32 protein-coding genes and 2 tRNA genes are annotated in these 51677 nt (G+C 54.8%); 8 read left to right on the top strand and 26 right to left on the bottom strand.

Annotated features, from left to right (window positions below; all coding sequences use genetic code 11):
• The coding region (locus VAE55_RS00660; RefSeq protein ID WP_322813899.1) for an FHA domain-containing protein at positions 1-544 on the top strand (544 nt) is incomplete at its 5' end.
• Between the two features lie 678 nt (positions 545-1222).
• Here VAE55_RS00660 and VAE55_RS00655 read toward each other — a convergent pair.
• Complete coding sequence (locus tag VAE55_RS00655; RefSeq protein WP_322813898.1) at positions 1223-1534, bottom strand: hypothetical protein; 312 nt, start codon at positions 1532-1534, stop codon at positions 1223-1225.
• A 352-nt stretch (positions 1535-1886) separates the two neighbouring features.
• A complete protein-coding gene (locus tag VAE55_RS00650) occupies positions 1887-2591 on the bottom strand; it encodes an ABC transporter ATP-binding protein (protein ID WP_322813897.1) in 705 nt (234 codons plus the stop codon).
• Between the two features lie 163 nt (positions 2592-2754).
• Here VAE55_RS00650 and VAE55_RS00645 point away from each other — a divergent pair, with 163 nt between their 5' ends.
• Positions 2755-5526: a valine--tRNA ligase gene (locus VAE55_RS00645; RefSeq protein ID WP_322813896.1), complete on the top strand. Its 2772-nt coding sequence runs from the start codon at positions 2755-2757 to the stop codon at positions 5524-5526.
• A 566-nt stretch (positions 5527-6092) separates the two neighbouring features.
• Here VAE55_RS00645 and VAE55_RS00640 read toward each other — a convergent pair.
• From VAE55_RS00640 to VAE55_RS00600, 9 genes are all read right to left on the bottom strand, one after another.
• On the bottom strand, positions 6093-6929 hold the full coding sequence (locus VAE55_RS00640) for an alpha/beta hydrolase (protein WP_322813895.1): 837 nt from the start codon (positions 6927-6929) through the stop codon (positions 6093-6095).
• A complete protein-coding gene (locus VAE55_RS00635; protein WP_322813894.1) occupies positions 6926-15274 on the bottom strand; it encodes a GAF domain-containing protein in 8349 nt (2782 codons plus the stop codon). Before VAE55_RS00635 ends, VAE55_RS00640 begins: the two co-directional genes overlap by 4 nt.
• A gap of 105 nt (positions 15275-15379) precedes the next feature.
• Positions 15380-16324 (bottom strand): response regulator, encoded by a 945-nt coding sequence (locus VAE55_RS00630; protein ID WP_322813893.1) that lies wholly within the window; start codon positions 16322-16324, stop codon positions 15380-15382.
• A gap of 26 nt (positions 16325-16350) precedes the next feature.
• The gene (locus tag VAE55_RS00625; RefSeq protein WP_322813892.1) at positions 16351-17847 is read right to left on the bottom strand and encodes a multidrug transporter; all 1497 of its coding nucleotides are present in this window, start codon (positions 17845-17847) and stop codon (positions 16351-16353) included.
• A gap of 120 nt (positions 17848-17967) precedes the next feature.
• Positions 17968-20811: an excinuclease ABC subunit UvrA gene (gene uvrA, locus VAE55_RS00620; RefSeq protein ID WP_322813891.1), complete on the bottom strand. Its 2844-nt coding sequence runs from the start codon at positions 20809-20811 to the stop codon at positions 17968-17970.
• 349 nt (positions 20812-21160) lie between these two features.
• Positions 21161-21236, bottom strand: a tRNA-Thr gene (locus VAE55_RS00615).
• A 321-nt stretch (positions 21237-21557) separates the two neighbouring features.
• Entirely contained in the window at positions 21558-22253 is a 696-nt protein-coding gene (locus VAE55_RS00610) for an SDR family NAD(P)-dependent oxidoreductase (protein WP_322813890.1), read from the bottom strand.
• 120 nt (positions 22254-22373) lie between these two features.
• Positions 22374-23057, bottom strand: a complete 684-nt coding sequence (gene folE / locus VAE55_RS00605; protein WP_416181153.1) for a GTP cyclohydrolase I FolE — start codon at positions 23055-23057, stop codon at positions 22374-22376.
• Positions 23058-23235: 178 nt separating this feature from the next.
• Positions 23236-24060, bottom strand: a complete 825-nt coding sequence (locus VAE55_RS00600; RefSeq protein ID WP_322813888.1) for a 6-carboxytetrahydropterin synthase — start codon at positions 24058-24060, stop codon at positions 23236-23238.
• Positions 24061-24514: 454 nt separating this feature from the next.
• On the opposite strand from VAE55_RS00600, the gene dnaN reads away from it, so the two are divergent.
• From dnaN to VAE55_RS00585, 3 genes are all read left to right on the top strand, one after another.
• A complete protein-coding gene (dnaN, locus tag VAE55_RS00595; RefSeq protein WP_322813887.1) occupies positions 24515-25648 on the top strand; it encodes a DNA polymerase III subunit beta in 1134 nt (377 codons plus the stop codon).
• A gap of 50 nt (positions 25649-25698) precedes the next feature.
• Positions 25699-26391 (top strand): response regulator transcription factor, encoded by a 693-nt coding sequence (locus tag VAE55_RS00590; protein ID WP_322813886.1) that lies wholly within the window; start codon positions 25699-25701, stop codon positions 26389-26391.
• A gap of 71 nt (positions 26392-26462) precedes the next feature.
• Entirely contained in the window at positions 26463-28499 is a 2037-nt protein-coding gene (locus tag VAE55_RS00585) for a hypothetical protein (protein WP_322813885.1), read from the top strand.
• A gap of 460 nt (positions 28500-28959) precedes the next feature.
• On the opposite strand, the gene VAE55_RS00580 is transcribed toward VAE55_RS00585, so the two are convergent.
• Together VAE55_RS00580 and VAE55_RS00575 are read right to left on the bottom strand one after the other, a co-directional pair.
• Entirely contained in the window at positions 28960-29703 is a 744-nt protein-coding gene (locus VAE55_RS00580; RefSeq protein WP_322813884.1) for a hypothetical protein, read from the bottom strand.
• 110 nt (positions 29704-29813) lie between these two features.
• Entirely contained in the window at positions 29814-32867 is a 3054-nt protein-coding gene (locus VAE55_RS00575) for a S8 family serine peptidase (RefSeq protein ID WP_322813883.1), read from the bottom strand.
• Positions 32868-33084: 217 nt separating this feature from the next.
• Between VAE55_RS00575 and VAE55_RS00570 the strand changes: the two genes are divergently transcribed.
• Complete coding sequence (locus VAE55_RS00570) at positions 33085-33372, top strand: hypothetical protein (RefSeq protein ID WP_322813882.1); 288 nt, start codon at positions 33085-33087, stop codon at positions 33370-33372.
• 332 nt (positions 33373-33704) lie between these two features.
• Here the strand turns inward: VAE55_RS00570 and VAE55_RS00565 are convergent, their stop codons facing one another.
• From VAE55_RS00565 to VAE55_RS00510, 12 genes are all read right to left on the bottom strand, one after another.
• Positions 33705-35423: a formate--tetrahydrofolate ligase gene (locus VAE55_RS00565; protein ID WP_322813881.1), complete on the bottom strand. Its 1719-nt coding sequence runs from the start codon at positions 35421-35423 to the stop codon at positions 33705-33707.
• A 3-nt stretch (positions 35424-35426) separates the two neighbouring features.
• Positions 35427-36716 (bottom strand): ArgE/DapE family deacylase, encoded by a 1290-nt coding sequence (locus VAE55_RS00560; RefSeq protein WP_322813880.1) that lies wholly within the window; start codon positions 36714-36716, stop codon positions 35427-35429.
• Positions 36717-36781: 65 nt separating this feature from the next.
• Complete coding sequence (locus VAE55_RS00555; RefSeq protein WP_322813879.1) at positions 36782-37849, bottom strand: dipeptidase; 1068 nt, start codon at positions 37847-37849, stop codon at positions 36782-36784.
• A gap of 10 nt (positions 37850-37859) precedes the next feature.
• On the bottom strand, positions 37860-38882 hold the full coding sequence (locus VAE55_RS00550) for an NAD(P)/FAD-dependent oxidoreductase (protein ID WP_322813878.1): 1023 nt from the start codon (positions 38880-38882) through the stop codon (positions 37860-37862).
• Positions 38883-38900: 18 nt separating this feature from the next.
• A complete protein-coding gene (locus VAE55_RS00545) occupies positions 38901-40172 on the bottom strand; it encodes a pitrilysin family protein (RefSeq protein ID WP_322813877.1) in 1272 nt (423 codons plus the stop codon).
• 29 nt (positions 40173-40201) lie between these two features.
• The gene (locus VAE55_RS00540; RefSeq protein WP_322813876.1) at positions 40202-41701 is read right to left on the bottom strand and encodes a GAF domain-containing protein; all 1500 of its coding nucleotides are present in this window, start codon (positions 41699-41701) and stop codon (positions 40202-40204) included.
• A gap of 384 nt (positions 41702-42085) precedes the next feature.
• Positions 42086-42742: a dienelactone hydrolase family protein gene (locus VAE55_RS00535; RefSeq protein ID WP_322813875.1), complete on the bottom strand. Its 657-nt coding sequence runs from the start codon at positions 42740-42742 to the stop codon at positions 42086-42088.
• Between the two features lie 256 nt (positions 42743-42998).
• On the bottom strand, positions 42999-43709 hold the full coding sequence (locus VAE55_RS00530) for a response regulator transcription factor (protein WP_322813874.1): 711 nt from the start codon (positions 43707-43709) through the stop codon (positions 42999-43001).
• A gap of 125 nt (positions 43710-43834) precedes the next feature.
• On the bottom strand, positions 43835-44860 hold the full coding sequence (locus VAE55_RS00525; protein WP_322813873.1) for a sensor histidine kinase: 1026 nt from the start codon (positions 44858-44860) through the stop codon (positions 43835-43837).
• A 122-nt stretch (positions 44861-44982) separates the two neighbouring features.
• Positions 44983-46872 (bottom strand): S9 family peptidase, encoded by a 1890-nt coding sequence (locus tag VAE55_RS00520; RefSeq protein ID WP_322813872.1) that lies wholly within the window; start codon positions 46870-46872, stop codon positions 44983-44985.
• 724 nt (positions 46873-47596) lie between these two features.
• Positions 47597-49111 carry a ComEC/Rec2 family competence protein gene (locus VAE55_RS00515; protein WP_322813871.1) on the bottom strand — a complete coding sequence of 505 codons (1515 nt, stop codon included), beginning with the start codon at positions 49109-49111 and terminating at the stop codon, positions 47597-47599.
• An 83-nt stretch (positions 49112-49194) separates the two neighbouring features.
• The gene (locus VAE55_RS00510; protein WP_322813870.1) at positions 49195-49665 is read right to left on the bottom strand and encodes a MarR family winged helix-turn-helix transcriptional regulator; all 471 of its coding nucleotides are present in this window, start codon (positions 49663-49665) and stop codon (positions 49195-49197) included.
• Between the two features lie 161 nt (positions 49666-49826).
• On the opposite strand from VAE55_RS00510, the gene cfa reads away from it, so the two are divergent.
• Entirely contained in the window at positions 49827-51011 is a 1185-nt protein-coding gene (gene cfa / locus VAE55_RS00505; protein WP_322813869.1) for a cyclopropane fatty acyl phospholipid synthase, read from the top strand.
• Between the two features lie 46 nt (positions 51012-51057).
• Here cfa and VAE55_RS00500 read toward each other — a convergent pair whose 3' ends face one another.
• Positions 51058-51567: a GNAT family N-acetyltransferase gene (locus VAE55_RS00500; protein ID WP_416181152.1), complete on the bottom strand. Its 510-nt coding sequence runs from the start codon at positions 51565-51567 to the stop codon at positions 51058-51060.
• A gap of 34 nt (positions 51568-51601) precedes the next feature.
• Here VAE55_RS00500 and VAE55_RS00495 point away from each other — a divergent pair.
• Positions 51602-51676 (top strand) — tRNA-Met (locus tag VAE55_RS00495).
• Position 51677: the final 1 nt, after the last annotated feature.

The raw sequence follows: 51677 nt of genomic DNA, 5'->3' as shown, positions 1-51677 counted from the left end.
AACAGTGGCGCAGTACGAACAGATGGCAGCCCGCTATCCGGCAGGCAGCGTCCCTGCTTTTATCCTCGCCGGTCTCGATGCAGCGCGGGCTGAACTGGCTAAAACCGAGGCTGAACTTTCGGCGCTGTTAGGAAACGCTCCAACACCTGCGCCTGCTGCGGTCGCGCATCCGGCAGCACCAACACCCATCGGCACACCAATCTCAATTCTTCCTGCCCCAGAGGCATCTCTGGTATTAGCCAATGGGAGTGAGATCACATTAGCACCGGGCAGGAGTGAGTATATTATCGGGCGAGAAGACCCGGTGAGTAATATTTTTCCGGAAATCGATCTAACCCCATACGGCGGCGAATTAGGCGGCGTGAGCCGTCAACACGCAAAGATTGTCCATATCGGCAATCAGTGGAGTATTGTTGATCTCAACAGTACCAACCATACCCGTGTCAACGGGCAGCGCATCGAACCGCAGACGCCAACACCGATCAGTGACGGCACAAAACTCCAGTTCGGCAGGCTGGTTGCCACATTTCACGTGAAGTCATAGCGCTGTGGTTAAGCTTATCAGGTAGAACGGAAAAGAGACGAGGTGACGATAGACTGCCTCGTCTCTTTACTGTTTACTCCAACTCTTGCGCAAAGATGTGCATCGCGCAGTCATACCCAGGCTAAAATGCGGCCAGGTGCTCCACCGGTAATATCAAACCTGGTAGCATAGAAGCATGGTACGATCAGCACTACTCTGCATCCTGAGAGCATGAGCCTCCGGCTCGCCCCAAGCTGGTATGGTGAGTCAGTACCAGCAACCACGATCACCATCCAGGAGGCACGCCATGACCAGGAAGCAGCCCTCCCAAATCGTCGTGCCCGCATTGCTCGCTAACCTGAGGCAGAGCGCTGGCGTTTCACCACCCTGTGGCGCAACTACTGGGCTGCCCTATGGGACACCGAGGAATGTTGGTCGCTTTGGACGCCGTCCACAAACGATTGGCTGAAACAAGCGCACCCGATCATTGCCATCATCAACGCCGCGCTGGCGGCGGCCAGGGCGTAGGAGTATCCAGTGGCCTTCCCCCAAAACCACTCGCACCACGGCAAGTAACCAAGAGTCACCAGCGTCTGATAGTAGTGCTCACCACCTCCCTGCGTCCACGAAAAAGCCAAACTTCACAAATGGGTCAATATCCGCCTGAAGAGGCGAAAGGTTTACTGGTTTCGCTGCATACTACTTCTCATCGTCACCGCCGGCAATCCGCCGCATCCGTGCCGCGATAGCGGCGGCACCGAGTAATGCCAGCATCGAACTGCAAAACACCAGCAGTAGCCAGATGGCGTAGCGATTGAACAAGGCACTGATAGGGGATTGCTCAGGCTCCTGGCGTAGTCGTGATGACCCGTGATCGCCGGTAATCGTCTGTTCAGGTATTGCCGAAAAGGTAACACTATGCGCCGCGTGCAGCGATGGAGGCGCGATCACCGCTATGGTCAAGCATACTGCTATCAGAACGAACCCGCCCCATCGTGTTGGTTGAAACATACATTCATCTCCATACCGACAATCAATTCCTGCCCTATCATAACGCGAGTTGGGGATACAGGACTCCAATGCTTGAAGGAACTAAACCGCTTCAGCATTGCGGTTTGGGCAGCACGCCGGCACGTGTGGTTAGATAGCTCGATTGCGGTCAATCGCCAATGCACGTAGGGGCGCACAACCGTGTAGCTCCTGCTCGTCACATCAATCTTGCGATGTCAGTGTAAACAGCAAAGCTGATTGTCAGTAGAGATAGTCGTCAGCTCAACGCTTAGCACTACGTTCACACATCAGAAACAGCAAGCGCTGCGGATGAAGAATCATCCGCAGCGCACTAGTGTATGCCACCTTACCCTCACACCATGGCACGCTGTTTAACCGGCTGGTCGTCTGCAATCACACCATCGCGCACGCTGATAATGCGCTTGGCGTATTGGGCAACGTCGTGTTCATGGGTAACAAGGATGACTGTAATCCCTTGTTCAGCATTCAACCGCTGAAAGATGCCCATAATCTCTGCGCCGGTACGGGTGTCAAGAGCACCGGTTGGCTCATCAGCCATGATGATCCGTGGCTCGTTGACCAGCGCTCGTGCAATGGCTACCCGTTGCTGCTGGCCACCGGATAACTCGTTTGGCCGGTGGTGGAGCCGGTCTCCCATGCCTACCGCTTCTAATGCGCGTCGCGCCCGTTCCTGGCGATCAGGCCGCCCTCTGCCATAAAGCATTGGCAGTTCAACATTCCGTAGTGCTGTTGTGCGCTGGAGCAGCATATATTGCTGAAAGACAAACCCAATCTTCTCATTACGAATGATCGCCAGCTCATCATCACTTAGCTCACCAACATTTACCCCCTCCAGCAAATACTCGCCGGATGTTGGCCGATCAAGACAGCCGATGATATTCATCAGCGTACTTTTTCCACTCCCTGATGGCCCCATAATTGCGACCATCTCACCTTGCTGAATACTCAGCGAAATCCCTCGTAGCGCGTGGACTTCGGTTTCTCCCATCACGTACACTTTGGTAATATTGTTGAGTTGAATGAGCGGTTGTTGCATAACGCCTCAGTGGGTATGTCAGTCCTGAATGATCACTCTGTTTCCATTGTACTTGAGATCAGGGAATGTTGACCCCGGCCAGTCTATACCCGTCTTTCCGCAAAGACTGGTATAATATTGACAATATTATGACGTTGTCGTATTGCTATTTGTTGAGGCATATATGACCGATTCGACTGCTGCCCGTCCGTTAGAGATGGATAAAGCCTACGAGCATCGGCTCGTCGAGCAGCGACTCTATGAATGGTGGGAGCGCAATGGTCTCTTCGCGCCACGTGATGATGCTCCTCGTCCCCCGTTTGTGATCTCGATCCCGCCACCCAACGTGACCGGTGAGTTGCATCTCGGCCACGCGATGTTTGTCGCCATCGAAGATCTGCTCATTCGCTGGCGACGTATGCAGGGCTATCAGACGCTCTGGGTACCTGGTACCGATCACGCCGGGATTGCTACCCAAACCCAGGTCGAGAAGCTGCTCGAACGGGAAGGCACCTCACGTCAGGCGGTTGGTCGTGAAGAGTTCTTACGCCGTACCTGGGAATGGAAAGAGAAGTACGGTGGTGAGATCACGCGCCAGTTGCGGCGGTTAGGGGCATCGTGTGATTGGTCACGCGAGCGCTTTACGCTCGATCCCGGTCTGTCCCGCGCTGTGCATACCGCCTTCAAACGATTGTACGACGATGGCCTGATCTATCGCGGCACCTATCTGGTCAACTGGTCGCCCAAATTGCAGACGGCGGTTAGCGATCTCGAAGTAGAATACGAAGAGCGCAACGTTTCCATCTGGTACGTGCGCTATCCCGTTCGCACAGCAGATTGGGCCAGCCCGACGGCACCCTGGGGATCGGGGCAGTGGGCGGCTGGTGCAACGGAGTTTATCACTGTGGCGACTACGCGCCCTGAGACGATTTTGGGTGATACAGCGGTGGCGGTTGCACCCGGCGATCCGCGCTATGCCCATCTGGTCGGCCAAGAGGCGATTCTGCCGGCGCTCGCCCGTCCGCTGCCGATTATTGCCGATGAGTACGTTGATCCCGAATTCGGCTCTGGGGCAGTCAAGATCACACCCGCCCACGACAAGAATGACTACGAAATCGGCAAGCGTCATCACTTGCCGATGATCAATATTCTCAATCCTGACGCGACGATCAACGAGGCCGGTGGCCCTTACGTTGGTCTAGATCGCTTTGAGTGCCGTAAGGCCATCCTCGCTGATCTCGAACGCGAAGGACTGCTGATCAAGACCGAGCCGCACAAGATGAATGTCGGGATTAGTCAGCGTGGCGGCGAGATCATTGAACCACTCCTCTCGGAACAGTGGTTCGTGCGGACTCGTCCGCTGGCCGATCTGGCGATTGCTGCAGTGCGCGATGGCCGGGTGCGAATCGTGCCCGAACGCTTCGAGAAGGTCTATTTCCACTGGCTCGAAAACATCGAAGACTGGTGTATCTCGCGTCAGCTCTGGTGGGGGCATCGAATTCCGGTCTGGTATATGCCTAATGGGTCGATTGTAGTGCCCGGCCCCGACGAGCCACCACCGGCTGAGGGTGTGCAAGACCCCGATGTCCTCGACACCTGGTTCAGCTCAGGTCTGTGGCCGTTCAGTACGCTTGGATGGCCCGACGAAACCAACGATTACCGCCGGTTCTATCCCACCAGCGTGATGGAGACCGGGTACGACATTCTCTTCTTCTGGGTGGCCCGGATGATAATGATGGGCTGCTACTTCACCGGTCAGCCACCCTTCCACACCGTCTATCTGCACGGCCTGGTGCGTGATGAGCATGGCCGCAAGATGTCGAAGTCGTTCGGTAATGTGGTCAATCCACTCGAAATCATTGAGCAGTACGGTGCCGATGCGCTACGTTATACGCTGGTGACTAGCGGTACGCCCGGTCAGGATGTGAACCTGAACCCCCAGCGCATTGAGTCGGCACGCAATTTTGCCAATAAAATCTGGAACATTACCCGCTTCGTTATCAGTAAGCTTGGTAATCTGCCACGCACCGAATCCAGCAAAGTGACTGCCGAGTCGCTCCAGACCGCAGACTATACCCTGGCCGACCGCTGGATCCTCTCGCGCTATGCCCATCTGGTGGCTGAGGTGGATCGCCTGATGGAAGGCTACAATTTCGGCGAAGCCGGTCGCCAGATTCACGATTTTCTCTGGAGCGAGTTTGCCGACTGGTACGTTGAGATTGCCAAAGTGCAACTCGAAGGTGGTGAACAGCGGAACGAATTGACACGGCGCGTGCTGTTCACCGTACTCGACGGTAGCTTGCGCCTGCTCCATCCCTTCATGCCATTCGTCACCGAGGAGGTCTGGCAATACCTGACCGAAGCCTACCAACGGCCTGATCCTGAACCGACCACACCTTTTGCCGGGCTTGGGCTGCGCACAATCAGTTATGCGATGTATCCAGAACCGGCGCCACTGGCAGCGATGCGTGATGAAGCGGCAGAAGCCGATTGGTCATTAGTCCAATCCTTGATCGTGGCAATCCGCAACGTGCGCAGTGAGTACAAAGTTGAACCGGCGAAGCTAGTTGCAGCGACGGTCGTTGCCGGCAACCGCGCCGACCTTTTGCAGGCACAGGCTGCGCTAATTAGCCGACTGGCCCGTGTTGCAGCCGGTGATCTGGTGATCGTGAGCGAACTGGCCGAACGACCGCGACAGGCGGCTTCGATAGTAATCGGCTCGGTGGAATGCTTCCTACCGCTGGCCGGTATGATCGATCTCGCCGCAGAACAGGCGCGCTTGCAGAAAGAGCTGGCCCAGGCTGAAGCTGATGTGGCTCGGCGTACAGCCCGGCTAAACAACGAAAGTTTTATCAGCAAAGCCCCTCCCCATGTCGTCCAGCGCGAGCGTGAAGGGCTGGAAGCTGCACAGGCAGCCCTGGCCCGGCTACGCGAGCGCCTTGCCGAACTGGTCTGATGCGTGAGGTGTGTGTTGAGAAGAAGAGGGACGGGACTGACATCCGCCCCTCTTTGCATTACATCTGGTGTCATAAGATTCCACGTCAGCCAACCATCACCCTCATGCTGCACCTCTGAACAATGCAGCACCACAGGCAAGCACCGGTATCCCCCCTTGGGAGCGCGAGCCGCTGGCTCGTCCACCACCTGGAAATGCATGCACTGCTAAAACACGCTGGACAGTTTACTCATGCTCCCAACGGGACGGGTTAGAGTGAGGGCGTGTCCCATATCACTGCCGGGAGCAGCACAAGCTCGGCACGTGATCCACCCATCACGCTGCCGCCACACCTAAGCGCAGATACGTGGAGCCAGCACTTCCGCGCCGGTAATAACCCACCAGCAACTCACCGGTGTGCTTCAGCACAGGAATACACCTGAAAGAGGCATGTCTTTACAACAGACGCTGGTATTACGTGGAGAGGTCAGAAGGCTAGTGTTAGTGTCATTCACCGCCTGATGCTGTATCGGTAAGTGAATGTGTCAGAGTCACCTGTCCTGCTTTCCGTCTTCACTACTCAGAGGTCACAAATACTCCCGCTGATTGACACGGCGACGCCACTCTTCTTTGATCTCAATCGCGGTCCCCTGCGAGACCAGAAAATCGAGTAACAACCGGCCAAACGTATTCGCCTGTTCGAGAAACGGAAAGTGACTGGCTTTAGGCAGCACAACCAACTGGATCGGACGCTCTGCCAGTTCGTTCAGAAATACTGCATGGGCAGCATTAACAATCGGGTCTTTCCCACCGTAGACCGCCAGCAATGGCGTTTGCAAGGAGATAATGTATGGCCGGAGATCGGTCTCTAACAACGACTCATGAACCTGTGACAACACCTTCTCACTCAGGCTCGACGTGTCTTCTTCAATCTCCTGTTGAATTTCAGCATCTGCCACCTGTAACGTGCGCACCATGCGCACCCAGCCATTCTGGCTGGTATTCATCCCCAACAGTCGCGAGAGTGTGCCCGGCTTGATGTGTTGCGCTAACACCTGACCGTGTAATGGCGTACAGACAGTGAGCAGACGGTTGAAGCGCTCAGGATGTTGATGAGCGGCGAGGATCGCGACCATGCCCCCCATGCCGTGACCCACTAGGGTAGCGCGCACAATACCAAGACGATCCATAAATTGAATCAACATCTCGACATACGTCAGCACGGTAAACTGGTCACCACGACGGTCGCTTTCGCCAAACCCCCAGAAGTCAAAGGCGTAGGCGCGATGGCGCTCTGAGGCAATATCCATAATTGGCACCCAATAGCGCCACGAACCGATCCAGCTATGCAGAAAGATGATTGGCTGACCACGACCAAAGACTTCGTAGTGTGCCAGGCGGTTATCGAGGTGGATAACGCTCATACCTCCACCTCCTCGGTGTATGAGCCATTTGTCTCTTGCTGTAGCGGAATTGCAAAAGCAAATGTGCTTCCCTTTCCTAATTCACTCGTTACCCAAATCTCGCCACCGTGCATTTCCACCAGTTGTTTGGCAATGCTTAGTCCCAGACCGGTGCCACCGGCTATATCACGCAGTGGATTGTCGGCCCGATAGAATGGGCGGAACAACTTCTTCAATTGTTCAGGTGACATACCTACGCCAGTGTCTTCTACCTCAATTTGCATCATATTCGCCCGATTGAGGAAGGCACGCACGGTGATCGAACCGCCTTCGTAGGTATATTTCACCGCGTTGGAAAAGAGATTGAAGATGATCTGGCTCACACGTTTTTGATCGGCAGTAACCGGTGGCAGGGTTGGTGGAGCATCAATCCGTACTGTCATCCCCTTGCGCTCATATTCGAGCCGCAGTGATTGCACCACTTCGTCAATCACTGCTGGAATCTCAACCTGGGTAAAGGTGAGCTTCTTCTTCGAGTCGGGTCGCGAGAACTCCAGAATGTCTTCAATCAATGCACGCAGCCGGTTGGTATTGTTCTTGATAATCGTCAGATAGTTAATCTGATCTGGCGTCAGATTCAGGCTGGCGGTGAGTAAGAGCACATCAACATAACCCTTGATGGCCGTGAGCGGCGTTCGCAATTCGTGACTGACATCCGAGATGAACTGCCGCTTCTCTTTATCGGCCTCGATCTCACGGGTGATGTCACGGAGAACGACAACCTCCCCGTAATGCTGGCCATTAGGGCCACGTACCGGTGCAATATTGACAGCGATCACCTGTGAGGGATCGGTGAGATCAACTGATGTACTGAAAATCCCCTGGCTCTCCCGCATTCGGCGCAGACCTTGCACAATCCCGTTGTAAATCGTCTGGGCACGTCGGCGACCGATCTCATCATCGCCGATAATGGCCAGTTGCTGTAATGGCTGGTTGAGAACTTTGCCGGCAGGTATATCCAGCACTTGCTCGGCAGCAGGGTTGAAGAGGGTGATCTGCTGGCGATTATCAAGCACAATCACACCCTCGGTCATCGAGCGGAATACTGCCGCACTCTTTGAGGTTTCTTCGCGCTGTTCTTCAAGCAACACAGCGTTGCGGAGCGCCAGATCATTGATGAAGTTGTAGAGCTGCGCATTATTCACTGCAGCAGCGATCACACTGGCCACTGTACCAAGCAGGTTCATCTGTGACACACTGAAATAGTGGCGTTGTGCGCTTGACAGGATGAGAACACCAATCGCGTTATCACCGGTTTGCAGTGGCACACCGGCTACCGATTGCACATCGTCAGCCCGGCCCGGTTCTTTGAGCCAGCGCGGATCGTGTTTGACATCGGGAATATTGACTGCTTCCAGATGCCGGATGATCCAACCGGCCAGCCCTTCAGTACCATCGGTAAAGCGTAGCGGGATGTTGGCAATTTCGGCCTGACCACGCCCATGCAATACTGCCCGACAGAACAATTCGCCGGTTACCGGATCGCGCAGCATGAGCGAACCACGCTCCACACCTAGATTCTCGGATGTTAACTCCAGAGCACGCTGAATAATCAAGTTCAAGTCAAGCTGCGTTGTCAATTCCAGCGTAATCCGGTTAACTGCCTCCAGACGTTCCTTCTCTTCCGAAAGCAGTCGTGTTGCCTGTTCTAGTTCGGCAGTCCGCTCACGAACCCGAACCTCCAGAGCGGAGGCCAGATTACTGATCTGGTCAAACAGGCGCGCATTCTGAATTGCCTGACTGGCCTGACTGGCAATAGTGAAAATCACCGCCAGCATCTCTTCGTCGTAGACATCTGGCTCACCCGTGCTGATGGTTAACACCCCAACTAGTTCATTATCGACCAGCAGTGGCGCACCAATCCATGAACCGTCTTGCCATCCAAAGCGTCGCAATTCGTTGAAGCGCGGGTCCTGGTGCGTATTTGCTATCAAGACCGGTTGATGATCGATAGCCATAGCCTGGAACAGGCTACTACTCTCCAATACAATGGTCTTAACAAGAGATGTTGTAACGCCAAAGCCGCGTTCTTCGCCAACCCGCAGATCACCATACTCCTCATCGCGCAAGAGCACTGCGGCATGGTCGTAACGCACGATCCGTTGCAACTGGGTGAGCACCAGGGTCTGAATTTCGCGCAGTGCCAGCGTCGAGGTAAACGATTGGGCAACTTCGCGCAACATGTCGGCCTGGTACCGTCGTTTTTGCTCAAGGGCGAAGAGCTGTGCGCTCTTGAGCGCCTGACCGGCCTGATTCGCCAAGATTGACAATAGTGAAGACTGGTGTGACGTCCATTCGTGCGGCGTGCGCATCCCCACCCAGATTACAGCCAGCCGTTCTTCGATAGGCCCGACGGCAACCCCCAATGCGCTCCGTACCCCTAGTTTGAGCGCATGATGGTCGCCATTATCGAAATCGGCCAGGTCACTAATCGCAATCGGCTGATCGCGCCGCAAAAGGCTGGCAGTTAACCCGTTGCGCCGAAAATCGATGAATAGGTCTTCCCGAAATTCAACACCGTCAATCAGTACCTGGCGTTCAATGTTGCCGCGGCGATCAAGGCGTAGTACTGCTGCCAGTTCAGCCCGCAACAAGCGAACTGCTGCATCGGCCAACAGCATCTGGATCGTATCCGGATCGAGGGTTCCCGACAGGCTCTGCGACACCTCGAACAGCGTACTCATTTCGCTGGCATTTTGGCGAATCTCGCTAAAGAGACGAGCGTTGTTGAGGGCTACTGCCGCCTGATTCGTGATCGTTGTGACGAAGCGAAGATCATTTTCATCAAACGCATGCTGGGAGTAACTCTGAATGTTGACGACCCCCAGTACCTGATCACCGTAAATAATCGGCACAACCAGGTAGGATTCCTCAATCCCTTGATCATCACCGACCCGGCCCTGATCAACAACCAGCCCCATAGACCGCGCAGCCGCAGCCGTCCCCAACAGCAATGGCCGGCGGTTGCGAATGACCCAACCATTCGTACCACCACCCAGCGGTCGTGGTTCGAGGAAAAGCCGCGTGCCACGATCATACGCGATGGGATAGCTGATCGTGTTGGTTGATTCATCGTACAACCCGATCAGAGAGGTACTGGTATCGATAATCTCGCCGATACCTTGATGCAAGCGTTCGATTAATTCATAAATATCAAGTGAAGCATTAACGGCAGCACTGATGCGATTGATGATCGTTAATTCCGAAATTCGCTGTTCACGCTCTTCAAAGAGACGGGCGTTTTCGAGCGCAATTGCGGCCTGGTCGGCCAGACCTGCCAACAACAGCATCTCATCGTTGGTAAACTGCCGTCGGTAATTGGTCATCACACTGAGCACACCGATGATTTGCTCGCGGTAGATGACCGGCACACCCATGAACGAAATAAGGTTGTTACGCTGCTGGTAATTTGGATAGAGCGAACCACCCAGTGAATTGACATCTTCGATAATCAACGGCTGCCCGGTCTCGGCAACCCGTCCGGTAAACCCCTGGCCAATCGGTACCCGCATATTGCGGCCCTGCTCGACGGGGATACCATCGAGTGCCGCTGGCGCCAATACATTTCCTTCACCGATTGTCCAGAGGGCGACTGTGGTCACGTTCAACTGCCGGCTCACCAGCTCCATCAGTTTATTGAGCACTTCCTGGGGCCGTAGCAGTGACGACAAGATGCGTGCTGCATCGAGCAGGGTGGAAAGCTCACGCACCTTCTGACGGGTTGCCTCGGCACTACGCTGCGCCTCGACTGTCGCACGGGCACGCGCAATCGCAGTACTGGTCTGGCTGGCAATAGTCTGACACAGTTCCAGAATTTGGGGCGAGAAGCCCCCCGTTCGGCCAACAAAATCTAACCCGACAGTACCGATCACTTCGTCATTCAAGATAATTGGAATAATCCCAACTGAGCGAATGTCCAGTTCACGGAAGATAGAATGTAATGGTGCAAATAATGGGTCATGTTGAGCATCTTCCGAGACAAGTGGTCGCTTCTCTCGATCCAGCCAATCAATCGACGGATTGTCAAAGAGTTGAATACGTATTTGATCGAGCAATCCACTATCAACATACTCGGCTACCGCCGGTGCATATCCACTGGCCCGGTCATACATCACCATCCGCACCTGATCAACGCCGGTGATAGCTCCTATGGCGTTCACAATCTCTTGATAGATCGCCTTTAAATCGGTCAGTGCGTTAGTTGTAGTTGCCACCCGGTTGAGAATGGCTAACTGCTCAACCTGAGTCTGGGCCTGTTCGAGCAAACGGGCATTCTGAACACCGAGCGCCAGTTGATTGGCAATGGTCGTTAGAAATTCACGCTCGCGATCTCGGTAGATACCAGGCGTATAGCTCATCACAGCCAGCACACCAACCACCGTCTGATCACCGATCAGCAACGGTACGCCAAGCCATGCCGCTGAACGGCGATCCGTACCAAACTGTACCGGTCTAAAGCGAAAATCGGATTGCTCCAGTTCTTTACTCAGATCAACGAATTGCAACGATTGACGTGTGCGGATGATGTATTCGGTCAAACTTCCCGGCATGGATGGCTGACGATGATCGGTGAATTTCTCTACCCCCTCATCGACTTCGTAGCACAGGGTCATTTCGTCATGTTCGGGATCGTACAGAAACGCTACGAACGAGTCCAGGCTCAAGAAAGCCTGAATGTGTTTGTACACAGCACGCAGCATTTGCCGCTGATCAAGGGTAGACGCAATGATCTGCCCGATGCGATTGATAATATTCAGTTCAGCGATCCGCTGTTCACGTTCAGCAAACAAACGGGCGTTTTCCAGTGCTATCGCCAGTTGATTGGCTAATGCCGACAGGAAACGCAACGTGCGCTCATTAAAGGCACCCGGCATTTCGCTCTGGACGGAGAGCACGCCGATAACCGCACCCTGGCTAATCAGTGGCACGCCAAGCCACGAACGTATCTGTTGCCCCTCACTTACCAGGAAACGAGCTTCATTCCGCAGATCGCTGGTCAACAGATCATCGATCCGTATGGGGTTGCCCTCGTCAATAATTTTAGCGATCAGGCCAGTTTTGGGGGCAACATATTTCTCAAGCCCGGCTACACGTTCGCCGCGCTGTTTGAACAATTCAAAGCGGACAGTATCCTGATCAGGATTGTAGCTGACAAGATAGAAGAAGTCGGGTGTACCGAGGAATGCTACGATCTCTTGATAGACCCGTTCCAGCAGGATGTCGAGATCAGTTGTCGAAGTGGCTGCTGCGCCAACGTGAAAGAGTGCTGCCATCTCTTCTGCCCGATCACGGGCCTCGCGCAGCAAGAGATGGTTTTCGATCACTATCGCAGCCTGATCGGCGAAGATTTCCAGTGGCTCTATTTCACGGGCAGTTGGACGCCGGCGATTTTCGTTGTCGCTGGCAAAGATGATGCCCAGCAGCATGCCCTCAGTTGAGTAGAGGGGCACGCAGAGTCGATCATCAAGTTGCCACTCGTCAGTACCTCGTTCATCTACGAATGGATGGTAATCGAAGATACCGGTATCAAAGCCTGCTTCCAGCTTATGCGCCTCTTCAGCCGGGACAAAATAGACTCGACCCATGCGGAAACGCGGATCAAGGTAGCGCGTCACCAGGTCCAGATCAATGGGGTGTTGGGCCAGTCTGGCTTGCTCAGCCAGAGGAATACCGGCAGCCACCTCCAGATATAGCCGATTTTGATCGTCGAGCCGGCTCAGGCAGAAGAGTACCGTGCGTAGACCGAGCGCATCGATTATGCTGTATCCGATCTGTTCCAGCAAACTGGCCAATGATTGATCGGCACGCATAGCCTGACCGATCTCGAGCACATCGCTCAAAATGTCTGCCCGACGTTGCAGCATTTTCGCCATGTGCTCAAGCTCCAGGTAATGCTGCGCATTGCCGATCGCGATGGCCGCCTGGTGTGTCAACGCCCGCACGAATTCACTCGCTTCAAAGTCGAAATGGCGGGGCTGCTCAGCCATCAATAATACCAGACCATCCACACTACCCTGGTAGAAAATTGGTGCTGCCAGCGCTGAATTCGCTGTAGGGCAGTGTAAAGCGCTACGCTCATGTTCTCCCAGATAATCACTGAGAGCCATCTCGCGGCGAGTCAGCGCTTCCTGAGCCGTCAAAATGGCATGATCGAGCTGGCTGCCCAACATCTGGCTACGGATCGGAGGGGCATAACCAATAACTTCGACGATGACGAAAGTGTAGCTCTCCGTTTCCAGATCATTCTCAGCTGGCCGTGGCAACCGTTCACCCGATACAGCGTGTGAGCGATTCACCGTCACTCGTAATGCAATCAGGCCATGGCTGGCACCAGTTGCACGCAGTGCCTGTTCGAGCACAAATGCCAGAATTTCATCCTGATTGAGCGTGATTGCCAGTTGGCTACCGATTCGCTGTAAGGCCCGCAATTGCTCAATCCGCTGTCGCAGGCTACTGTCGACCTGGGCAAACCGATTGGCATTCGCAATTGCCCGTGCTGACTGACCGGCTAAAATACCGATCAGGCGTTCATCTTCGGCATTGAAATCGTTTACCTGGGTTGAAACCAGTTCAAGTGTACCGAGCAGCGTGTTACCACTGCGTAAAGGGACACCTAAATAGCTCCGTGCGTGGAGATTGCTACTCAACGTTAGCCCACTGATGTCATCGAGGACACCCAGCCAGGCTGGTGGCTGACTTAGATCATCAATCTGCAACAGACGTTGATGACGAATCAACCAGGAGCTAAGGGTGTCACTTTCGTCACCCACCTGACAACGCAGATGTTGCTGATAGGCAACCCGTAGACGCTGATTACGCTCATCGAAGAGGGTGATCCGGCCACCGCTGAAATGAACCAGCTTCGCCGCCCCAGTCAACGTTGCTTCAAGCGTCTCTTCAAGTGACAGGTCAGCAGCAAGAAGCTGATTAATCTGTTGTAAACGCTCCAATTCACCGGCCCACTGCTGGGCAGCATCATAGAGCCGACGGTTTTGCACCGTAGTCGCAATCTGGGCACTCAGCACTTGCAACAGATTGCGTTCGATCTGGTCGAGCACATAGCCGGCTGTGGCATATCCAATTGCCAGAAACCCCACCATCTGCTCTTTACTGCGCAACGGTACCAGCCATACGCTATGACAGCCGGCTGCCACCGCGTGGGCGACTATCGGATTGGTTTGCGCCGCATCGGCAGTATCGGAGATCATGGTCGGTTCATTCCGCTCACCCAACTGCTGCAAGACAGGGGTAAGCGGAATTGAGTCCTGATAATCTGTCTCGAAATGACGTTCGCTGTAGATAGTAATGGTCTGAAAAGTAGCGGGCTGGTCAGAGGGAGAGAGATAAACTGCCCCGAAATCGGCATGCAGCGCTACGGCCATGTTTTCAGTAGCACGAGCAATTGTCTCCTCAATGGCTAGACTTGAACCAATCTCAAGGCTATTTTCGTAAAGGACGAACAACTCGCGCGCATGACGACTTTCGTGTTGTTGCAGAGCTGTCGCGTACAGCAGCAGAGCTAATGGTCGTGCCAGTGATTGAATTGTGTAAACCGCCTCTGGGCCGGGATCGAGAAGTAACAACAAACCAACCAGCTCAACCCCAACGGTCAGCGGTTCAACCAGAAGCGTCCATGAGGAGGGTGCACCACGACGCTGGGTACGACTTCGCCACATTCCCAGTTGGGTGGTTTGAAACGTTACCGTTTGAGCGATGGTTTCGTTATCGGCGATTGCCAGTTGTGGCGGGAAGATGGAATCCCCGGTGCTGCTTACCGCTCTGGTCAATATTTGCTCGTTGAAGTTGAACCAGTAGAGAGCCAGAGCCTTCGCCGGTAAGAGTGTACATGCCTGGCGGCACAACTGTTCCAGCGCGACACTCATATCACCGACGCCGATATTTTCCAGCGTCGCATACCCCAGCGTGCGCAACTGCTCGATACGCTCACTCAAGCGCGCACGTTGCCAGACTGCTAGCAGGGTTGTAATTTGCGTAACAAGTGCCGTGGTAAATGCTGGCTCGAAAACAGCCGCCAGTGTTAATCGTCCGTAGATCTGGGATGAGTCACGTAATTCAAGCGCGTGACCATTTATCGGAGTTTCACCCCAGTTTACGCTGGCGATCTCTTGTTCGTTGGCAAGTAATGCCAGACGTCCACCAACGCCGAGGTGACGTTCGAGCAGTTCACCGATCAATTGACACAGCGCTGCCGGCTCGGTCTGGCCGAGGGAGCGTTGGCTGTGCAGGGCTAACTGGGCAAGTAACTCCCAACCCTGTGTCGGTGCTCCGATGACCGTCGTACTCATAGTAACACTATCGCTCCTGCTGGGGTGTCTATTCTGCTCCGAGGACTACTTCGTATGCATAAACGAGACGCAGATCGACATTTGGTCATGGATGCCGGCCCCTGATCAGGAGCGACCATAGATAGCAAAGCTACGTTTACCTTGTTCACGGGCTTGTATAAGTGCCCGCTGGCGTACTTCCTCAGCCACTTCACTCAGCTCGCGAATATCGGCAAATGGGCCATCATCCTGGGTCAGGACCCCGATGGAGAGTGACATTAACGGTGCCTGGCGAGTTTCACCGGTGTCATCAACAAACTCGATATAACCCTGTTTGCGATGCCGATAGTTGTAGTGCAAACCAATCTCTTCATCAAAGCGAGCAATGATGCGTTCACAGATAGTATGACTTCGTTCGGGAAGCGTCGTAATTATGAACGATTGACCAACCGATTGTTGACCAACAAATTCTTCGTTACCACCCAGCTCACTTACCACTTCGTTCAGCATCAGGGCGACGAAGCGTAGCACATCTTCGCCAACCACTGCGCCGTACACGTTCGTAAACGTTTCAAAGCCATTGATATGAACATTAATCAGTGCCCAGCGCGGGGCCACCAGGAGTTGGCGAAGCTGGTCATTTAGCAATTCAGCCGTCGGTAGATTGGTTATCGGATGCAACTGATTGCGGCGACGTGCCTCTTCGAGCTGGTTCTTGACAATCGTGTGCACCTCTTCGATATCGAAGGGTTTCACAATGTAATACTGAGCCTGTACTTCACCCAATCCGATCAGCCGATCACGTCGTTCACCACGCGCTGTCAGGAAGATGATTGGAATATGGCGGGTGCGCGGGCTTGCACGAAGGGCACGTCCAACGTCATACCCCTCCATATCCGGGAGATTGACATCGAGCAGGGCCAGATTTGGTGGCGTTTTGCTACAAATTTCAAGTGCCTGCTGACCACGTAGGGCTGTATAGACTTCATATCCCTGAGCAGTGAAGTATATCTTCAGCAGGCTGGAGATGTCTGGCTGGTCCTCAACGACGAGGATTCGTTCTTTGCTCACAGCGATTTCTCCTCGCGAAACGGCGGCTATAACCGCTGGCTCGCACTGATGTGATCGGGCAGGCGGCCATTCCCGGCAGACTGATTAGAACGAAGCGAACTCATCCGTACCGGCGAATCCCCCTCTGATGGTAAATTGATATCTGGTCGAGCCGGATCATAATAGACGTTTGGCCAGTGGTAAATAATCCGTCGCGGTTCTCCGGTTGCTTCATCGATGTCGTTCAGGTCATGACCGGCTACGGTCTTCCGGATCAGATTTTGTTCGTTGTCAAAGATTATAACAGCATTTGATTCTATCATGCGACCAGGGTATATGACAAATCCACTCCCTAATTTCACGTTGTGTCCGACCGCTGAACCGAGTACCGGCATATTCACCTCGACCGGGACACCTTCGTGGATGACTTTAATCAGTTCACCTTGCAGATTGAAGTCGGTGAACACATTGTTGGCACCGATGAAGGTATTGCGCCCGACAACACAGAGTTGCAGCGTACTGTTCTGGGCAACCATGCTGTTTTCCATCAGTGTCGTCATGAACAGACCGGCATTGAATGGCAGGAAGCAACGATCACTAACCACGCTGAGCATGATCTGTGATCCCTGCATGATGTTCACGTTATTACCAATATAGCTGTTCGCTATTACCACACCCGGCCCGATGTAGACATCGTCACCGATAACCGTTGGGCCATGGATGATGGCAGTTGGGTCAATCGAACAGCGTTTTCCTACCTTCACTAGCGCACGTGAAGCCAGGAAGTGGTTGCGCCACTGCTCTTCCAGCGGATTGATCTTCTCCCAGAAGGCTTTCAGCGAAAAGGCTATTTTGCCCGGAAAGAGTCGCCAGTCTTCTGCCGTCCAGCGCAGAATGTTATGCAGACGCGCCTTGCTCATCCTGACGTCGAGAGCTGCTGCCCACGAGAAGACGCCCATCAGAACATTCGCCATCAAGACATGCAGCCAGCTTTCGATAGAGACGAAAGCCCGAATTGGAATCTGGTAGGTCAAATCGCCCTTATGGGCCATGTAACTTGGAATGCGGTAATAGCCCATCTCGTGGCTGAGCGTATCGATCTCGAGTGGTTGTGCCTGTGAGAGGTCATTGCTCCCAGCAGGGAGATAGTAGAGATCGGCAACATAATAGTCACCTTCCCGGCGAATATGGCGGGAAAGCTGGGTAGCGTGGCGCTCGATACTGGGATCGCCCTTTTGCCCGGTTGCTGGATTGGTCGCCTTGAAGGCAATCTGGGCCGGTGTGCCACGTGCACGGGCTTCCTGAATGAAGGTGTTGATCAGTTCCGCATTGAAAAAGAGGTTGTCGCGGTAGATCAAACGCTCGTCGTGAGCCGGTATTTCAGCGACTTCGGCCAAATGGTCAATTTCAATTGCTTTTTTACCGTACACCTTCAACAGATCGCGCTGCAGGAGCCAGAGTGGCTTGTTGAGAATCCGCAATTCACGGGCAGGCTCAGCGAAGGGCGGGATAAGGGTTGGATCACGCAGAACAATCCGCTCCATCGAACGAGTCCTTTCTGCCGTTGCCGGCGCGGATGGATTCATCGTCTGTTTGTACTATAGGTTGTAGCTCCTGTAGACACAAGATTTAGAGATTACATTCGGATTAATGCATCTGCCTGATTAGAAAGCCAGTTTTTGCCGCAAATATGCGCCTGTCGGCGAAACAGGAATGTCGGCAATGGTTTCTGGCGGACCAGCACCTATCAGATAACCGCCACGCTCACCCCCCTCTGGACCTAATTCAATCACCCAATCGGCAGCAGCAATAAGGTCAAGTTGATGTTCAATCACGATCACAGTATTGCCTGCGTCAACCAGACGTTGCAGGACAAACAGGAGACGATCAATGTCAGTAAGGTGCAAACCGGTTGTTGGTTCATCAAGAATGTAGAGCGTGTGCCCATTGCTTCGTCGGCCAAGTTCAGCAGCGAGTTTAATCCGTTGGGCTTCGCCGCCGCTCAGGGTGGGGGCCGGCTGCCCTAGCTTGAGATAATCGAGACCGACGTCGTGTAATGTCTGGAGCCGTTCGGCAATTGTCGGTACACGGGCAAAGAAGTCTAGTGCGTCCGCAATGGTTAAGTCGAGCACCTCGGCAATATTGAGGCCACGATAACGAATATCCAGTGTTTCGCGATTATACCGCGTTCCATAGCAAACGTCACAGGGAACAAACAGATCTGGGAGAAATTGCATTTCAACCTGAATTAACCCTTCACCGGCACAATGTTCGCAACGACCACCTTTGACGTTGAAACTGAAGCGAGCTGCATCGTAGCCACGGGCTTTAGCCTCGTTGGTAGCCGCAAACAGTTGGCGAATGGTGTCAAAGATCCGGCTGTATGTCGCCGGATTTGACCGGGGAGTACGCCCGATAGGGCTTTGGTCGACCACGACAACCCGTTCCAGATGCTCAAGCCCAAGTAGGGCATCGTGTTCGCCGGCCCGCATTTTACCGCTATGCAGCAGTTGATTCAGGCGCGGTGCCAGTGTGTCACTAATCAAGCTACTCTTACCACTACCGCTAACACCGCTGACTACTACGAAGCAGCTAAGTGGAATACGGACATCGATATTTTTGAGATTGTTAGCCCGACAGCCACGCAGCTCCAGCCATCGGCCATTAGGATGACGACGCCACGCAGGTAGAGGAATGCGTCGCTGACCACTCAGGTATTGTCCGGTCAATGAGCGTGGGTTTTGCAACAAGTCGGGCAGGGTACCGTTGACCACAACTTCGCCACCACGAGGACCGGCTCCTGGCCCAATGTCAACAATCCAGTCAGCAGCGCGGATCGTTGCTTCGTCATGTTCGACCACGATAACACTATTACCAAGATCACGCAAATGAAATAATGTAGCCAGCAAACGGTCGTGGTCACGTAGATGCAGACCGCTACTCGGTTCGTCGAGAACGTAGAGCACACCTGAGAGGCCGGATCCTAACTGTGTGGCCAGGCGCACACGCTGCATCTCACCCCCGCTAAGGGTCATGGTTGTCCGATCCAGTGTCAGGTAAGCCAGTCCCACTTCTTGTAAAAAGCGGAGTCGTTGGGTAATCTCGTGCACAATTGGACGGGCGATCGTCTGATCCCGTGGGGAGAGTTGTGCCTGTTCTACAAGCCGGGATGCCCATTCAAACGCCTCTCCGATAGTCATTTGATGTACATCGGCGATTGAGTAGCCGGCGATCAGAATGGCTCGCACTTCAGCCCGCAAGCGGGTGCCGGCACAGACCGTGCAGGCACGAGGTGTGGTGTACTGTTCTAACACCGACGGATCTCCGTCAGTGCCTTGTCTGGTTAATCGCCGCCGGAGATTGGGAATGACTCCTTCAAACTCGGCTTCCACACTGCGAGATTGCCCATTCCCATGATAGCGCAACGTGATCGGCTCACCACCGGTACCATACAATAGGGCACTCAAACATTCGGGAGACAGCGAACTGACCGGTGCTGTCGGATCAATGCCGAAATGGTCGGCAAATGAACGCAAGATATCGCGATAATAACGCTGACTATCCGCATCACCTTCCCGCCATGGCGCAATTGCTTCGAGAAGAGGCAGATTGCGGTCGGGAATGACTAGTGCCGGATCGAATTCTGGCACAATCCCAAGACCGGCACACGTAGAACACGAGCCTTGGGGATTGTTAAACGAAAAATCGCGCGGCTCGAGTTGACCAAGGTCGAGTGGGCCGTGTTGTGGACAGGTATAGCGTTCGCTGAGGAGATACTCCTCGCTGTCGATGACCTGTACAATGAGCTGACCGCCACTCAGTTTCAGTGCGGTTTCGACCGAGTCGGCGACACGAACTCGATCCAGTGCAGGAGTACCATCGGTGGTCTGCCGAATGATGAGACGATCAACAATTGCCTCAATGGTATGTGGCCGGTATTTCTCGAGACGAACCGGTTCATCGAGATCGTAGACCGTCCCGTTAATACGGGCGCGTACAAAACCACGACGACGAATCTCGCTCAATATGCTCTCGCTCTCGCCAGTAAGAGGTGCCAGTAACAGCACGCGCCGTCCAACCGGCAGCTTGACTATCACGTCAACCATTTGTTGTGGTGTGTAGCGACGCAAAGGGGAACGGCACTGAGGGCAATGCGGTTGACCGATACGGGCAAACAGCAAGCGCAAAAAGTCGTAGATTTCGGTGACGGTGCCAACAGTCGAGCGTGGATTGCGAGCGCTACCCTTTTGATCAATGGCAATTGCCGGCGATAAACCCTCGATCAGATCAACGTCAGGCTTTTCGAGCTGGCCGAGTAACTGACGTGCATAGACTGACAGGCTTTCGACGTACCGACGCTGTCCTTCAGCAAAGATGGTATCGAATGCCAGTGAGCTTTTTCCCGAACCAGAAACACCGGTAATAACCACGAGTTTACCGCGTGGGATGTCGAGATCGATCTGCTTTAAATTATGGGTGCGCGCACCACGAATACGAATCCAATCCATTGTGAAATCATTTCAACGGTAGGGAATGTGGCAAATCTGGCAGCAAACGCTCTCTGAACGTCTATCCGCACACGCTATATTTAATATTGGGTCTGTGTAATGAGTAGGCTAGCTGATTGTCGTCACCTGTCCTGATTGAGGTTTCCTAGATGGTCGCTCAGAACATTACTCGTTTCAGGACACGTGAAGAACCATTCTTGAAATCCCGTATCTGCCTAACGCCTGGCAGATATTTTGCGTTGTCAGCCTATATATATTACCATAGACCGGTTCGTCAGATCAAAAAAGCCTGAGACCCATGTGATGCCAGCCATCATCATGGGCCTCCGCAACGCAATGGCAAAACTGGTGGAGCCAATGGCCGGACTCGAACCGGCGACCGGCTGTTTACGAAACAGCTGCTCTACCGACTGAGCTACATTGGCGCTGTAGCCCTTCGATTCTAGTCGAAGAGCTGAGGTTTGTCAAGATCGCAGCAGGTTGAGTTGAGAGATGGCGTTGGCGCAGTAATTGCATGGATAGCAAGGTGGTGATAAGCAGGAGAATGAAGGCATCTCATCTGAGCAGTGGGTACGCGCCGGAAGAGACATGTTCGGCGCGTTGTAGTACCTCTACCACATGGGTTGGAGGGCGGAAGTTGTACTTCCACCCCGGTTGTGCATCGGACCGGCTGCGAGGAACAGGCCAGCCCACTCACCATCGCACAGCTTTTCGGCAACTGCCGTATGACAGCCAAAAGCTACACCTCACAGTCGGCCTGTGACATGACCAATCGTCAAATCCTCAACCGTCGCGTATAGTGGAAGTGCAACAATGGCGGCAATGACTGCAGCAACATCACTTGGTTGTAACATATTGGTACGCGACCAATCACCTGGTATGGCATCCCAAATCGCGGTATCGGTGGCAGCGGGTAGGATCGAGCAGACACGAATACCGCGTGGGCGCAGCTCTTCACGGAGGGCAGCCATAAAGCCAAGAGCACCGTGTTTGGCGGCTACATATGCCGACCAGCCTGGAAATGCCTGGCGAGCGGCAACTGAGGCAATATTGATGAATAGGCCACCACGATCCATGCGGACTGTAGCCTCTTTCGCAACCAGAAAGAGACTGGTGAGCTGAGTCCGTAAGTGTTCTTCCCAGGCGGGAAGTTCAATGTCGGCCAGTGGTGCTACCAGTGCTCCACCTACACTATGAACCACAACATCAAGCGTTCCTTCGCCAGCAGCCTGAGCAATGGTTTGAGCAACCTGAGCCGGATCGGTGACATCACATGGTGCGACGAGGCACTGAGCACCGGCCGCAGTAGCCTGTTTGGCAACCGCTTCAAGTGCAGTACGATCACGTGCTGCCAGCGTTAAACGAGTGTCAGGCCCGGCCAATGCAAGAGCTGTAGCTGCACCGATACCGCGTGAAGCACCGATTATCAACATAGTACGCATATCTTCTTTCCCTGTTGCAATAAGCGACAGCATCGCTTATTAACAACACTGCCTGGTTCCCGGAACTGTAGCTTGCAGATAAGCGCAAATAGCTGTCGTGTGCAGGCGTGTGCGAAAGGCCTATTCCTGACGGTTATTCACTCGGTTAATGTGAGCCATAAACTCGGCCCTCGTCTTGGGGTCTTCGCGGAACACACCCCGCATTGCCGAGGTTACCATACGTGCACTGGCCTTCTTGACGCCGCGCATTACGCCACACATATGAATGCCTTCGGCCACGACTGCAACACCGGCAGGTTCAAGGGTGGTATTGATAAAGTCAGCGATCTGCACTGTCATCCGTTCCTGCACTTGCAAGCGCCGGGCAAACATCTCGACAATGCGTGGTATTTTGCTTAGACCGACAACTTTGCCATTGGGGATATAGGCCACGTGAACCTGACCAAAAAATGGTAGCATGTGATGTTCACAGAGACTGTAGTAGTCAATATTGGTGACCAATACCATCTCATCATAGGCCACACTGAAGACGGCACCGTTGATCAACGCTTGCGGATCAATGTGGTAACCTGCCGTCAGTTCGGCATACATCTTAGCCACCCGTGACGGCGTCTTCTGCAGCCCTTCGCGATCCGGAACCTCACCAATAGCAGCCAGAATTGTCCGCACCGCCTCCTCAATACGAGGATCGGCGTTAAATGACATACCTTCAAGTTTCCCTCGTCCAGGGATGATCAAACTCTCGTAGTGCTCCTCATCAAGCTCAGGAGTCGGTTGGTGATAGCCGTTACCATTACTAGACATAGACATAGATATGTTCTCCATTACAGGCACGAACAACGCGACGTGCGTGTTCGGCGAAGAAACCCAGGATTACGTGCCATCAGGCGGGAATGACCAACGGGCCGGCGATATGTTCTCCATTACAGGCACGAACAACGCGACGTGCGCGTTCGGCGAAGAAACCCAAGATTACGTGCCATCAGGCGGGAATGACCAACGGGCCGGCGTAGCTAAATATGTTCTTGCGGGTCTCCCACAAGCGCAAGAGCGCCAAGCGACCTTCAAGCAGTGGCGCAAGTTCATTCCAGAGGTAAACGATGATATGCTCAGCGGTCGATGGGCGGTCGGCAAAAGCCGGAATCTCACGATCTAGGTGGCGCAGATGCAATCGGTCGATGACCGAGTGTACCGTGCGGTCAAGCCACTCTAGATCAACCAGCATACCGGTTGCCGGATCAATCGGCCCCTGTACCGTAACCTCTAGCGTATAGTTGTGACCGTGACCATTGGGATTATTGCATTTGCCATAAGTAGCCAGATTCTCCTCATCGCTCAAGGTTGGTGCATGCAGACGATGGGCAGCGGCGAAGGTGTACAGGCGGGCAAATTGGGTCTCACCGACACCATCGTATTCGGCCCACAAATCGGGCTGCTCATAAAGGCGAAGATGCTTCAGGCGCACATGGGTAGGTAGACGGGCTGCAATTAAACGCCAGAGTACGCGCACTAGATTCTCGGTTGTAGGTACCTGATCGCGGAAGTAGGGTGTATCGTAGTTGAGGTGCTTGTGGTCAAACTCTTCAAGCACATCATTCACGATAGCCTTCAATTCGGTCATATTCATCACCATCCCGGTGCGCTCATCAAGCTCACCGGTAATGCTGACATCGAGTGTATAGTTATGCCCATGACCGTATGGGCTAGTGTATGGCCCGAAGACTCGCTCATTTTCTTCCGCACTCCAATCATCGCGCCAGTAGCGATGAGCTGCCGAAAATTCAAAGCGACGGGTTGCAACGACCATAGAATAATCCTTTCTGTTAACCATCGCTGTGTCAATCATCAAAATATAAAAACTCTTCCCTTATGAACGTTACCACGGCTCTGAAAAAAGTCAAGGTCTTTGTTCCCGAAATGCACACCATCTGCACGGTTATGTAATGAGCAGGCATACCTGCTTATTTTCCAATAGCATGCGCAAGCTCTTGTTTAGAGGCTACTGTGCATGTTGCAGCCTGATCACACCGTCTCACCGGGTGAGGCAGGCCAGGGTATTTGCCTACACAGGAATTACGTCCCTGGTTATATGCCGACTGATAGTCGGGAGAAATGAAGTGTGCGCTACATGGCGCTGCGTTATGGGATAATAGCTATTGATACGCTGTCATTGGTTAGCGCAATATGCTATAATGCGCCACACCCGGATCAAGGGCGGCGTTCGTATGCCGTGATTGAGGTTGTCTTTTCAAGGAGCGACAATGAAGCTCACATGCATGCAGGAAGATTTAAAGCGTGGTCTGGCCGCAGTCGGCCATGCTGTCGCCGGCAAGAGCACACTGCCGGTGTTGGCGAATGTACTCCTTGCCACCGATGAAGGCCGGCTGAAGTTGACGGCTACCAATCTGGAGGTAGGTATTAATCGCTGGATCAGCGCTACGATTACTCGCGACGGTGCAGTAGCCGTACCGGCCAAATTATTAACTGATGTGGTCGGCGGCCTGCCAAATGACAAGGTTACCCTAAGCCTCGATCAGAAAACCCAGACCTTACGTGTTGAGTGCGGGCGTTTCGTGAGCAATATCAAAGGGGTAGATGCAGACGAATTTCCTTCGCTACCAACAGTCAGCGCCCAAACGCCGCTGGTATCACTAGCAGCTGAGGTATGGCAAGAGGCGATTGACCAGGTGGCGTTTGCGGCTGCCACTGATGAGTCGCGTCCGATCCTGACCGGGGTGCTGGTACGAACGCGCGATCAGCAAGTCACGCTGGTTGCGGCGGATGGCTTCCGTCTGGCGATGCGAACAATTCAGTTGTCTGCTCCGGTTGCGCACGCGGTTGATTGCCTGATCCCGGCGCGTACATTGAGCGAATTGGCCCGGATCATTGGTGATACGGACGCAGAAGTGGCAATGGTCTATACGCCAGGGGACAGCCACGTGCTCTTCTACACCGAAAATATTGAAGTTGTATCACGTTTAATAGAAGGAAGATTTCCTGATTTCGAGCGGATTATTCCACAGCAATACCTGACCCGCATGGTACTTGATAGCAGTGAACTGGCGAAGGCGGTCAAGCTGGCATCATTCTTCGCCGGCAGTAGCCAGAATGTGGTGAAGCTGAAGATTGAACCGGCAAGTGAATTAGCACCAGGAAGGGTTGTGATCAGTGCAAATGCTGCTGAGTTGGGTGATAATACCAGCGAACTTGATGGTAGTGTGACCGGTGAAGGCGGCGTTATTGCGCTCAATGTCAGATTCCTGGCCGATGCGATTGCAGCAGTACACTCCAATCAAATCGCCTTTGAAATGCAGAGTGCACAAAGTCCGGCAGTGTTTAAGCCGGTTGGCCAAGACGGGTACATTCATATTGTGATGCCAATGAGCATGCGATAGATAGTATCGGTGGCAGAGCCGACATCAACAAATCGGTGGAGGAGTTACCCGTGAGTGTGACAACGCTGATAATTGTGCATACTGTCTCTCTCTTTCGAGATGGTTTGCGCCTTGCCTTGTCGTCAACGCCCGCGCCCGGATTTTCAGTGGTTGGTGAAGCCAGCAATGGTCAACAGGCTATCCAGTTAGTGGATCAGGTTGATCCCGATCTGGTACTGATGGATACCGATTTGCCAGGTGTAAACGGGTTAGAGGTAGCGCGGGTTATCAAGCGAAGTCATCCTCATATTGCCATCGTACTGTTTGGGCCGGTACAGAATGGCGCGTTTGTGGTGAAGGCCATTCGTGCCGGCGTAGCGGCATGTGTGCCACCGAATGTTGAATTTGCCGACTTGCTCGGCACACTACGTCAGGTGCGACGTGGCGAGTACCCGATCAACGATCTGGTATTGGCTTCACCCGAAGTGGCTGCTACGGTTCTGGAGGCATTTCGGCAGATGGTCGGTGATGATGAGATACAGACAATCTTTTCACCACTGTCAGTGCGCGAGCTAGAAGTGCTGGAACTGGTAGCAGCCGGGCATACCAATCGTGAGATCGCTGCCCGGCTTGACATCAGTAACCAGACTGTCAAGAATCACATTTCGTCGATTTTGCGCAAGCTGGCTGTGAATGATCGCACCCAGGCTGTGGTTTATGCAATGCGCCGGGGTTGGATCAAGGTTATGTTACCGAATGGGTAGTGTACGACTCATTTGGTTGTTGATCAGCGCTGCATCCGGTCGCTGATCGGGTGGAGCATGAGGAGACGTTTGTGGGGCGTTTCCGTGTTGTGCATCCTTGCCTGCTGGTTATCCTGTTCGCTATAGTCCTGGTGGGATGCGATCTGATCCCTGTGGGTGAGAGAGAGCAAATTGCAAATATTGAGACAATCATCGCCGGTACGCCTTCGGCGACACCAACGGCTACTGCTACTGCCACGGCAACTGCCACACCCACTGCGACGCCGACATTCGGCCCAACACCAACGGCTACCGCAACAGCTACGCCAACGGTTACACCATTGCCACCAACGCCAACCCCGAATCCGGCATTAACCGGCTTTGGCTACTGTACCCAAACCGTCGGTTTGACTACCGGTCGCTTCTCGGCAGCGTTGCAAGAGGTGCGAACGAGCGGGAATCCAGCTTTTGAGCAGCTTGACCTCATCTTTGATCTGAGTCAGGGTTCGGCCCCGTTGAGTGCGACAGTTAATTGTCTGACCGTAGTTGATGCCCGAATCGTGCCGGCTGCGTCAATGCTTAACGCTCCGTATGCTCTACGGATTGAACTGGCGGGCTGGTTGCGCGATGACCGCTTTGCGGCATCACCGGTTTCACAAACAGTGGCATTTACGAATACCCGTACGATCACCAAGGCATTGTTTGTGGTTGATCCGCTGGCTGACGTGGGAGCAACCATTCTGGTGCCACTTACTGAACCGGTACCATTTCGGGTGACACTGGAGCAGAACCGGTTGTCAGTGGCCGTTGCTCGCTCAGCTACTTTTGGCGTAGCCAGTGATACGTTGCGGGTGCCATCTAGTAGTGCGCCGGATTCGCTCGAACCACTCTACTTCTTGTTCGATGGTGATGTCTGGCAACTCGATCCGGCACTCTCTACCGTTGGCGATGGTATGAATCGTCGTCTAGCCGGAGCGGTGAATATCACCAATTCAGCTGAAACAGAGACTCATCTGGCAGTTAGTCCGCGTGGTGATTATCTGGCATTCTGCCGCGCCGAGCCGGGACTTGATCCGGCCGATGCAGTGCTGGCCGTACCTTCAATGCTCTGGCTGTTGCCACGTGCTGGAGGAGAGGCGCAACCGCTGGCTCAAGTAGGAGTGAGTTGCGCCGATCCGGTCTTTAGCCCGGATGGTTCCACTATTGCTTTTGCGGTTGATGAAACTGGCGCAATTCCGACCCAATGGACAATTTACACCGTACCGGTGACCGGTGGTGAACCAGAGCGGGTAGAGGCTGCACTCGACGAATGGAGCCGGTTCATGCCGCAGTGGCTCAGCGGGGGACGGTTGGTGTACCGCGCTGAAGCTCCCGATGGCCGCAGTGCGCTCTTCTTGCGTCTGCCGACCGGGGAAGTTCGCGATGTGGGTGCTGAACTGTTGACTGATGAGCGCCTTGTGGTAAGATACCGTGGCTTTGGAGCATTGATCGCCAGCCCCAACGGGGAATACGTTGCGGTGGAGGCATTGCGTGCTGATGATCCAGGCGCCGATCTGTTGATCCTTGATAGCGCAGGGCAACTGGTCGAGCGGATCGGTACGCAGCGCGTGACCTTACCGGCGCCTACGGCTACACCGACTGCTCCACCAACCGCTACAGCAACTGCCACGCCAACCACAACACCGACCGGCACTGTCACACCCCAGCCGCCAACAGCGACACCAACCGCTACTGCGATCCCAATGGCAACGCCAGAACCAATCCCGCCCCAACCACTGCGCGAAGGACCCTTCTGGACACGACCGTTAGGATGGGACCAGGAAGGGCGGTTGCTATACCTGACAACGCTATGTGCCAGCGATCTGGTGCAGGACTATCAGCTCTACCGCTGGCGTGGCCTCCAGCGCAGTGAATTGCTGGCCACCGGTCAGAGTCTGGGTGGAATCGGCGCTGCTGTGGTACATAATGGGCAGCTCTTCTACGCTGCGGTGAATGGGGCTGATGCCGGTCCGCGTGGCCCGCAGATCCAAAGTCAGCGTTATCCAACAACATTGTGGGTGTGGGACGTAGATAGCGGTGACCGGGCTGCACTACTCGATCTGGTGCGCGGTGTCCGTGACCTAAAGTGATAATGGGAAAATCGGGTGTTACAACACTACACTCGCACCGGAGCTGAGCTGGCGGCGAAGTGGTTTTTCTCTTCACCGGATATGCGTTGAACCGTGACGATCCGCACGCTTCGCAACAATCCGTGAGGATTCATAATACGGATGGGAGGGTTCCATAGGGACGGGTTCAGAACCCGCCCCTACTGTTCACATTCCCATATAAGAGACGTGACGAACGCGGGAGGGACGGAAAGAACCCGCCCCTACTGACGATGCATGTACCTGTTCACATTGTCATACGAGAGATGCGGCGAAGGTGGGAGGGACATAAGGGGACGTCTTGAATCGCGTGCTACGCGTGATATTTTTCAGATTTGATACGAATGGCAGTTTCACGCCACACTACGATAAGTTCCCGTGGGTCTCACCCGGAAAGAAGCGATTATCTCTTTTATTCCACGTCAGTTTGGGGCAGGCGACCCTATTGTTTGGTAGCTCTTGAACCGCCTACTCCTTCCGGCTTTCGCTCTAACTGCCACCAGATAACGATCAGATCGCGAGTAAAGAGCACAAGGCGCGCCAGAAAGTAGATCATCCGGTACAGGGTGTGGCGTCGCACTTCATCGTAGTCGATCAGGATCAGGCGTGGCGGATTCTCGCCGGTAAGCATTAAATTCTGCGACTGTAAAATAGTCCGTTTAACCAGAAAGCTCCAGATTCGTTCTGGCAGATACCGCAACTGTTTACGTCGCTGACGTTCAACAGGACTGGAAGTCACTCTACCGTAGAGGTCGGGGAGATGACCGGTGCTGAGCAGACAACCGATAGCCCGGAAGATAATGTGGCGCAGGTCGTGCCCGATCCGACGACGATGATCGGCTGGAATGCGTCGCCAGTCGACGGCGGCCAGCACACGTGCGTGTTGAAGATAGGGCTGGATAGCCAGGATATGCACAAATCCGGCTTGATCGCGGCTGAGGACAAAATAGGTAGGAATGGCGTGATTGCTACCGAGACAGGCTGCAAAACGTTGGGCTGCGCTCTTCATCTGGCGAGCTTCGTGCAACATTGTGCCTACATCACGACTACTTAAATCGCCTTTGAGTTTGACAACAAAGCGGTAATCATCACTACGGTAGACCTCAGTTTCATTACCACCGGCGACTCGTTCGAGTACATGATCAACATCAATCGGTGCAAAAACTTCATTCTGATAGGATTCCATGGAAACTCCACGCAAGATAAAGCCTGAATGGTAGCAGTCGTGCTGAAGCGTATCGTAGCACGTATGCATGCTACGATACAAGAGACGAACGATGCCGGGATAACGTTGCACTAGCGAAAGATTTGCACCAGTAAAACCTGGTACGGCGCCGGCATACCTTCGTTGAGGTGAATGCGCACTTCAGTGACCGGTTGTCGTGGATCGTTGCTGATAATGCGCACACGAGCCTGTTGGGTTGTGTACAAGGGGCCAATCCAGCGGGCTGTTAGCTGAGCATTCGTCTGCGATCCGGCAGCAATGGTGGCACTGCCCGCATGGCTGATACTTAGCCATGCCTTCGGATCGACTTGTGGACGCAGCTCAATAACCAGACCATCAGAGAGCTTCAGCGGTGGTTGTGGTTGATCAATACGCTCAATGTCGCAGGCGATGATCTGTGATCCGTTGGCGAACTGGAGACCAACTGCTCCCATATCATTTTTCGTCAGACTGGTAACGTTCCGATAGTGAAAGCGGATAGTACCATCTGGTTGCAACAGTGCCTGAACACTCAACGTACGGGTTGTACCGTAGAGTGGCACATTATCCCAGGTAATCAATACGCCACTGCTGATGTAGGCAACACTAATCTGTCCCCCCTCAGCACTGTTGAAATCCACATGGAGCGGAACGATAGCCGGTGCTGTGGTTGCCATCAGTGGAATGCAACTCGGAGTAAAGAAGGACTCGGAGGATGCAAACGGGGCAAAGGCAATGATGCCATTGGCACTGATGTAGATATTGCGATAGTAGGTGTTGGCAAACGAAAAATCAAAACCGAGATCGATAGCTGAACTGTTGCCATCATCAAAGAGGTTCAGAATCTGAGCATCGAAAGGCGGATCAATCCACCCACCGGTAGGGCCTCCCGATTCATCACTCCGCCAGACCCCGTAAGGTTCGCTATCGACACGTAAAGTGTAGCTGAGCGGCATATTGCCATCGTTACGCAGCGGTAACGTTATCGGTGTGGTCTGGTTGAAATCTACTGTTGCCGTGAGCAAGTCTTGAACGACGGTAAGTTTTGGCCGCAGGGGATCAAGGGCAAAATTCAGTGTCGCAGTGCTGCCCGGGGCCGGCGTAATCGATTGCTGTTTTGATGCGAAATTACTGGCCGTTGCCGTCAATTGCTGTGCAACACCGCCGGGGACGGTCAGACTATAACCGCCGGTCGCATTGGTAGTGAGTGTCACACCGTTCGTCGTGGTAATGACCCCGCGCAATGGATAACCGGTTTCGCTATCGGTCACTGTGCCGCTAATAGTGGCGTGTGACGGGCGGGATGGTACCGTCATCGTAACCGGAACAACTAATGGTGGATCGGTTAGATTATCACCATAGATCAGAATGCGCGCTGTATAGACGCCAGGTCCGGCTAAGCGGCGCGCATCGAGAGTGATTGGAATGACGATATTGCCATAACTGGCCAACGATGGTGATGATCCTTCCGGCAATACCAGCCAGGGCACGGTGACACGTGCCGCTGCGACGGCTTTGAAGATGTCAAGCCGACCATAACCGTAGATGTTGTTAGGCACCGCATCTGGCCGACAGGCGCTATGGTTAGCACCCATATACCTGCTATCACCTGTTAATGGCAAAGCTGTACCGGTGAGCAGGGCGTATGTCGCATCATAATCCCCAATCAGTTGTGGTTTCGCCGACCAGAGCAAGGCAACCGCACCGGCTACATGAGGTGCGGCCATCGAAGTACCGGACAATGCCCCATAGGTGTTTACAGCGGTAACTGTCGAAACGATCCCCTGCCCTGGTGCAACCAGATCGGGCTTAATGCGGCCATCGGTGGTTGGGCCGATGCGGCTGAAATAGCTCAAAAGGTCATTTTGATCGGTAGCGCCAACAGCAACCACATTACTGTAATCGCCGGGCGAGGCTACTGAACTACAAGTGGTGAGATTATTGCCGGTATTGCCGGCAGCAAAGACGACAAAGATACCGGCTGCCTGCCAAGCTGTAGCGTAACCACTGTATACCGGATTGCCCCCGCTGTCGAATGACCAGGAATTATTCAGGATGTGCGGGCGCAGACTGGGGCGTGGGTTATTACCGGCAAGATCGGTAGGAGCCAGCATCCACTGGGCAGCAGCAATAATGTCACTATCATTACACGTGACACTACTACAGGCACGGGCGGCAATCCAGCGTGCTCCTGGTGCCACTCCCATAGCCGGTTCACCAGGCGGACTAGCGACCATCGTACCCATAACATGCGTCCCATGCGTCCCCGAATCCACCGGCGCCGGTTGGTTTCCGACCGGATCAAACCAGTTGTAGTTGTGATCAAACGTGTTGCTGCCAAGGTTGCCACGATACTGATTCACCAGTGCCGGATGGGTGTACTGAACACCGCTATCAATGTTCGCAACCGTAATCCCACTGCCGGTCACACCGAACTCACGCCAGACTCGATCAGCCCCGATGCGAGCAATATTCCAGCAGACATTATTGGAGGTTGCCGAACACGAAACAGCGGTGGTTGTGGCAGGAGGCGCCATCTGCAATTGATGATCGGCCATCAACAGAGCTACATCGGTATGAGTGGCTAGGGCGTTTGCTAAGGTCGCATCGCCTTCAACCAGTAAGGCATTAACTATCCAGAGTGGTTGATAGCGTACACCAGCCGCATCGAGCATTGCCCGCACCGCACGTTGACTCCGCTCGGCGTGGGTCGTTAGCGTGCGGTAGACATACTCCCCACGCTCTTCCCAGTCACGAATGAGAAACGCCGGGCCAAGGTCGGGTCGGTCGGCAAAAAAGACGAGAAAACGGGTCTGACCGTCACGCAACGCCGCCTGAAGATCAGGATCGACACGCTCATGCTGTTGCGGTAAGGGTACCGGCACGTGTGGTGGTGCCATCATCATGGCCGGTACCATTGGTGGAGGATGGCCGGTATGTAGATAAAGGGTTGTGGCAGTATTGGCAGAGTTGGTAATCGTCAGATTGACGGTTGTCGTAGCACCGAGTTCAACGGTCGCCGAGAGGCTGGTTGGGGTCGCATTCAGATGCGATGCATCGGCGTGAGTTGATGGTGGTGGCGTGAAGGTAAACCAATTAAGCACACCAATAATGAGGGTGAAGATTATCAGAGATGTGCGCTTCATACAGACAATGCCACAGTGTTGAGTAGATTAACGTCAGTATTTGCATCATAACACAACAGGAGCGTTTGTGCCTTTACAATTCGTTTATTCGTCTACAGAAATGTTGGTGATCACGTTCACACTGCAATGTACATATCAGGGCGAGAGCCTATCGCTCACGCAGACTCTCGTTCACATACCGAAGAAAGCGTATCGCATAACTGAACGTACATTTTGTATGTGGGGCACAAGTCTACCAAAAACCGATTACCAGCCGCTTGTGTTTCGTGACGATGGCCGGGTCTGGCGTTGCTACCTGGCGGCAATCATTGTTTGCCCCTATAGCGATGAACAAGGTAATGAAGCTGGCGCGTCAGTTGTTGTGAAAACAGGCGTTGAGCAGGTGCTGGCACCTGATGATAGTTCGTTGCATTCGAGTATTGTTGGCTGTCAGCCCACAGCACCGCACGTTAATGAATATCGTTTTTGGGTCTTCGTTGATTGGATGATGTGCAGACGTCTCTAGGCTATTGGATTGAGCCCGGATGGTGGGCAAAAAAGACAATATCTGCTCTGGAAAGGGCGTTGGGATATGCTTGGTCTCCTTTGACCGGAGAGCGTACATACGTCGGTGAAACCTCAATAACTCCCGGTTATGGATAGGAATGGATTGCCAGCCCACGCCGTTCGTCCTGAGTCCTGGCAAGGTGATAACTTTGACGATGATCCGGCAAACACCAGTTGGGTCAAATACACCTCGTTCGCCTGCGTCTGAGGGTATGGTATGTCAGGCGCAGGCAGACACAATGTTGGTTGGACTGGCAACAATCTTTCCTCCACTCACCAGTCCAACCTTCACTAAAATAGACCAACAATATTCCCCTCGTCATCAATGTCAATCTGATGGGCCGCTGGATGGGCACCCAGACCCGGCATCGTGACCGTCGTGCCGGCAATCGGCAAGATGAATCCGGCACCAGCACTGAGGCGCACCTCGCGAATCGGGAAGGTGAAGCCTTCCGGTGCACCGCGCAAGGCTGGATCGTGGCTCAGACTGAGATACGTTTTCGCCATACAGATGGGTAAATTGCCAAAACCAGCATCCTCAAGGGCTGCCAGTTGGGCGGCTGCTGTTGGGCTGAACGTTACCGCTGCCGCGCCGTAAATGCGATGCGCGATAGTGGTGATTTTGTCGGCCAGCGACCACTCCAGCGGGTAGAGAAACTGTACCGAACGCGGTCCCGGTCGTTCGGCAACCTCGATAACCAGGCGGGCGAGGTCTACCCCGCCGGCACTGCCTTCTGTATAAACATTGCTCACGGTCATGCCGGCAGCGCCGGCAGTGGTGGCAATGTGGGCAACTGCGTCTATCTCTGCCGGGGTGTCTTCCGGGTATGCATTGAGGGCAACGATCACCGGTACCTTGAACTGGTGCAGGTTCTCGATCTGGCGCCGCAGGTTGGCGCCACCGCTGATGACATCGTCGGGATTTTCGTGCAGTAAGGCCGGTGGCAACGGTTTGCCGGCTACAATGTCGTACTTTCCGCTATGCGCCTTCAGCGCCCGAATAGTCGCGACAATTACCGCCACATCGGGCCAGAGTCCGCTGGCCCGACACTTTAGATTGAAGAACTTTTCTGCCCCAATATCCACGCCAAACCCGGCTTCGGTGACCACGTAATCGGCACACCGTAACGCAATCAGATCGGCCAGGATCGATGAATTACCCTGGGCAATGTTGGCGAATGGCCCGGCATGAATGAGGGCTGGTGTGTTTTCGATAGTCTGCATCAGGTTCGGTTTGAGAGCCTCATGCATAAGTACCGTCGCCGCTCCGGCGCCACGCACATCTTCGGCAGTAATGGGTGTACCGTCACGGCGGAAGGCAACCACCATACGACCGATCCGGCTGCGGAGATCGCGCAAGGCAGCCCGGGCACCAACACCATTTACCATCGCCAGAATGGCCATGAGTTCACTGGCGACACTGATGTCGAAGCCGGTCTGACGAGGAAAGCCATTCTGTTTACCACCCAGCCCGATCATCACCTGGCGTAGAAAGCGATCATTCACGTCAACAACCCGGCGAATCTCGATCCGGTCGGGATCAATGTCGAGCGGGTTACCGTGATACCAGCTATTGTCGGTCAGCGCAGCCAACTGATTGTGCGCCTGTGACACAGCGTGAATATCGCCGTTCAGGTGCAGAATGCTTTCGGCAAGGGGCACGATCTGGCTGTAACCGCCGCCGGCACCACCGCCTTTAATGCCAAAGACTGGCCCTAGCGAGGATTGGCGTAAGGTGACCGCGGCACGCTTGCCAATACGATTGAGCGCCATTGCCAGCCCGATGGCAGTTGTGGTCTTGCCTTCGCCGAGCGGTGTGGGTGTGATTGCGCTGACCAGGACATAACGGCCCAATGGCTGGTCGTGGTAGTCGTCAAGAAAGGTGAGGTCAATCTTGCCGCGGTACCGGCCATACGGTTCGAGGTACCCGGCAGGCAAGCCAAGCCGTTCAGCAATAGCAGCAATCGGCTCTAGCCGGGCTTCGGCAGCGATCTGAAGACTGGTTTTCATCAACTATTCCTCATCGTAACCGCAGAAGCGAAGGGCAGTGAGGGCCAGGACGCGAGTGGCTGTCTGTAAATCGGCGATGGCAACCGACTCGTTCGGTCGGTGGGCATCGCGGACATCACCCGGCCCGTAGAGAACGGTAGGAATACCGCCAACATTGACCAGTAGCCGCATATCGGCGCCGTAGGTCATGCCTTCAAATGTGGCAGGTGTGCCCCGCACCGCCTGATCACAGGAGGCAAGGGTTTGGACAACAGGTGAGTCCATGGGCGTACTGGCCGGATCAAACCGCCCACCCCACCATTCCAGCGTTGGCGGATGATCGCGCAGCCAGGGGTCTTGGGCCGCAGCGGCGGCTATCGTCTGCTCCAGCTCGGCGCGTGCAACAGCCGGGTCTTCGCCGACCCCAATTCCATAACGACCTTCGGCGACCAGTTGCTCGGCTTCGGAAGAGGCCCATTCGCCTGCCCGCACCACACCGATACAGATAGCGTTGGGGGTACGATAGCGCGAGAAGAGACCGCTGCTGTCGGCTGTGCGCAAGCGTTCGTTGCGAGCACGTTCGAGCGCGATGATGGCCTGGTGTAGCGGTGCAAATTTTTCAATTGCACTGACACCCTCTTCACGCACGCAGCCGTGCGCCGCCGCTCCATACACCGTTAAGCGGAAATTGTGTGCACCGGCCTGAGCTGGTGCAACTTTCAATTCTGTTGGCTCGGCCACAATCGCGGCATCGGCAGTATGACCGCGCAGAATGGCTGCCAGTGTGCCGAGACCGCCATCTTCTTCGCCGATCACACTCTGGATCACGAGACGGCCACGGAGCCGGACACCCGCAGCCGCAATGGCCCGGGCGGCAAAGATGGCACAACACAGCCCTCCCTTCATATCCAGTGCACCGCGCCCGTAGACCCGGCCATTGACGATAGTCGCCTGCCACGGATCACTATGCCACAGGCGGAGGTCACCAGCCGGCACAACGTCAACATGGCCGTTGAAGATAAGACTGCGTCCACCACGATCCTCACCCAGAATTCCGACGACACCGAGCGCTCGCTCACGCGGTACTTCCCAACTGCAATCAGGATGAGCGTACAGAAGGGGCAGATCGATCTCCCACCGATCAATCGTCATTGATTGGGATTGTAGCAACGCAGCGACGGCCTCTTGGGCTTCATTTTCAGCCGTAGTGCCATCGAGGCTGGGGATACTGACCAGTTCGGCCAGTGCCTTCAATAAGCCATCGTCGTCGATAACGCTGAGCACTCGTTGCTCAATCGGATGCAGGTGTTGCATAGCGGGAATGTACTCTCCTTAGCTGTGATAGTCTGGAATTGATGTCTGTTCACGATGTGATCACGTTATGCGCCCCAGGTCAACCGCAATACGCGCAACCAGTTTTCGTAGGCCAGCTTGCGTAGTTCTGCCGGTGTAAAGCCGGCATCGGCCAGCGCTTGCAAGAGTACCGGTAAACCGCTTACGTCGCGAATAGCCTGCGGGATCAAGGCACCGTCGAAATCTGAACCAAAACCTACCCGATCAATACCCAGGCGTTCAACCAGATACTGCACATGCCGCACCATAATCGAAACCGGCGTATCAGCATCACGGTGCCCGTCAGGGCGCAAAAACGTGACGGCAAAATTCAGTCCGACCATGCCATCCGAGTCGCGAATGGCATCGAGCTGCCGATCAGTAAGATTCCGACTACTGGGACAGATAGCATGCGCATTGGAATGCGTAGCCACCAACGGTGCCGTGCTTAGCTGGGCAACGTCCCAAAAACCGGCTTCGTTCAAATGCGAGAGATCGATCAGGATGCGTAGTTGATTGCACGCCTTGACCAGCGCTTTACCGGCATCGGTCAGACCAGGGCCGGTATGGGGTGAAGCAGGAAACGCAAACGGTACGCCGTGACCAAAAATATTGGACCGACTCCAGACCGGTCCCAACGAGCGCAAACCGGACTGATAGAGTACCTCTAGCTCGTCGAGATCAGGGCCAATCGCTTCAGCACCTTCAATATGGAAAACGGCTGCCATAATACCGTTCGTCAGACAGGTATAGATGTCATCAGCAGTACGACAGATGCGAAACTGGCCGTTGGACTCGGCCTCGATGCGGAAGAGGCGTGCGGCCATTGCCATGGTCGTGTGTAAGGCGTAGCTATGTTCGAGTGGTGGTGGCAATGGCATATGATACGGGGGCGAGGGAATGTGATCCGGTAGTGGCCTGAGCGCAAGTGGTGGTGGAACATAGATGGCAAAAAAGCCGCCACCAAACCCGCCAGCCCGTGCACGAGGCAGATCGAGATGACCGTAGGGACTGGCATGAAAGAAATCGCGTTCTTCACCGGGTTTAGGGCGGTAAAGGTCGAGAATAACGTCATTATGTCCGTCGAATACAGGTGGCCAGACCGGAGTTGTCATACAGGTATCCTCACGATAGAATTTGGCGGATGCGCGTCGCAGCGCACCAACCGCTCTCGATAGCGAGATGGACGCGCCCCTGACCGCACAGCATGTCTCCAGCGAGGATGAGACGGTCGTGCTCGCTTAACGGTACCGCCGTGTCTGGAAGTGCATATCGCCAGCGTTGGACATTGATCCACAGCGGTTGATCAACATCACCGATAAGCGCACGGATTGCCGCCAGCGCTTCAACAATTGGTTGGGGGGCATCGGCAGGAGAAAAGGTTCCTTTCTGAAGAGCATCCCAGTGCGTTATAGCCCAGTGGTCGCTCATCTGGGCAATAAGCAGACCGTGATCGGGTGGTGTCCGGTTGGGTTTATCGTGTTCGCAGGCCAGCCAACTGATCGGGTGCTGGCGATCTACGTTGACCAGCGCATACCAGGGCACGAGTGGACGGCGGGGCAACGCCAGCGTGATACTGATCGAACGCCGGTATTGAACGGTCTGGAGTGCCTCGATCAAAGGTTGGACATCAGCGAGATGACTGGTGGCGAGGATGGTGGCTGTCTGGGGGGCCGGAGCAGTCAACAGAACGGCGGCAAAACTACCCAGATCACGACCGTCGTCGGCGAAGAGACGATAGGCGTCGTGCTCACGATGCAAACGGGCCACAGTGGTTTCCAATCGCACCTCGCTACCGGTAGCCAGATACTTTGCCAGCCGGGTAATCCCGCCCGGCCAGGTCCACTTCTGTTCATCGGCGAAGGCCGGATCACCAGGGGCAATCTGGTTCGTACTGGTAAATGTCCAGACTGGGCGATCAACCGTCACGGCATCGCCCGTGGCAGCGATGAGAGCGTGTAACTCAGGCGTAGGTGCTTTCACATACTGAGCACCGTGATCGAAGCAAAAACCGTCGATGCGTCGAGTAGCGGCCCGGCCACCCACACCTCGACTCTTCTCGAAGACGACCGGCACAATCCCGCTTTGATTGGCGACCAGCGCCTGAGCGGCAGCCAGCCCGGCTACACCGGCACCAACAATTGCCACACTCTTCACCGTGCAACCTCACTCTTCCAGCAATATCTGTAAATCGGCCTGATCTTCGTCGCTGTATGGGCCAACAACTGCCAGCCACTGTTGATTGGCAGTGAGTAACCGGCGGGCAGCACGCTGGAGATCGGCTAAACTCAACGCATCAATCTCGGCAATAATCTGTTCAACCGGCGACACCGTTTGATAACGCAGCAGACTGGTAGCGTTGCGCGAGGCAATCGACCAGGTATCTTCGAGCGAGAGTAACAAACTGCCCTTGAGCTGTTCTTTCACGGTTGCCAGCTCTTGCTCTGTAGGGCCGTTTTCGGCCACATCGCGTACTATAGCGCGGGTCATTGCCACTGCGTCACGCAATGCATCCGGCTCCACCCCAGCATAAATAACCCACATACCGGTATCAGAAAATTCGTTGTGATAAGAACCTATGTTGTAGCTGAGGCCGTGTTCTTCACGGATCGTCTGAAACAGGCGCGACGACATACCACCGCCGAGCAGGGCGTCGAGCGCATGCACCGCCCGGCGATCGGGATCGCGGTACGAGACGCCGGGCATGCCAAGACAAAAGTTTCCTTGTTCGATGTCACGTGTGAGCAGGTTGAGTTTGGGCTGGTGCGGTAAGGGTGGTGCAGCAATTGCTGCCGGATGCTGCGCGGCAGGGAGATCGGCAAAGGCACGTTCGATGGCGGGAATGGCCTCTTCGGCAACAATCTTGCCGGCGACCGATACGACCAGATTCCCGGCGTGATACCCCTGAGCGAAAAATCGCAACAGCTCGTGGCGGGCAATGGCGCTGACGGTAGCAATACTCCCGGCAATATCGCGGCCAAACGGATGATCACCCCACATCGTGTGTTGCAACAATTCGTGGACAAGCTCGGTAGGATTATCCTGGATGCCGCGAATCTCTTCGATAATCACTCGTCGCTCTTTTTCTAATTCGGTAGCATCGAAGAGTGGCCGTTGCACCATCTCGCTCAACACGTGCAGTGCTCGTTGGAAATGGATAGCGGCAACTTTCGCATGAAAAACAGTTGTCTCGTAGCCGGTGGAAGCGTTAAGATAACCACCAATCCCCTCAATTGCCAGCGAGATCGCATGGGCAGTTGGATAGGCACCGGCCCCCTTGAAGAGCATATGTTCAATGAAGTGGGCAGCACCGGCCAGTTCTGCCGATTCGTAGCGCGCACCGATGTCGATGAAGCAACCAATTGCAACCGAATGGGTGTGTGGCAGTTCTTCGATTAAAACGCGGATGCCGTTAGGCGTGGTATGCAAGTATGGCATTGTTTACACGTTATCAGATCAGAAAACGATTACTGTTCACGCCGCCAGAATTCCAGCCGTGATGCCGGCTGACCATATGAGGGCAGTATCTCCATGCGTTCGACAATATACGACCGTTCACCTTCGGGAAAGACCTGGCGCAGGCGGAGTCGGCGACGTTCCTTTTGGGTGTCGGCGAGTAATTCGATAGTGGTCGGGGCGGCCCGTTCGAGCATGCGGAGCAGGTGAGCATAGGTTTTGCCGACCAAGTCGCGCGGATGCCGCCCGACGATCTGACTGGCGAAGACCGTATTGGCCGCCACCAGCCGCTCCGTTTCATCAAGCAAGGCAACCCCTTCGGGCAGACTATCAAAAACGATGCGGAGCAAATCGCGTGAGCGCTGCAATTGATTGGTGCGTTCGGCGATCAACCCTTCCAGTAACTGGGTCTGTTCACGCAGACGAGAGACCAGTTGAAGCGTCGCACACACGGTAGCAGCCTGACGGGCAAAGAGTTCCAGCAGTTTCCAGTCTATCGCGGAAGGCTGTGATTGCGCACTGGTATAGCCCAATGCCAGACTCCCAATGGCATTGCCGTCGTGGAGCAAGGGGAGAGCGATGCAGGTCTGATCATCAGTGATAGCTATTGTCACCACACTCTGACTCTCGGTTGTCAGTTGTGCGGCACCACTGGCGGCGGCAACCGGTACATCTAACGACAGATTGGTTGGCGCAATCCATTCGGGCTGACTCTGTGGGGAAGACCGCAGAAAGAGCAGACCCCAGCGGGCAGCGAAAGTTTCAGTCGCGATAGTGTGACAACGAGCGGCTACGTCACCGGGTGAGAGGTTGGCACCAGACGACTGACCGAAATCGAGCAAGGTTAAGATGTGTTGTTGGCGAAGGCGATATTGCTGGTAGAGACGAGCTGCACCGAGGGCAACCCCAAGTTGAGCGGCGATGCTTTCGATCAGGATCAGATCATGGCTGCTAAAGGCGTGCGTTGCCAGACGATAAATAAGCAACACGCCGGCAGTAGCCGCCGATTGATGGATCGGCGTCGCAATCAGGCTGCCGCCACTCTGCAATTCTCGCAAATGAAACCGCTGTGCCTCATTGGCGAGATCAAGCAGCACGATGCTGCTGCCATGACGCAACGCCCAGCCTGCACTTCCGTGTTTGAGCAGTTCGGTGGCACGCTCGTGGGGCAGCAGGCGCGGTGCGCCAAGCGAGACCGTCAGGGCATGGGCAGGCATCTGGTCAGCACCGACAAGGATCGCAGTCGCTTCATCGGCGGGCAGATGGAGCGTGATCGTTTGCAGGGCTTGCTGGAGGAGTGTTGTCGGTTCGAGATCTTCGCGAAATTCAATTCCCAACCGGGTGAGCAAGGCAGTCTGCCGTATCAGCTCTTCCGTCAGCGCGTGAGCAGCCAGCGGCGGGCCAGCCGGGTGTAACTGGCGACGCAATTGAGCATTGGCGTTGCGCAATTCACGAACGTGCGCAACTAGTTCGGCAACTGTCAAAGCGGCGAGATTATCGGCATCCAGCATAGTGTTCTCAAGTGCGTTTTTGCGTTCAGTATTTTAGTATACCACGATCAGGTAGTCTGCTCGTGGTTTGGATAGCGTGCAATACGTTCGCCGTTACCGGAGATGGTATACGGTACGCCCCCACCCCACCCCACCCCCTGCGGGGGCGGGAGCACGCCCACATCCCAACCCGTCTCTGCTGGAGGTTGTAAACAGTCCAGGGTGGGTTTCTCCCATTCCAGAGCGAGGACACGCTGCCGGATAGTATCTCTTCTGCGTTCAGGGTAGCTGTGTTGTACGGTTAGCGTGGGGCAGTATAACTTCCGCAACTACTAGAGCTGGATACGCGCGACAACGAACCCGGTTGACCGCATACGGATGGTGTGGATAGGCGCCGATAGTGGCTTAACGATCATTGCCACGCTCTATGAAATGAAGTGTCCGCTCCCAAGCTAGCCTTGCTGCCGCCGGATTGTATGCCTGCTCGCGATCGGGTTCACAGAACCAGTGTCCGGTGCCACTGTAATGATAGAACGTCACCGGACGGCCAGCCTGCTTGAGGGCATCCTCCAGGCTGTCGATGCTGGCTTGCGGTTCAAATGGGTCATTCGCGGCAAAGTGACCGAGATAGGCCGCCTTTGAGTTACTGAAATCGGCGAGACCGGTGCCATAGAAGAGGACGACGGAACGAATGTATTCTGGGCAAGTAGCGGAAAGATCAAGCGCGTAGTAAGCACCGAGTGAGAAGCCAATCACTGCCAGGCCACGGGTAACTTTGTCGGCTTGTTCGCTAAGAAACCGCGTTGCCTGGACGATCTCGGCCCTGACCTGACGATGGTTGACGTCGAGCGCCTGGGCAAGAGCTTCGGCCTCGGCGATATTGTCGGTAACTTTACCGTGATAAAGGTCTGGGGCGAAGGCTACGAAACCGGCCCCGGCAAGTTGTGTGCAGTACATCTTGATGGTGTCATTTAACCCCCACCAGGCATGCAGCACCAATACGCCAGGTCCGTTTCCGGTGGTTGGGACGGCGAGAAAGCCCTGGGGTTGCGAAACTGTCATGTGGCCTTTCTGGAGTAATTGCAACAGATCACGCTGCGGATGAATGAAACGTGCACGACGACATCCTACTACATATCGTGCACCAATTGGACGGTCTTTCAGCAGAGAACGCTACTTGCCGGCAACGATAAACACCCGTCCTTCCTTTTCAGGTTCGTCTAGGGGCATCTGTAAATCCTGAATTCGGGCAAAATAGACGTTCTTCCAATCGACATCGAGCAGCGCACCAACTCAACGATCAACCCTAGTACCATCATCACTCCTCAGACGATTGCGAATGCCCCATTTTGATCCATCCCTTCTTGATCGCAACAATCACTGCCATCGTGCGATCATTGACCTGGAGTTTGGCAAGGATGGAGGTAATGTGGTTCTTCACCGTCTGACTACTAATGCTTAGTTCGCTGGCGATCTCTTTGTTTGAGAGACCACGGGCAATACAGTCAAGAATTTCGATCTCACGTGATGTAAGCGGCGCAAACAGACTTGCACCGTCCTCTTCATCGGTTGCCGCCAGTTCGCGAAACTGGTGTAGCACCCGTGCAGCGACGTTGGGATGGGCCAGAACAGCGTCATTGATCAGGTAGCGACCGCGCACCACCTCGCGAATCATGTGAACAAGCTCTTCAGGGCTGATGTCTTTTGAGGTGAAGGCTGCTGCGCCAACCTTGATAGCCTGAAAGAGTTGCTCTTCATCTTCGTAAACACTCAACACAATAATGCTGGTACGCGGTTCACGTCGCTTGATGACACGGGCGACTTCCAGACCATTCAAACCGGGCAGATTAATATCAACCAGGACGACATCGGGAAAGAGCCGTTCGGTCAGCTTGATCGCTTCCTGACCGTTCTCGGCTTCCCCTACGACCTCAATATCGTGAGCACTCTCCAGACTCCAGCGAATACCCTGACGGAAGAGCGGATGGTCATCAATGATCAATACTTTTACTTTTGACGGTGCCGTCACACACGACTCCCTAATAATGTTGATCCCTGTTATACACGTACACGGTGTTGCTACCACGCTTGCTGTAATCCGGGTAGCATGCTTCGATGCCTTCTCCATAGTGTAAAACGAAACGAAGTCAAGAATTAACGTGCAGTAGGTAATGGCATTTTCACATAAACCTCGGTTCCCGCACCGTGACGGGTCGTAACTGTCAGTTGCGCACCGATGAGTTCGGCACGCTCGCGCATGCTGGTCAGACCCCAGCTTTCACGGCCAGCCCGTCGGCTTACTTCGCGCAGATCAAATCCTGGACCTTCATCTCGGATGATGAGCTGTAACTGGCCGTTGCGAGCAGTAAGGGTAACCCGTACCGGAGCACCGCGGGCATGTTTGCGGGCATTTTGTAGCGCTTCCTGCACGATGCGGTAGAGCACAATCTCGGCTTCGGCTGGTAGTCGCGGCAGTGGGTCGGCTTCAAAGTGAACGGCATTGCTCACCGTGTCGCGGTAGCGCCGAATATACTCGTGAAGCGCGGCGACCAGTCCTTGCTCTTCGAGTTTACCCGGTCGCAGGTCGGCGATAAAGCTGCGCACCTCACGCAACCCTTCACGCACACTGTCACCCAACTGGCTCAAAATTGAGCCTAACCGGTCGAGGTGTTGTTCCTGAAGCAGGTTCTGACACACCTCTACTCCCATCAGCGCATTTGCCAGTACCTGGGCTGGGCCATCGTGAACTTCACGCGCCAGTCGGATACGTTCTTCTTCACGGCCTTTGATAATCTGAGCACGTAATGCCTGCACCCAGGGATCGGCAGCGACACCTTTGGCATTGCAAGTCAACGTTGTGCTGCTCATCTCAATCTGACGAATGAGCTGATCGAGCTGACGCGTAGCCCGTCGTAATTCGGCTTCGGTAGCTACCGCCGCCGCGTGTTCCGCTCGTACCTGATTAACGCGGGCAGTTGCCGTGACAGTTGACATGCCGCGTTCACGTGCGAATCGTTCCTGGATTACGGCTTCGTCAAGCTGGCGTGAGAGTTGCTGAACGCGCCGCCGCATGTCTTCGTGCTGATGCAGCGCAGCGTGATATAGATCGCGCAGTTCATTTAATTGCGCGGTAACGATAGCTGTGGCACGCTCAAGTAAGGCGGCTGGCTCCGTACTCAAGGCTCTACTCCCACGTCTGATGTATTGATGGTCTAAGTATAGCACGCAACCGGTTCGCAATGAAGAGGAGCGAGATGAGGAAACCGTCATCTCGCTCTGCGGTTGCACAAGAGAGGTGTCAGCTACTGCGCCGGGGTGAATCCCAACACGTTGCCGTAGAAGGCCAGTTCGCGCTCGATTGCGGTGATGATGTTTTCGGCCTTGCGAAAACCGTGTTGTTCGCCGGGGAAGGGGACATATTCGGTGTAGACGCCCCGTGAACGTAATGCCTCGTACATCATTTCCGATTGGGCTGGTGGAACAACCTTATCCTCTAACCCCTGAAAGAAGATCACCGGACTGGTAATTTGATCGGCGTGAGTGAGCGGTGAGCGTGCCTCGTAGAGGTCTGTGCGCTCAGGGTATGGGCCGACCAGGCGGTCGAGATAACGCGACTCGAACTTGTGCGTGTCGCGAGCCAATGCTGCCAGATCGGCCACGCCGAAGTGGCTGGCACCGGCGCGGAAGACCTTGTGGAAGGCGAGTGCGGCCAGTACGGTAAACCCACCGGCACTCCCTCCGGTGATCAGCAGCCGGTTGGGATCAGCCCGCCCGGTGGCAGCGAGAAATTGGGCACCAGCAATACAATCCTCTACATCAACGATCCCCCACGCCCCATCGAGTAGCTCGCGATAAGCGCGACCAAAGCCGGTACTTCCACCATAATTCACATCCAACACCCCAATGCCCCGACTTGTCCAGTACTGGATCGATAGGCGGAGGGTTGGTTGGGCAGCAGCGGTTGGCCCGCCGTGGATCATAACCAGCAGGGGCGGTAATTCGCCTTCTGGCGCGATAAAATCGGGGTTGTGCGGTGGGTAGAAGATGCCGTAAGCAGTGCGACCACCGGCACTCGGAAAGCTGATGACCTCTGGCAGAGATAGATAAGCCGGGTCAACCGGCAATTCACCGCTACGCCGCAGCGGCGACAGCGTCTGATCGCTCAGGTCAAGCAGGAACAGGGTCGTTGGTGTGGTTGGTGAGCTGCCGGTAAATACCACACGCTCACCGGTACCATTGACAATGTTAATCACCGACACCGGCAGATCGATGGGATGGATACCACCATTACGCTCAATGATGACCATATGCCAGCGACTCTGCTGACAATATGTCGCCAGAATCCGTCCATCGGCCAAGGGGACATAGGTGCGCATACCCGGCTGCCAGAGTGGTTGGCCAAATTCGGCATCGAGCGGGTACAGTGGTGTCACATTGCCGGCAAGATCGAGCCGATAAAGGTTCCACCAACCGGTTCGCTCGGCGACGACCAGCACCTGACCGTCGGTCGTCCATTCTGGCTGAAAGCACGAATCGCCGGCACCGCCGGCCAGTTGACGAGCCGAACCGAGACTGCCATCCTCCAAGATCGGAGCAACCCACAGCTCAGCCGCATCCCAGGGCATATTGGGATGGTCCCATGCTAACCAGGCCAGCCAGTTGCCATCGGGACTGAGCCGGGGTGCGGCAACAAAATCACGTCCGGTATGGAGAGAAGTAATTGTGCCACTACTCAGATCAACCGCCACAAGATAGTTCTGGGCTTCGCCGGTACCGCGATGATCTTCGCCAATAGCAATGATGCGGTTGCGTCGGTGATCAACCTGCATCTCGGCAAGGCGTAGCCCACCAGGAGTGCCTACCGCAACCGGCATCTCGCCGGGGCGCTGGCGGTACAGCAGTTGGTCGCGAAATTCGACAAAAAACACCTCGCCCTGATCGACCGTATAGCTGGCTCCGCCATACTCGTGTACCAGTGTGCGTACATTTGTTTCTGGTGGTGTGACATCGCTGACCACACCATCGGCAGTGCGGCGTACCAGAACATTGCGTCCACCCTCCTGAGGACGCCCCTCAATCCAATAGATATCAGAGCCATCAATAGCGGGCCAGTTCAGACTCACTTGTCTAGCGACGAGCATTTCAGCGGAGATTGGCGAGCGCCAACTACCGTAGGGGGCAATCTGGGCCATAATGCACCTCATTTTGCTGTGAATGTTACTTTTCTATCATAACATACTGTGAGGGGTGAGGGAGGAAGTAGGAAATAGGAGATAGGAGGTAGGGTTAGGAGGCGCGTGATCCCAGTAGAGGCCAGCGTGTGCGCACCACGACAGCGCCTGAAAGGTGTGTGGTACACCGGTCCTGATGCCACAGGTATGCGACACGCCCCTACCCTCAACCCCCTCGCTGGGCAATGCATTACCTACAACTGGTATCAACCACGTGTGTATCAGCGGGTATGATCGCCATGGATGCTGTTTTGGGCGACTGGCCCGGTGACAATGCGCAGCTCCAGCCGTGCGGTCACATACTGGATGGGTTGCCTTACACGCACGTCATGTGCGTGTCGCAGGGTTTGGAGTGCGGCAGCCATGCTGCCGCGCCAGCCGTGCTTACAATTCGGCGCATGGCACAACGTTACCTATCCTGGTCACGAGGATACTGGATGTGCTTGTTTCGATCATCGAGTCGGTCAGGAATAAATGCGATACCTGCGTGTAGGCGTGTTGTTGCACCAGGTTCATGCCTGTGTACCAGCGGCCACGGCCAGCACCTGACGGCGGTGGCGAGAATGCCTGCACGCGGGCTGGAAGCCCGCGCCACTGATGAGCGCACCGGAGGCGCGTGCGGGAATGCCTGTGTCGCGTACCTTGAGAGTAGCAACCTCTCATTCCCGTAAGTGTGCAATGAGTATCAGTCCACGGATGATCTGACGGCCTCAGCATTTACCTGCCCATCATCCCGTACCCATCGCCACCAGGAACCGCCAATCACGACATACATAACGATTAATAGCCAGAGAGGAAACGCCGGGAGTCGGACAACGGCCCACGCCGGCTCTGCCAGCAACATCGCAACGCTGTTGATCCAGCTTAGCGGGAGCCAGGCACCCAGCGCCAGCCACTGACCCAACGGTAGCCAGATCAGACCACCGAGAAGAGCACAACCACCGAGTAACATGGCAAAAGGAACAACCGGTACGATCACAATATTGGCCAGCGGAGCGATGAGGGAGAGATTCCCGAAGTGGTAGAGCATCAGCGGCAGGGTCAAGACCTGGGCAGCCAGGGTTGCACCGAGTGCCTCGCGCATCGCATCAACCACCGGATGACATGACCAGCGTATTACACCCAGCCAGTAATCAACCGGCTTACCAAATGCGAACAGACTGGCCGTAGCTAGCGCCGACAACTGGAAGCCTAAATCCCACAGGGTTTGCGGATTGATCAGGGTTAACAGCCAGCATGCAGCCAGCAACAGGCGCCAGGGTTCACTCTGCCGCTCGGCGGTGCGGGCCAAAAGCGCAAGACTCGCCATCATTGCCGCCCGTATAACGGCTGCTGAAGCACCGGTGAAACCGGCATATATCCACATGATTGCCAGACTCAGCCAGAAGGCGGGCCAGGGCGGCAGGCGCAACAATCGGGCCAGGGCTGCCAGCGCTGCTGCGGCAATGCTGAAATTCCAGCCTGAAACAACCAGAATATGCGATGTTCCGGTCGCTGCGAAAGCCGTGCGGGTGGTTTCTGGTAACCCGGCTTGAATACCGAGCAAAATCCCAATTGCCAGCGCTGCCTGGGGTTCGGGTAAGAGGCGCAAGATAATTTGCCGACAATGTTCACGGAACTGACTGATCTGTTTTATCCCCCAATACGTGGCCGGCTTGTCGAGTTGCCGGATCACCGTGGGACGATGCATGAGCACGAAGATATTGCGTCGCGCCAGATAGGCCCGGTAGTCAAATTCCCCTACCCGCTGTGTAGTAGCCGGCCTGATCAGATCTCCTTCCAGCCAGAGCCGGTCGCCTGGATAGTAGGGCGGATAGGGCGGTACCCGCACCAGAACCCGCCCTTCCGTCATAACGAACCGTTCGGAGGTACGGGTATGGGTAGCTTCGAGAACAAGTTGCTGACCCCGATCATCACGGCGGGGTTCCTCTGCTACATAGCCAACCAGAGTGAGACGGTCAGTATCAGCCCAACGCTCAATATGCTGCGGGCCGATCAGCGGTTGAGCAACATGAAAACGAACACCTCCCAACGCGCAGCACAGCACCGAGAGTGCCAGCCAGCGTTGAGCGCTGCGGTCAAACGGTAACCCCACCAGCGCCACGGTAGCCACAATCAGCCACCAGGGCAACGGAACATTGAACGAACCTGCCAAGCCAATCCCGACCAGCCAACCGATTGCGAGTCGAATCAGATTCATCGCTTTGCCTGTTGTCAAAAACGCGGTACTATAAAAGATACCGTTCAGACCCAGGCAAAGGTGCGCACGATGTATGGCAAATATTATGACTCAGCTTCAACAGTCTGCTGGGCGGCCAGATCGGCGGCCAATCCATCACGCAGCTTGAGCAGTAGTTGCGTTAACTGCTCCTGTTCCTGCTCATCGAGCAAGCCCATCCGGCGTTCGACAGCCGCATTGTGCATTGCCAGCGCTTCGGTACGCACTGCGGCTCCGCGTGGCGTCAGGATCAGCCGCTGTGCCCGCCGATCATCAGGATCGGGATTGCGCTTGACCAAACCGTCGCGTTCGAGGCGATCCACCAACCGCGTAATGGTGCTCTTAACACAGAGCAGTTTGGCACCAACATCAGTCAGTCGTTGCCCCTGCTCGAGGTCTAACTGGAGCAACAAATTAAACTCGAGCGGGGTCAAATTGACGTGTGACAATGCCCGCCGGTCACCATCGTCGAGCAGCACGTACACGTCATGGATAAGCTGATGTGGCAAATGTGAACGAGCTTCGTGTTGTTTCATAATAGTAAACCTGCACATGTGCAACCGTTTTCTTTGCAAGCAGTATACTGCTCTTTTGAGGGAGTGACAAGTGTTGAAATAACATTTTAGGTGAATATGCGGCAAGCAAGGTTATGAAGTGTGTTCAATTGTTTTGCAAGGCTCAGACAGGGAGATTACCTATGGCAGAACATGAACTGACTTCAATATCAACGACTCCGCAAACTCCTCGATCAACGAACAACGGACTTCACAAACTGGCACGGTCGTATGCGCTCAAACTGCTTACTGCTGCCGGTATTACGGTCAATGGCACGCAACCGTGGGACATTCAGGTTCACGATGAACGGTTATACCTGCGCTGCCTGCTCCATGGCTCACTGGGGTTGGGCGAAGCGTACATGGACGGCTGGTGGGATTGTGAGGCAATTGACGAGTGTATTCGTCGTCTGTTGCGTGTGCAGGCACCCCAGGCAATCGGCTGGCTGGCACGCATCCCGCTCTGGTTTGACAGTCGGTTTATAAATCGGCAGCGTGGCAAGGGTGCATTCGTGATTGGAGAGCACCACTACGATATTGGCAACGATCTCTACGAGGCGATGCTTGACCGGCGTATGATTTACAGTTGTGCCTACTGGGATAGTGGGGCGCGCACGCTCGATGAAGCACAGGAGGCCAAACTCGACCTGATTGCCCGTAAACTCGACCTGCAGCCGGGGATGCGCGTGCTCGACATTGGCTGTGGTTGGGGAGGTACTGCGCAGTATCTGGCTGAGCGTTATGGGGTACATGTGGTCGGTATCACTGTATCAAAAGAACAGGCTGCGCTGGCGAGTGAACGATGTCGCGGTTTGCCGGTTGAGATCAGGTTGGAAGATTATCGGCAGACTCGCGGAACGTTTGATCGCATCATTTCCGTTGGCATGTTCGAGCATGTTGGCTACCGTAACTACCGCACCTTTATGCAGGTCGTGCGGCACTGTCTGGCCGATGATGGCCTGCTTCTCCTCCACACAATTGGCACCAATGTTGCATACCAGGGCCGTGATGCCTGGATTGAGCGCTACATCTTCCCCAACTCGATGTTGCCCTCGCCACACCTGATCACAGCGGCGTTCGAGGGTCTCTTTGTGCTTGAAGACTGGCATAACTTCGGGATCAACTACGTGAGCACGCTCAAGGCTTGGCACACCAATTTCGAGCGGGCATGGCCACAATTGTCTGCCCGTTACAACGAGCGCTTCTACCGAATGTGGCGTCTCTATCTGCTGATGAGCGCCGGTAGCTTTATGGCACGGGCAAGTCAACTCTGGCAACTGGTACTTTCACCGCGAGGAGTAGCTGGTGGTTACCGTTCGGTGCGGTAGGTGAACGGAAAGAACAACTCGATTGCCGTGGCTGGCAACGCACAGACTACTCACCGTTCGTAGATCTGTCTGCCAGCCACCGCTCCATAAAGACCGTATCGGTGATAGGTGTCGAATAGTACGGTACACAGCGCACAAAACCGAGCGACTCGTAAAGATGAATTGCACTGTGCATTGAAGGGAGGGTATCAAGACGCATATATTCGTAGCCAATGGCAAATGCTTCATTAAGCATATATCTTGTCAGATGTCGCCCTAATCCCAAGTGGCGAAACGCTGGTCGCACATAGAGGCGTTTTAGCTCACAGATGGTATCGCTCAGTGGACGTAGCGCTACGCAGCCGGCTGCGGTCTCATCAACCATAGCCAGCAGCAACCGTCCACGCGGTGGAGCATAAGCCCCAGGAAGACTTGCCAGTTCGGTGTCAAAACCTTGATAGGCTAAGTCGATTGGCAATCCGGCGGCATACTCACGGAAGAGGTCACGAATGAGAGCGAGTTGAGTCGGGGTTTCGGCATGCACAACAACACTTTGTAGCGAAAAACCTCTTGACATTGGCACTCTACCCTGCTATAGTATTAAACACTGACGCGGCGTGGAGCAGTGGCAGCTCGTCGGGCTCATAACCCGAAGGTCGCAGGTTCGAATCCTGCCGCCGCTACCAG

It is taken from the genome of Chloroflexus sp. (genome assembly GCF_034432675.1).
Classification (GTDB): domain Bacteria; phylum Chloroflexota; class Chloroflexia; order Chloroflexales; family Chloroflexaceae; genus Chloroflexus.
This window is presented reverse-complemented; position numbering and strand designations above follow the sequence as displayed.

Coding starts and splice junctions, on each gene's coding strand:
- VAE55_RS00655 (WP_322813898.1), bottom strand. CDS start 1,534: ATGTTTCAACCAACACGATGGGGCGGGTTCGTTCTGATAGCAGTATGC.
- VAE55_RS00650 (WP_322813897.1), bottom strand. CDS start 2,591: ATGCAACAACCGCTCATTCAACTCAACAATATTACCAAAGTGTACGTG.
- VAE55_RS00645 (WP_322813896.1), top strand. CDS start 2,755: ATGACCGATTCGACTGCTGCCCGTCCGTTAGAGATGGATAAAGCCTAC.
- VAE55_RS00640 (WP_322813895.1), bottom strand. CDS start 6,929: ATGAGCGTTATCCACCTCGATAACCGCCTGGCACACTACGAAGTCTTT.
- VAE55_RS00635 (WP_322813894.1), bottom strand. CDS start 15,274: ATGAGTACGACGGTCATCGGAGCACCGACACAGGGTTGGGAGTTACTT.
- VAE55_RS00625 (WP_322813892.1), bottom strand. CDS start 17,847: ATGGAGCGGATTGTTCTGCGTGATCCAACCCTTATCCCGCCCTTCGCT.
- uvrA (WP_322813891.1), bottom strand. CDS start 20,811: ATGGATTGGATTCGTATTCGTGGTGCGCGCACCCATAATTTAAAGCAG.
- VAE55_RS00610 (WP_322813890.1), bottom strand. CDS start 22,253: ATGCGTACTATGTTGATAATCGGTGCTTCACGCGGTATCGGTGCAGCT.
- folE (WP_416181153.1), bottom strand. CDS start 23,057: ATGTCTAGTAATGGTAACGGCTATCACCAACCGACTCCTGAGCTTGAT.
- VAE55_RS00600 (WP_322813888.1), bottom strand. CDS start 24,060: ATGGTCGTTGCAACCCGTCGCTTTGAATTTTCGGCAGCTCATCGCTAC.
- dnaN (WP_322813887.1), top strand. CDS start 24,515: ATGAAGCTCACATGCATGCAGGAAGATTTAAAGCGTGGTCTGGCCGCA.
- VAE55_RS00580 (WP_322813884.1), bottom strand. CDS start 29,703: ATGGAATCCTATCAGAATGAAGTTTTTGCACCGATTGATGTTGATCAT.
- VAE55_RS00575 (WP_322813883.1), bottom strand. CDS start 32,867: ATGAAGCGCACATCTCTGATAATCTTCACCCTCATTATTGGTGTGCTT.
- VAE55_RS00570 (WP_322813882.1), top strand. CDS start 33,085: ATGTGGGGCACAAGTCTACCAAAAACCGATTACCAGCCGCTTGTGTTT.
- VAE55_RS00565 (WP_322813881.1), bottom strand. CDS start 35,423: ATGAAAACCAGTCTTCAGATCGCTGCCGAAGCCCGGCTAGAGCCGATT.
- VAE55_RS00560 (WP_322813880.1), bottom strand. CDS start 36,716: ATGCAACACCTGCATCCGATTGAGCAACGAGTGCTCAGCGTTATCGAC.
- VAE55_RS00555 (WP_322813879.1), bottom strand. CDS start 37,849: ATGACAACTCCGGTCTGGCCACCTGTATTCGACGGACATAATGACGTT.
- VAE55_RS00545 (WP_322813877.1), bottom strand. CDS start 40,172: ATGCCATACTTGCATACCACGCCTAACGGCATCCGCGTTTTAATCGAA.
- VAE55_RS00540 (WP_322813876.1), bottom strand. CDS start 41,701: ATGCTGGATGCCGATAATCTCGCCGCTTTGACAGTTGCCGAACTAGTT.
- VAE55_RS00535 (WP_322813875.1), bottom strand. CDS start 42,742: ATGACAGTTTCGCAACCCCAGGGCTTTCTCGCCGTCCCAACCACCGGA.
- VAE55_RS00520 (WP_322813872.1), bottom strand. CDS start 46,872: ATGGCCCAGATTGCCCCCTACGGTAGTTGGCGCTCGCCAATCTCCGCT.
- VAE55_RS00515 (WP_322813871.1), bottom strand. CDS start 49,111: ATGAATCTGATTCGACTCGCAATCGGTTGGCTGGTCGGGATTGGCTTG.
- VAE55_RS00510 (WP_322813870.1), bottom strand. CDS start 49,665: ATGAAACAACACGAAGCTCGTTCACATTTGCCACATCAGCTTATCCAT.
- cfa (WP_322813869.1), top strand. CDS start 49,827: ATGGCAGAACATGAACTGACTTCAATATCAACGACTCCGCAAACTCCT.
- VAE55_RS00500 (WP_416181152.1), bottom strand. CDS start 51,567: ATGTCAAGAGGTTTTTCGCTACAAAGTGTTGTTGTGCATGCCGAAACC.